The sequence below is a fragment of the Hominiventricola filiformis genome, from assembly GCF_020686965.1.
Lineage (GTDB): Bacteria > Bacillota > Clostridia > Lachnospirales > Lachnospiraceae > Hominiventricola > Hominiventricola filiformis.
This window is the reverse complement of record NZ_JAJEPS010000005.1, coordinates 1-57,671: the sequence shown is the minus strand read 5'-3', so window position 1 is coordinate 57,671 and position 57,671 is coordinate 1. Positions and strand designations below refer to the sequence as shown.

General features: G+C 46.2%; 52 protein-coding genes and 1 riboswitch. Of the genes, 17 read left to right on the top strand and 35 right to left on the bottom strand.

What is annotated here, in order from left to right:
• Window positions 1-146 precede the first annotated feature (146 nt).
• From rlmD to LKD36_RS06695, 3 genes are read right to left on the bottom strand one after another with little or no spacing between them, the layout of a single operon-like run.
• Entirely contained in the window at window positions 147-1,508 is a 1,362-nt protein-coding gene (gene rlmD, locus LKD36_RS06705; protein ID WP_308459156.1) for a 23S rRNA (uracil(1939)-C(5))-methyltransferase RlmD, read from the bottom strand.
• Between the two features lie 3 nt (window positions 1,509-1,511).
• On the bottom strand, window positions 1,512-2,456 hold the full coding sequence (locus LKD36_RS06700) for a 3'-5' exoribonuclease YhaM family protein (protein ID WP_308459155.1): 945 nt from the start codon (window positions 2,454-2,456) through the stop codon (window positions 1,512-1,514).
• A 12-nt stretch (window positions 2,457-2,468) separates the two neighbouring features.
• Entirely contained in the window at window positions 2,469-3,743 is a 1,275-nt protein-coding gene (locus LKD36_RS06695) for a S1C family serine protease (RefSeq protein WP_308459154.1), read from the bottom strand.
• 133 nt (window positions 3,744-3,876) lie between these two features.
• Here LKD36_RS06695 and LKD36_RS06690 point away from each other — a divergent pair, with 133 nt between their 5' ends.
• From LKD36_RS06690 to LKD36_RS06680, 3 genes are read left to right on the top strand one after another with little or no spacing between them, the layout of a single operon-like run.
• The gene (locus LKD36_RS06690; RefSeq protein WP_308459153.1) at window positions 3,877-6,252 is read left to right on the top strand and encodes an endonuclease MutS2; all 2,376 of its coding nucleotides are present in this window, start codon (window positions 3,877-3,879) and stop codon (window positions 6,250-6,252) included.
• A 15-nt stretch (window positions 6,253-6,267) separates the two neighbouring features.
• On the top strand, window positions 6,268-6,963 hold the full coding sequence (locus LKD36_RS06685) for a response regulator transcription factor (RefSeq protein ID WP_118770472.1): 696 nt from the start codon (window positions 6,268-6,270) through the stop codon (window positions 6,961-6,963).
• Window positions 6,963-8,399 carry a sensor histidine kinase gene (locus tag LKD36_RS06680; protein WP_308459152.1) on the top strand — a complete coding sequence of 479 codons (1,437 nt, stop codon included), beginning with the start codon at window positions 6,963-6,965 and terminating at the stop codon, window positions 8,397-8,399. The genes LKD36_RS06685 and LKD36_RS06680 overlap by 1 nt, the downstream gene beginning before the upstream one ends.
• Window positions 8,400-8,431: 32 nt before the next feature.
• On the opposite strand, the gene LKD36_RS06675 is transcribed toward LKD36_RS06680, so the two are convergent.
• The 9 genes from LKD36_RS06675 to LKD36_RS06635 form a co-directional block, all read right to left on the bottom strand.
• The gene (locus LKD36_RS06675; protein WP_308459151.1) at window positions 8,432-10,720 is read right to left on the bottom strand and encodes a hydratase; all 2,289 of its coding nucleotides are present in this window, start codon (window positions 10,718-10,720) and stop codon (window positions 8,432-8,434) included.
• A 71-nt stretch (window positions 10,721-10,791) separates the two neighbouring features.
• Entirely contained in the window at window positions 10,792-12,810 is a 2,019-nt protein-coding gene (locus tag LKD36_RS06670; protein WP_308459150.1) for a sensor histidine kinase, read from the bottom strand.
• Window positions 12,811-12,819: 9 nt separating this feature from the next.
• Window positions 12,820-13,509, bottom strand: coding sequence for a response regulator transcription factor (locus LKD36_RS06665; RefSeq protein WP_118770468.1), 690 nt, complete (start codon window positions 13,507-13,509; stop codon window positions 12,820-12,822).
• A 77-nt stretch (window positions 13,510-13,586) separates the two neighbouring features.
• Window positions 13,587-16,088: a hypothetical protein gene (locus tag LKD36_RS06660; RefSeq protein ID WP_308459149.1), complete on the bottom strand. Its 2,502-nt coding sequence runs from the start codon at window positions 16,086-16,088 to the stop codon at window positions 13,587-13,589.
• A gap of 80 nt (window positions 16,089-16,168) precedes the next feature.
• Window positions 16,169-16,603: a hypothetical protein gene (locus LKD36_RS06655; RefSeq protein ID WP_118770466.1), complete on the bottom strand. Its 435-nt coding sequence runs from the start codon at window positions 16,601-16,603 to the stop codon at window positions 16,169-16,171.
• 113 nt (window positions 16,604-16,716) lie between these two features.
• Entirely contained in the window at window positions 16,717-17,298 is a 582-nt protein-coding gene (locus LKD36_RS06650) for a xanthine phosphoribosyltransferase (protein ID WP_118770465.1), read from the bottom strand.
• 117 nt (window positions 17,299-17,415) lie between these two features.
• Window positions 17,416-17,685, bottom strand: coding sequence for a septation regulator SpoVG (spoVG, locus tag LKD36_RS06645; RefSeq protein WP_118770464.1), 270 nt, complete (start codon window positions 17,683-17,685; stop codon window positions 17,416-17,418).
• A 33-nt stretch (window positions 17,686-17,718) separates the two neighbouring features.
• Window positions 17,719-18,837, bottom strand: coding sequence for a glucose-1-phosphate adenylyltransferase subunit GlgD (gene glgD / locus LKD36_RS06640; RefSeq protein WP_118770463.1), 1,119 nt, complete (start codon window positions 18,835-18,837; stop codon window positions 17,719-17,721).
• Entirely contained in the window at window positions 18,834-20,108 is a 1,275-nt protein-coding gene (locus tag LKD36_RS06635; protein WP_118770462.1) for a glucose-1-phosphate adenylyltransferase, read from the bottom strand. Before LKD36_RS06635 ends, glgD begins: the two co-directional genes overlap by 4 nt.
• A gap of 266 nt (window positions 20,109-20,374) precedes the next feature.
• On the opposite strand from LKD36_RS06635, the gene murC reads away from it, so the two are divergent.
• The 7 genes from murC (at window position 20,375) to LKD36_RS06600 (ending at window position 28,222) form a co-directional block, all read left to right on the top strand.
• Complete coding sequence (gene murC / locus LKD36_RS06630; RefSeq protein WP_308459148.1) at window positions 20,375-21,754, top strand: UDP-N-acetylmuramate--L-alanine ligase; 1,380 nt, start codon at window positions 20,375-20,377, stop codon at window positions 21,752-21,754.
• 301 nt (window positions 21,755-22,055) lie between these two features.
• On the top strand, window positions 22,056-23,090 hold the full coding sequence (locus LKD36_RS06625) for a DnaD domain protein (RefSeq protein ID WP_308459147.1): 1,035 nt from the start codon (window positions 22,056-22,058) through the stop codon (window positions 23,088-23,090).
• A gap of 24 nt (window positions 23,091-23,114) precedes the next feature.
• On the top strand, window positions 23,115-24,077 hold the full coding sequence (locus LKD36_RS06620) for an ATP-binding protein (RefSeq protein ID WP_118770459.1): 963 nt from the start codon (window positions 23,115-23,117) through the stop codon (window positions 24,075-24,077).
• A gap of 100 nt (window positions 24,078-24,177) precedes the next feature.
• Window positions 24,178-25,362 (top strand): ribose-phosphate pyrophosphokinase, encoded by a 1,185-nt coding sequence (locus tag LKD36_RS06615; protein ID WP_308459146.1) that lies wholly within the window; start codon window positions 24,178-24,180, stop codon window positions 25,360-25,362.
• Window positions 25,363-25,424: 62 nt separating this feature from the next.
• On the top strand, window positions 25,425-26,702 hold the full coding sequence (locus LKD36_RS06610) for an ATP-grasp domain-containing protein (protein WP_308459145.1): 1,278 nt from the start codon (window positions 25,425-25,427) through the stop codon (window positions 26,700-26,702).
• Between the two features lie 3 nt (window positions 26,703-26,705).
• On the top strand, window positions 26,706-27,440 hold the full coding sequence (locus LKD36_RS06605; RefSeq protein ID WP_118770456.1) for an esterase family protein: 735 nt from the start codon (window positions 26,706-26,708) through the stop codon (window positions 27,438-27,440).
• Window positions 27,441-27,520: 80 nt separating this feature from the next.
• Window positions 27,521-28,222 (top strand): peptidylprolyl isomerase, encoded by a 702-nt coding sequence (locus LKD36_RS06600; protein ID WP_308459144.1) that lies wholly within the window; start codon window positions 27,521-27,523, stop codon window positions 28,220-28,222.
• A gap of 215 nt (window positions 28,223-28,437) precedes the next feature.
• Here LKD36_RS06600 and LKD36_RS06595 read toward each other — a convergent pair whose 3' ends face one another.
• Window positions 28,438-29,259: a MerR family transcriptional regulator gene (locus tag LKD36_RS06595; RefSeq protein ID WP_308459143.1), complete on the bottom strand. Its 822-nt coding sequence runs from the start codon at window positions 29,257-29,259 to the stop codon at window positions 28,438-28,440.
• Between the two features lie 103 nt (window positions 29,260-29,362).
• On the opposite strand from LKD36_RS06595, the gene LKD36_RS06590 reads away from it, so the two are divergent.
• Window positions 29,363-30,697 carry an MATE family efflux transporter gene (locus LKD36_RS06590; protein ID WP_308459142.1) on the top strand — a complete coding sequence of 445 codons (1,335 nt, stop codon included), beginning with the start codon at window positions 29,363-29,365 and terminating at the stop codon, window positions 30,695-30,697.
• 34 nt (window positions 30,698-30,731) lie between these two features.
• Here LKD36_RS06590 and LKD36_RS06585 read toward each other — a convergent pair whose 3' ends face one another.
• The 3 genes from LKD36_RS06585 to tig all read right to left on the bottom strand — a co-directional run bounded on the left by LKD36_RS06585 (window position 30,732) and on the right by tig (window position 33,451).
• Complete coding sequence (locus LKD36_RS06585) at window positions 30,732-31,175, bottom strand: HD domain-containing protein (RefSeq protein WP_331465183.1); 444 nt, start codon at window positions 31,173-31,175, stop codon at window positions 30,732-30,734.
• A 67-nt stretch (window positions 31,176-31,242) separates the two neighbouring features.
• Entirely contained in the window at window positions 31,243-32,211 is a 969-nt protein-coding gene (gene fba / locus LKD36_RS06580; RefSeq protein ID WP_118770451.1) for a class II fructose-1,6-bisphosphate aldolase, read from the bottom strand.
• Between the two features lie 124 nt (window positions 32,212-32,335).
• The gene (gene tig, locus LKD36_RS06575) at window positions 32,336-33,451 is read right to left on the bottom strand and encodes a trigger factor (protein ID WP_308459141.1); all 1,116 of its coding nucleotides are present in this window, start codon (window positions 33,449-33,451) and stop codon (window positions 32,336-32,338) included.
• Between the two features lie 80 nt (window positions 33,452-33,531).
• On the opposite strand from tig, the gene LKD36_RS06570 reads away from it, so the two are divergent.
• Window positions 33,532-34,002, top strand: a complete 471-nt coding sequence (locus LKD36_RS06570; RefSeq protein ID WP_308459140.1) for a hypothetical protein — start codon at window positions 33,532-33,534, stop codon at window positions 34,000-34,002.
• 75 nt (window positions 34,003-34,077) lie between these two features.
• On the opposite strand, the gene LKD36_RS06565 is transcribed toward LKD36_RS06570, so the two are convergent.
• Together LKD36_RS06565 and LKD36_RS06560 are read right to left on the bottom strand one after the other, a co-directional pair.
• Window positions 34,078-34,767, bottom strand: a complete 690-nt coding sequence (locus LKD36_RS06565; RefSeq protein ID WP_118770449.1) for a response regulator transcription factor — start codon at window positions 34,765-34,767, stop codon at window positions 34,078-34,080.
• The gene (locus tag LKD36_RS06560; protein WP_118770448.1) at window positions 34,760-35,851 is read right to left on the bottom strand and encodes a sensor histidine kinase; all 1,092 of its coding nucleotides are present in this window, start codon (window positions 35,849-35,851) and stop codon (window positions 34,760-34,762) included. Before LKD36_RS06560 ends, LKD36_RS06565 begins: the two co-directional genes overlap by 8 nt.
• A gap of 135 nt (window positions 35,852-35,986) precedes the next feature.
• Window positions 35,987-36,085, top strand: a riboswitch (SAM riboswitch).
• A 103-nt stretch (window positions 36,086-36,188) separates the two neighbouring features.
• On the opposite strand from LKD36_RS06560, the gene metK reads away from it, so the two are divergent.
• On the top strand, window positions 36,189-37,385 hold the full coding sequence (gene metK, locus LKD36_RS06555) for a methionine adenosyltransferase (RefSeq protein ID WP_118770447.1): 1,197 nt from the start codon (window positions 36,189-36,191) through the stop codon (window positions 37,383-37,385).
• A gap of 160 nt (window positions 37,386-37,545) precedes the next feature.
• Entirely contained in the window at window positions 37,546-38,712 is a 1,167-nt protein-coding gene (locus LKD36_RS06550) for a dicarboxylate/amino acid:cation symporter (protein WP_118770446.1), read from the top strand.
• Window positions 38,713-39,109: 397 nt separating this feature from the next.
• Here LKD36_RS06550 and LKD36_RS06545 read toward each other — a convergent pair whose 3' ends face one another.
• The 14 genes from LKD36_RS06545 to LKD36_RS06480 all read right to left on the bottom strand — a co-directional run bounded on the left by LKD36_RS06545 (window position 39,110) and on the right by LKD36_RS06480 (window position 52,264).
• Window positions 39,110-40,402: a UDP-N-acetylglucosamine 1-carboxyvinyltransferase gene (locus tag LKD36_RS06545; protein ID WP_308459139.1), complete on the bottom strand. Its 1,293-nt coding sequence runs from the start codon at window positions 40,400-40,402 to the stop codon at window positions 39,110-39,112.
• A gap of 180 nt (window positions 40,403-40,582) precedes the next feature.
• A complete protein-coding gene (locus LKD36_RS06540; RefSeq protein ID WP_118770444.1) occupies window positions 40,583-41,119 on the bottom strand; it encodes a DUF3877 family protein in 537 nt (178 codons plus the stop codon).
• Between the two features lie 104 nt (window positions 41,120-41,223).
• On the bottom strand, window positions 41,224-41,913 hold the full coding sequence (locus LKD36_RS06535) for a V-type ATP synthase subunit D (protein ID WP_118770443.1): 690 nt from the start codon (window positions 41,911-41,913) through the stop codon (window positions 41,224-41,226).
• Window positions 41,914-41,926: 13 nt separating this feature from the next.
• Window positions 41,927-43,297, bottom strand: coding sequence for a V-type ATP synthase subunit B (locus tag LKD36_RS06530; protein WP_118770442.1), 1,371 nt, complete (start codon window positions 43,295-43,297; stop codon window positions 41,927-41,929).
• Window positions 43,298-45,064 carry a V-type ATP synthase subunit A gene (locus LKD36_RS06525; RefSeq protein WP_308459138.1) on the bottom strand — a complete coding sequence of 589 codons (1,767 nt, stop codon included), beginning with the start codon at window positions 45,062-45,064 and terminating at the stop codon, window positions 43,298-43,300.
• 20 nt (window positions 45,065-45,084) lie between these two features.
• A complete protein-coding gene (locus LKD36_RS06520) occupies window positions 45,085-45,405 on the bottom strand; it encodes a V-type ATP synthase subunit F (RefSeq protein ID WP_118770440.1) in 321 nt (106 codons plus the stop codon).
• Window positions 45,398-46,369, bottom strand: a complete 972-nt coding sequence (locus tag LKD36_RS06515; protein WP_118770439.1) for a V0D/AC39 family V-type ATPase subunit — start codon at window positions 46,367-46,369, stop codon at window positions 45,398-45,400. Before LKD36_RS06515 ends, LKD36_RS06520 begins: the two co-directional genes overlap by 8 nt.
• Window positions 46,370-46,402: 33 nt before the next feature.
• Window positions 46,403-46,996 (bottom strand): V-type ATP synthase subunit E, encoded by a 594-nt coding sequence (locus LKD36_RS06510; protein ID WP_118770438.1) that lies wholly within the window; start codon window positions 46,994-46,996, stop codon window positions 46,403-46,405.
• Window positions 46,997-47,030: 34 nt separating this feature from the next.
• Entirely contained in the window at window positions 47,031-47,507 is a 477-nt protein-coding gene (locus LKD36_RS06505; protein WP_118770437.1) for a V-type ATP synthase subunit K, read from the bottom strand.
• A gap of 2 nt (window positions 47,508-47,509) precedes the next feature.
• Entirely contained in the window at window positions 47,510-49,525 is a 2,016-nt protein-coding gene (locus LKD36_RS06500; RefSeq protein WP_308459137.1) for a V-type ATP synthase subunit I, read from the bottom strand.
• Between the two features lie 31 nt (window positions 49,526-49,556).
• The gene (locus LKD36_RS06495) at window positions 49,557-49,865 is read right to left on the bottom strand and encodes a hypothetical protein (RefSeq protein WP_118770435.1); all 309 of its coding nucleotides are present in this window, start codon (window positions 49,863-49,865) and stop codon (window positions 49,557-49,559) included.
• Window positions 49,866-50,080: 215 nt separating this feature from the next.
• Window positions 50,081-50,566: a deoxycytidylate deaminase gene (locus LKD36_RS06490; RefSeq protein WP_178755820.1), complete on the bottom strand. Its 486-nt coding sequence runs from the start codon at window positions 50,564-50,566 to the stop codon at window positions 50,081-50,083.
• Between the two features lie 8 nt (window positions 50,567-50,574).
• The gene (gene upp / locus LKD36_RS06485) at window positions 50,575-51,204 is read right to left on the bottom strand and encodes a uracil phosphoribosyltransferase (RefSeq protein ID WP_308459136.1); all 630 of its coding nucleotides are present in this window, start codon (window positions 51,202-51,204) and stop codon (window positions 50,575-50,577) included.
• A gap of 13 nt (window positions 51,205-51,217) precedes the next feature.
• Entirely contained in the window at window positions 51,218-52,264 is a 1,047-nt protein-coding gene (locus LKD36_RS06480; protein WP_308459135.1) for an L-threonylcarbamoyladenylate synthase, read from the bottom strand.
• Between the two features lie 156 nt (window positions 52,265-52,420).
• Here LKD36_RS06480 and LKD36_RS06475 point away from each other — a divergent pair, with 156 nt between their 5' ends.
• Window positions 52,421-52,825, top strand: coding sequence for an amino acid-binding protein (locus LKD36_RS06475; protein ID WP_308459134.1), 405 nt, complete (start codon window positions 52,421-52,423; stop codon window positions 52,823-52,825).
• Window positions 52,826-52,867: 42 nt separating this feature from the next.
• Here the strand turns inward: LKD36_RS06475 and cwlD are convergent, their stop codons facing one another.
• Window positions 52,868-53,536 carry an N-acetylmuramoyl-L-alanine amidase CwlD gene (gene cwlD, locus LKD36_RS06470; protein ID WP_118770430.1) on the bottom strand — a complete coding sequence of 223 codons (669 nt, stop codon included), beginning with the start codon at window positions 53,534-53,536 and terminating at the stop codon, window positions 52,868-52,870.
• 89 nt (window positions 53,537-53,625) lie between these two features.
• Complete coding sequence (locus LKD36_RS06465; protein ID WP_308459132.1) at window positions 53,626-55,392, bottom strand: glycosyl hydrolase family 18 protein; 1,767 nt, start codon at window positions 55,390-55,392, stop codon at window positions 53,626-53,628.
• A 436-nt stretch (window positions 55,393-55,828) separates the two neighbouring features.
• Here LKD36_RS06465 and LKD36_RS06460 point away from each other — a divergent pair, with 436 nt between their 5' ends.
• Window positions 55,829-56,569 carry an adaptor protein MecA gene (locus LKD36_RS06460; RefSeq protein WP_118770429.1) on the top strand — a complete coding sequence of 247 codons (741 nt, stop codon included), beginning with the start codon at window positions 55,829-55,831 and terminating at the stop codon, window positions 56,567-56,569.
• Window positions 56,570-56,631: 62 nt separating this feature from the next.
• Here the strand turns inward: LKD36_RS06460 and LKD36_RS06455 are convergent, their stop codons facing one another.
• Window positions 56,632-56,838 carry a DUF1858 domain-containing protein gene (locus tag LKD36_RS06455; RefSeq protein ID WP_118770428.1) on the bottom strand — a complete coding sequence of 69 codons (207 nt, stop codon included), beginning with the start codon at window positions 56,836-56,838 and terminating at the stop codon, window positions 56,632-56,634.
• A gap of 136 nt (window positions 56,839-56,974) precedes the next feature.
• Between LKD36_RS06455 and LKD36_RS06450 the strand changes: the two genes are divergently transcribed.
• Window positions 56,975-57,586, top strand: coding sequence for a MerR family transcriptional regulator (locus LKD36_RS06450; RefSeq protein WP_308459131.1), 612 nt, complete (start codon window positions 56,975-56,977; stop codon window positions 57,584-57,586).
• Window positions 57,587-57,671 lie beyond the last annotated feature (85 nt).

Genomic DNA, 57,671 nt, shown 5'->3' with positions numbered 1-57,671 from the left:
TTTTGCTAAAAAGTATCCTTTCGCCAAAATGTATATCTCCCGCTCTCCAAAGCCAATCCCCTGGGGTAAACCTCCGATTATATCATCACTCTACGGAAACAGAAACACACATCCATTTTTCTTCTAAAATCGCAGAAACCTTTGATTTATTGGGCTTTTCTCGACAGAAGGCATACCGTCTCCACGTGCACCGTTCCCGGGAACATATCGCACGCCTTCACTTTCTTCACTTCATAACCATGTTCTCCCAGCCACTTCACATCTCTTGCCAGGGTGGCGGAGTCACAGCTTACGTACACGATGCGTTCTGGATGCATTTTCACCATAGTTTCCAATGCGGCAAGATCACAGCCTTTGCGGGGCGGGTCGACGACGATGACATCGGCGTAGATGCCCTCGTTTTTATATTTCTCAGGAAGGACTTCTTCTGCTTTTCCCACGAAAAATTCTGCGTTGGTGATGCCATTGAGCTTTGCGTTGACTTTGGCATCCGCGATGGCCTCAGGCACAATCTCCACACCATAGACTTTTCCGGCTTTCTGCGCCAGGAAGAGGGAAATCGTGCCGATACCGCAGTAGAGATCCCAGACGGTCTCATTTCCTTTTAGGTCCGCATATTCCAGTGCCGTCTCATACAGTTTCCTGGTCTGCACTGGGTTCACCTGGTAGAAAGAAAGGGGAGAAATCTGATATTTGATATTTCCAATATAATCCGTAATGTAATCCCGGCCCCAGACAGAGATCATCTCGGTACCCATGATCACATTGGTATTTTTCGTATTCACATTGATGGTGATACTGGTCATACCAGGGATTTCCCGCAGGGATTCCACCAGCTGTTCCATCTTCGGCATGGTTTTTCCGTTGAGGATGAGACAGACCATCACCTCTCCTGTTGTGAAACCTTTACGGATCAGCACATGGCGCAGAAGTCCCTTTCCTGTCTTCTCATCATAGGCCGGAATCCGGAATTTCTTCAAATGAGCCAGAATCTTTTCCAGAATCTCACGGTTCTCCTCCACACCAAGCCAGCATTCCGTACAGGGAATGATGTTATGGGAGCGGGCTGCATAGAATCCGGTCACTACATTTCCTTCTTTGTCAGTACCAAATGGGAACTGTGCTTTATTTCGGTATCTCCACGGATCTTCCATGCCTATGATCTCCGGCACTGCAAGGTCCGTAAGACCGCCGATACGGGTCAGATGATTCCAGACTTTTTTCGCTTTGAAATCAAGCTGTGCCTCATAGGTCATTGCCTGCAGTTGACAGCCGCCGCACTGGCGGGCAAATTCACATCGGGGCGTACACCGTACCGGTGACGGTTCCAACACTTCCAGGAGACGGGCATAACCATAGTTCTTTTTCATTTTCATAATCTTTGCACGAATCCAGTCTCCGACCACTGCATCTTTTACAAAGAGTGCCATGCCGTCTGCTTTTCCGATTCCTTCACCATCTATTCCCAGATCCTCGATTGTCAGTTCGATGATATCATCTTTTTTCATGAATTACTTACTCGTCTTTCTGATATTAGACTCAAACAGCCGGTTATAACCCAGCCATCCCTGATTCTCTCCTGCTGCTGTCAACGCTTCAATCATCGTTTGTAAATGTGCATCCGTGTTATCAGCAAAATTCAATGCAACAGCTTCCAATAGTGCCGGTTTCTTCGGAGAACCATATTCCAATTCTCCGTGATGGGCCAGAATGCAGTGCTTCAGCTCATTCCCCAGTTTTATCGGAAATCCAGGAATGTCACGGATCCTGTCACCAACCATCTCCGCACCGATCATAATGTGTCCCAGCAGCTGTCCTTCATCGGTATAATCATTCTCCGGAAATGGTGACAGTTCATATACCTTTCCGATATCATGGCACATTGCTGCAGTATACAGAAGATCTGCATTAATCATCGGATAATAGTTTACATAATATTCGCAAAGTTTCGTCACGCTCAAGGTATGCTCTAAAAGTCCTCCCACAAAACCGTGATGAACTGTTTTTGCTGCACTGCTGAATTTAAATGCCTTTGCAAACTCCACATCTTCTACAAAAAGACTTTTCAGAAGCTTTGAAAGATACGGATCTTTCACTTTTGCCACAAATCCGAGCAGTTCTTTATACATTACTTCAATATCTTTGCTGCTCACAGGAAGATAGTCCGCCGGATTATATTCTCCCTCCCGTGCCTTTCTCGCACGCTTCACATTCAGCTGCGGCTGTCCCTGAAACATCGTCACATCTGCCACGATATCCACATAATCCATTGCATCAAAATCTTCGATTCCACCGGAATTCGGATCCCAGATTTTGCTGTCGATCGTTCCTGTTTTATCCTGAAAAATCAGGTTCTCATAAGATTTTCCTGCTTTGGTAAGCGCACTCTGGCGGAATTTACACAGATAAATACCGGAAACGCGTTCGCCTTCCCGAAAACTTTCAATATATTTCATAATTTCTCCTCTTTACTTTTCCAGAACCTTCAATTCTACCGTAAAAGTCAGTTCCTGGTATTCTGTCTTGGATGGACGCTCACATACTACCTGAATGCTCTGCCCATCTGCACATTTTAATAATACAGACATCATGTCCTTCTGATTGGTAACCGGCTGTCCGCTGATTGACGTAATAATATCACCCGGCTGGATACCCGCACGGATTGCCGGCGAATTTAACTGCACTTCTGATACATACACTCCTATGGGAATATTCTCTGTTTCCGATATGGCTGTCGTCACATCTGCTCCTACAATTCCCATGTATACGATATCCTGATTATTGGACAGATGTTCAATTACTTCCTTCAGATCCGATATTCCATATGCCTGAATGGTATCTTTCTGTGCCTGTACTTCGCACTGATTCTGGATAAATCCAATCACTTTTCCATCCAGATTAACGAGCACACCGCTTCCGCTGTCCACCCCTGCAATATTTGTCGTCAGTATATTATATGCGCTGTCATAAAGTTCTGCCGACTGAGATACCGATGTGAGATTTCCAAAAAGAACAGAACCAAATGTTCCCATAGGACTTCCTACCGCAATAACCGGTTCCCCACTGCGGACAGACCTGGAGGAACCAACTTCCACTCCTTGTACCAGCTCTCTGGTTCCGTCTTCAATATCTCCCAGATTGACACTGACTACTGCTAGTCCCGTGTTTCTGTCATATTTTTTGAGCGTTCCTGATGCAGTTGTGTGATCAAAAAATGTAACCAGAAGTTGATCCCCATTGCTGATCTCTGCATATTCCGTAAGAATCAGAAGCTCTACTCCGTTATCACCCACAACCGTTCCGCAGACAGAATTCTGCGTCGTATAGGTTTCGTCAAACCAATCTGTATCCGTACTTACTGCCGCAATATTGACAAGGCTTTTCTCTACCTGGTTTCCCAGCTGCATGAGCTGCTGATAAAGTTTCCGATAGTCCTCCACCTCCATGCTGACCGTCTCTGTAATATAGATCGGAGATTCCTCTTCTGTCTCCGTCACGTCTTCTTCCACTGTCGTCTCCTCCGCCGGGAGCTCAAACTGCTTCACTTCCTGCTTCTCTGTTCTGAACCGCACCCAGGGCAACACAAAAGCCCAGACTGCTACCGCAGCCAACGCAAAGAGAAAACCACAGATCACTGCCGTCGCAATCCTTCTGAGCCAGGGGTTTCGGTACAACGGCTGCTCCTTGATCTTTTCTTTCATAAACGAGAATTCAGCATCTCTGTCTCTTTTTTCCTCTCCCATATAAACCTCCATCTGGGAAATACTGTCGGACTCACTTGCGCTCATTATACTATTTTTTAGAATTGATGTCCATAATTTACGCTTTCCTTTCCTATGCAAATGGAGTAAAATAGTTTCATAATGGGAGGATTTTATGAATCAGAAAGCTTTAAAAACACTCGAATTTGACAAAATTATTCATAGATTAACAGAACATGCCGCATCCGTGGGAGCCAAAAAGAAATGTACGGAACTTGTCCCCGTCACGTCCCTCTGGGAAATTGAGCGTGCTCAGACGCAGACCGCCGACGCGCTTCGCCGGATCTGGCAAAAGGGAAGTATCTCCTTCGGAGGTATCCGTGATATCCGCGGCTCTATAAAACGTCTGGAGATCGGCGGTATTCTCGGAATGGGTGAACTGCGCCAGATTATGTCCCTTCTGGAGACTGCCGGGCAGGTGCAGAAGTACGGTGCCCACGAGAGAGAGGACGAAAAAGCAGATTCTCTTGATGAATCTTTTGAATTTCTCGACCCGATTCCGTCCCTCTGCTCAGAGATCCGCCGCTGTATCCTTGCGGATGACGAGATGGCCGATGATGCCAGCTCTGCACTCTTTTCTATCCGCCGTTCCATGCGTCAGATGAATGACAAAGTGCATAACACCCTGAATGCCATGGTCAACGGAGCAGTCCGCACTTACCTGCAGGATGCCGTGATCACTATGCGTGACGGACGTTACTGCCTTCCGGTCAAGGCTGAACACAGAAGCCAGGTACCAGGAATGATCCATGACCAGAGTGCGACCGGCTCTACCCTTTTCATCGAGCCCATGGCAGTCGTGAAACTGAATAATGACTTCAAAGAGCTTCTCCTGAAAGAACAGCAGGAGATTGAAAAAATTCTGTCAGAATTAAGCGAAAAAACAGCGGCATATGCAGACCAGATTTCCGGTGACTATGACGTTCTCGTAGAGCTGGATTTCATTTTTGCAAAAGCCATTCTGGCTAAGGAGATGAACGCAGTCCGTCCAGTCTTCAATGACCAGCGCCGGATCAACATCAAAGAAGGTCGTCATCCCCTTCTGGATCCGAAAAAAGTAGTCCCGGTCACCGTCCGTCTGGGAGATGATTTCCGTCTCCTTATCATCACCGGACCGAACACCGGTGGCAAGACGGTTTCTCTGAAAACAGTGGGACTCTTTACCCTGATGGGACAGGCAGGACTTCATATCCCGGCCTTTGAAGGTTCCGAACTCGGTGTTTTTGGCGATGTCTTTGCAGATATCGGAGATGAGCAGAGCATTGAACAGAGTCTCAGTACTTTTTCCTCCCATATGACGACCATTGTAAGTATCCTGAAAAATATGGATACCAACTCTTTGGTACTTTTCGACGAGCTTGGTGCCGGTACCGATCCGACAGAGGGTGCCGCACTGGCTGTCTCCATTCTTGATCATCTGCAGAAGCAGGGGATTCGAACCATGGCAACCACCCACTACAGTGAGCTGAAAGTCTATGCACTTTCGACGGAAGGTGTTGAAAATGCCTGCTGTGAATTTGATGTGGAATCCTTACGTCCGACTTACCGTCTTCTGATTGGTATTCCCGGAAAGAGTAATGCATTTGCTATCTCTTCCCGCCTCGGCCTTCCGGATTTTCTCATCGAAGATGCAAAGAAACATCTGAGCGCCAAAGATATCAGCTTTGAAGACATCATCGCCGAACTGGAGCACAGCCGCGTCACCTTGGAAAAGGAGCAGATGGAGATTCAAAGCTACAAAGAAGAAATCCGCAAGCTGCGCAATGAACTCCAGAAGAAGCAGGAAAATATTGATCAGCGCAAAGAAAAACTCCTGAAAGATGCCAACGATAAGGCCGCTGCCATTCTGCAGGAAGCAAAAGACTATGCAGACGAAACCATCAAGAATTTCCATAAATTCGGAAAAGCCAATATTTCTATCAAAGATATGGAACAGCAACGTTCCCGCCTGCGCGAAAAGATTGATGCGGCCCAGTCAAAGAGCCAGTCCACGACCACTGCAAAACCGAAGAAAAAAGTAAAGGCAGACAAACTGCACATCGGAGATAAGGTACGGGTATTAAGTCTGAATCTGGAAGGAACAGTCAGTACCCTGCCAAATGCAAAAGGGGATCTTTTTGTTCAGATGGGCATTCTCCGTTCCCAGGTCAATGTACGTGATCTGGAATTCATCGGAGAGGCAGAAAATCTCGCCGCATCCAAAAGCATGTCGGGAAGCGGTAAGATCAGGATGTCCAAGTCCGCTCTTATCAGTACCGAGATCAACCTGATCGGCATGACTGTCGATGAGGCAATGGGGCATCTCGACAAATATCTGGATGATGCTTATCTGGCACATGTTCCAAGCGTGCGAATTGTCCACGGAAAAGGGACCGGCGCTCTCAGGACTGCCGTTCAACAGCATCTGAAACGCTGCAAATATATCAAGAGCTACCGACTTGGTACCTTCGGCGAAGGTGATGCCGGAGTTACCATTGCTGAATTTAAATAAAGGAGATCTTCCAATATGGCTACCAAACAGAAAATATTAATTGTGGACGATGATTCCAACATTGCGGAACTGATCTCTCTGTACCTTACAAAGGAATTCTATGAAGTACAGATCGTAGAAGACGGCGAGCAGGCACTGCAAGTATTTGACACCTTCCAACCAAACCTGATTCTTCTGGATCTAATGCTTCCCGGCATGGACGGCTATCAGGTCTGTAGGGAGATCCGCAGACGTTCCAACACGCCGATCATCATGCTCTCAGCTAAAGGTGAAGTCTTCGATAAAGTTCTCGGACTGGAGCTGGGCGCTGATGACTACATGATCAAACCCTTTGATTCCAAAGAGCTGGTTGCCCGTGTCAAAGCAGTTCTGCGCCGCTTCAATCCGTCTCCGTCAGAAGCCACACCGATTGCAAAACTGGTACAGTACCCTGATCTGATTATCAACCAGACCAACTACTCCGTTATCTACAGAAACGAACGCGTGGATATGCCACCAAAGGAGCTGGAACTTCTCTATTTTCTGGCATCCTCTCCCAACCAGGTATTTACACGGGAGCAGCTTCTGGACCATATCTGGGGCTATGAATATATCGGTGATACCCGGACTGTGGATGTTCATATCAAAAGACTTCGTGAAAAAATCAAGGATCACGAGGCCTGGAGACTGGCAACTGTATGGGGAATCGGCTATAAATTCGAGGTGAAATAATGCACCTGACACTGACCAAGAAATACATTCTTTCCTACTTGCTGTTCGGCATCGGCTGCTTTTTCCTGATCTCCACTGTGACCTCCAATTTGATCATGAAACAGGTTGTCGTGGAAAAAGCATCTGCTTTTTACCAGGAGGGGATCTACATGTCCGACCAGTATGTAGGAAATTATTTTGAACAGCAGAATGACCGGAAAAATCTGACCTCCGTCCAGTCTCATCTTCGCGCTATCGGCATCTATCTGAATGCAAAGATCTGGCTGATTAACACGGACGGCGAACTGATTTTGGATTCCTCCGATGCGTCCGTTTCCAGAAATCATCAGGAAATCCCAGAATTCACTTCCGTCCTTCCCGACGGAAGCTACTATACGACCGGTAACTTTTTTCACATGTTCTCTGAGGAGACTTTAAGCGTTCTGATTCCGGTCTCCCATGATTATCATGTCCGCGGCTACATTGCCATCCATGTCCCGCTGACCGTGCTGACCCACGAAAAAGAGAGCTATTTGCTGCCCTACTACCTTACATTCCTTGCCATTATGGTGCTGGCGCTTCTGTTTGTCATCTCCAACTGGCTGATCATATACCGGCCGCTCCGAAAACTGCGCCGGGCAGCCGGAGATTATGCCGTCGGGAATTTTGAAAAACCTATCAGCCTGGATCGCGAGGATGAACTCGGCTATTTGTCTCATACCATGGATTTCATGGCAGGAGCCCTCAGAGATTATGACGAAGACCAGAGAAAACTGATTTCCAACGTCTCCCACGATTTCCGGTCACCGCTGACCTCCATCAAAGGCTATATTGAGGCAATTCTGGACGGAACCATTCCTCCCGAACTGCAGGAAAAATACTTGAATATTGTGCTCCGGGAGACAGAACGGCTGACTGGCCTTACCAGCAGCCTTCTGGTCCTCAACTCCATGGATCCAAAGCAGAACCGGCTGAATAAAACAGAATTTGACATTAATACAGTCATAAAAAATACAGCTGCCACTTTTGAAGGCACCTGTACTTCAAAGCATATTACCATTGACCTGCTTTTTCCCGAATGGCATTCTTTCGTCTATGCCGACAAAGGCAAGATTCAGCAGGTACTCTACAACCTGATTGATAATGCCATCAAATTCAGCCACGCAGATTCCACCATCACAGTAGAAACCACCAGCAAGTATGAAAAAATATTTGTTTCTGTCCGGGATACCGGCATCGGTATTCCAAAAAACAGCCTGAAAAAAATCTGGGAACGTTTCTATAAGACAGATCTCTCCCGCGGAAAAGACAAAAAAGGCACCGGTCTCGGCCTTGCCATCGTAAAAGAAATTATCCAACTACATGGTGAAAATATTAATGTCGTCAGTACGGAAGGCGTCGGTACAGAATTTATTTTTTCTCTCAGCAAAGCAGAAAAAGAGGATGGGGAATCCTAAGATTCCTCATCCTCTTTTTTCTATTGATATCTTTATACCCGATTATAATTGATCAGGCATCCTTTCAAAATGATCTCTCTTTCTTCCGGTGTCATCTCACCGAGTTTCAGAATAAATGCATGAAGCTGTCCATCTTTTACCACATAAGCTTCCAATTCTTTTGCCCCGTTTTTCACTGCTTCGGTAATATGAGGAACAAAGAGATAATCTCCGTTCTTGAAGGGCAGCTCTCCCTCGTCAATAAGGAATGGCAGCATACCCCAGTTAATGAGGTTGGAACGATAACGCTTGGTGGCATAGCTGTTGGCAATATTCGCCCAACCGCCCAATACTTTCTGGCAGGAAGCTGCCTGCTCTCTTGCAGAACCATCTCCCGGTTTTACAGCGAAGATCGTACTTCCCACGCCGAGATTTCCTTTTCCTGCTTCCGGATATTTGGTATGTACCGCATCCATAACCGTCTTCAGCTCAGGTACCGCATCTAAAGGACAATTGCCTGCTTCGATGGCTTTCTGGGCTTTCTGGATCTCTTTTGCACGACCTACATACTCCGGATCTTTTCTGGACAGGGTAAATTCTGCCAGTCCCAGCGGATTGGAACGATAAGAAGAAGTCTCACCGGATGGAATCAGCTCATCCGTTGTAGTGACTGGATCATGAATTTCGGATACGACTTTCAGCACCAGATACTCTGGCAGCGCACTCATGGCCGGCCAGTCTTTAATATTCGGACCAAAGTGAATCTCCACGGAAGGATCTGCCACTCCTTTGCTGTCAAAGACACGATTCTCATAGATCTTCTTATCAAAGAAGTATTTCGGGTTGCGGAACTCTACATCCAGATCCGTTGCGGCTGTCAGATAACCCTTGTTGGCCGCTGTCGCAGCAATGGAACGGGCATCCATCAGTGCCACAGACGCAATCTGACCATTCTGCAGCTTGGAACCTTCACGGTTCGGGAAGTTTCTGGTGGAATGACGGATACTGAAGCCATTATTGGACGGCGTATCGCCTGCACCGAAACAAGGTCCGCAGAATGCGGTCTTAAGGACAGCTCCGGTCTCCATCAGCATGGCTGCGGAACCATTTTTAATCAGTTCCATATAAACCGGCATGGATGCCGGGTAAACGCTTAACGTAAATTCATCGGCACCGATGCTTCTGCCCTTCAGGATATCTGCCGCTGCACAAATATTTTCAAATCCACCGCCTGCACATCCGGCAATGATTCCCTGATCCACATAGAGTTTTCCATTTCTTACCTTATCTCTCAGTGAGAAATGTACCTGGTCGCCAAGGCTGACTCTTCCGCGGGCTTCACAGTCTGCCAGAATATCGTCAAGATTTGCATTCAGCTCTTCAATGGTATACGCATTGCTCGGATGGAACGGCATGGCAATCATCGGTTTGATCTCACTCAAATTAACAACGATCATGCCGTCATAATAAGCTGCCGGTCCCGGATTCAGCTCTTTGTAATCGTCTGCTCTTCCGTGAATTTCATAAAACTCCTGAATCTTCTCATCGGTTCTCCAGATGGAAGACAGACAGGTGGTCTCTGTAGTCATAACGTCCACACCGATACGGAAATCTGCACTTAAGTTTGCAACACCGTCACCGATGAACTCCATGACTTTATTATTGACATAACCGCACTCAAATACCGCTTTGATAATAGCGAGGGCCACGTCCTGGGGACCAACCCCCTTCATGGGACTTCCCGTCAGATAAACACCTACCACACCCGGCATGGAAATATCATAGGTCTGGTTCAACAGCTGTTTTACCAGCTCCGGACCGCCCTCGCCCATGGCCATGGTTCCCAGGGCACCGTAACGGGTGTGGCTGTCAGAACCAAGAATCATCTTCCCGCCGCCTGCCAGCATTTCTCTTGCAAACTGATGGATAACGGCCTGATGAGGCGGTACATACATGCCGCCGTACTTTTTGGCACAGGTCAGTCCAAACATATGATCATCTTCGTTAATCGTTCCTCCTACTGCACAAAGACTGTTATGGCAGTTCGTCAGAACATAGGGCATGGGAAATTTCTCAAGACCTGATGCACGGGCCGTCTGAATAATTCCCACAAACGTAATATCATGGGACGTCAGCTTGTCAAACCGGATTTTCAGTTTGTCCATGTTGTCTGACGTATTATGCGCTTTTAAAATTCCATAGGCAATGGTCTGTTTCTTAGCTTCTTCCTTCTCCGGAACACTTCCCAGCTTTCCGGCCAGGATGGATGCACTTTCCACTGTATCGGCAATGATTTCCGTTCCGTTGAGGACGTAAGCACCGCCATCATATAACTGAATCATAGACACCTCCATAAAAAACGTCTTGCATAATTGTATACAATTATACAAGACGTTTCAAAGAAAAGCAATACCTAACTCTCGGCAGTTTCCGATGCAATTGGAAAACTTACCGTCACTTTGAAAAGATCTCCATCCAGATAAATCTCAAAAGTTCCTTTTTGAATTTCTGTCAGATCCTTGGCAATGGACAGGCCCAGTCCACTGCCTTCCGTGCTTCTTGATTCATCTCCTCTGGTAAATCGTTCGGTCAGTTCTTCCGGAGAAATATTTAAAGGATTCTCCGAAATATTTTTAAGGGAAAAGGCCACCCGATCTCCATCATTAATCAGATCCAGATAAACCCTTGTATGAGGCATGGCATACTTTTCCACATTACGGAAAAGATTTTCAATAATTCTCCACAGCCGCCTGCCGTCTGCGTCTACATACTGGGGATTCTGTGGGAAATTTTCTATCAACTGAAGCCCTCTCGCCTCAAATCGCTCCACGAATTCACCGCTGGTCTGCATGAGCAGCTCCTTTACATCAATTCGTCGAATGTCCAACACCACATTGCCGGAGCTGGCTCTTGACGCCTCCACCAGATCTTCCGTCAATTGTTTGAGTCTTTGGGACTTCTGATCCAGCACTTCCAAATATTCATTGGCTTTTTCATTATGAAGCTCCTCTCGTTTCAGAAGATCCACATAATTGATAATCGAAGTAAGCGGTGTCTTCAAGTCATGGGACACATTGGTGATCAGATCCGCCTTCATTCGCTCACTTTTCATCTGCTCCTGTAGAGCATGCCGCAGTCCATCCCCCAGATCATTGACGGCAGCTGCCATCTGTCGGTTTATAGCAAACAAACCGCTCTCCGAAATCCGCGTATTCCCTTCTTCAGAATTAATTTCCTGTATTGCAGTCAACAGTTTCTGGCGCTGCATACCATCTGTTACCAATACTGCCAGTACCACCAGATTAACTCCTGCCAGCATGGCAACGGACAAGACACCTTTTCCAGACAGCACCCAAAGCAGGATCTGAAGGAGCAGATAACTGACAAAGCAGATGCTGACCCGCATTACGATACCCGCATGATTCAGAATCACCAGTGCCATATTCCATAAGAGACGTAAAAGCAGTACCAAAATCCAGATAGCTGTTACTACAAGCAGCACAGCTGCTGCCACCATAGGTAAAATATAGGGCTGCAGATTCTGATCCGCTTCCTGGTATTTCTGTGCTGCCGCTGATAACACATCTGTTGCCGGAAATGTAGTATCAATCCCCACATAAACCAGATATTCCCCTGCCAGATGTATATTCCATCCTTCCAGCAGATCATGGGTATTATAGGAATAATAATCTCCCACATTCTGCTGTGCTACACTGATCGTCCGGCTGTCATAGATATAATAACTTCCCAGGCTCTTGAAATAGGCAGCAAATGTATCCTGGGAGTTCTCACTCTGCAAGGAATCTACATTGGTATATACATTTCCATTTCCAAGATCCCACAACAGATACCGCACATTCGTGGCCTGTGCCGACCAGTTCTTCTGCTGCTCCTGATAAAGAGCTACTTCCCTCTGAATCTGTTTCATGGATTTCACAAGCTGATCTACAACAGCTTTGTATTCCTCGTCGCATTCGTTGCAGTACTCCTGAATGCTTCCATAAAAAAGCGGCTTGTACGATTCATTCAATACGTCATCCGAATATGATGTTCCTTTCAGACTCCACTGATATAAATCTCCAAGCCGGTAACAGATGCCATTTCCTTTTTCTTTTTCCGGCATCTCGTCATAAATTGTGCCATTGTCCAGATAATCTCTGAGCCGGATAATTCTCTGGGGATCATACTGACCATCCTTTTCCATCCGGCTGTCTCTTACTGCTGCTTCAAGTGCATCATACACTGAAGATGCTGCCTGTTCCTGAAATTCTGCAGTTTCCACATAATTCTTTCCCCCCAGAATTTCTTTCCAGGTTTCACTTCCGTATCCAGCCCGCATACCGGCAACAAAACCAACTGCCAGCACTGCTGCAGCCGCTGCATTTACACATACGGCAATTCCTCTTAATAAGGATATATGTTTCTTTTTCATAGGCTCCTCCTATTCCCGGTCAATCTTGTAGCCCACTCCCCAAACCACTTTCAGATAGCGCGGCTCTTTCGGATTGATCTCAATTTTTTCCCGGATATGTCGAATATGAACAGCCACTGTGTTGTCTCCGCTGATCGCATCCTCGTTCCAGATGCTTTCGTAAATCTGGCCTATAGAAAATACCTTTCCAGGGTTTTTCACCAGTAACAGAAGAATACGATATTCTATCGGTGTCAGCTTCACCGGCTCACCTTCTACAGTTACTTCTTTCCCATCGTCATCCACTACCAGACCGCCAATGCGGAAAATATGATTTTTCTTCTCTGCAATTGCTCCAAGCTGCGTGTATCTGCGCAGGACAGATTTTACACGGGCAGTCAATTCCAGCGGATTGAACGGCTTGGTAATATAATCATCCGCTCCGATATTGAGCCCAAGAATCTTGTCCACATCTTCTGATTTTGCTGAGAGGAAAATAATGGGCACTCCACTGGTTTCCCTGATTTTCATAGTTGCCCGCATTCCATCCATCTTTGGCATCATAATATCAATAAGTATCAGATGGATTTCATGCTCCTGAAGCATTTTTATGGCTTCCAGCCCATCATAAGCCTTCAGTACCCTATAGCCTTCCTGACTGAGATAGATTTCAATGGCATCTACAATTGCATGGTCATCGTCACAAACCAGAATGTTCATATTCTCGTATCTCCTTTGCTGATTATGTTATAACATTCCTTTTTTAAGATAGAAGCCGTAATTTTATTAAGATTTTTTTAAGGAAGACAGGTAAAATACAGATTTCCGGCTGTTGCAAACATTGCAGCGGCGTCTTTTCTTCCCATATTTCTGGTTCCGGCCTGTCCCGGAGTCCACAGCACCACATTCTGGGCATCATATCCTACAATAAGCACTGCCTCGCCGGTTCCTGTCATGCCAAGCACCGGCATTCCTTTATCAATATAGTAGAGAACCGTCTCCACACTACATCCTGAAAGAATACAGCTATCCGTTCCAAGTTCCTGATTCCAGATCTTCCACGCAGACATACCCTCATCCCGAAGAGACTGCACATCCGTATATATCTGCCTCGTTTTCAGTACCCGCTGCATACAGGCGGTCAGAACATCTGCGCTGCTTTCTGCAGAATCTTCTTCTCCGTCAAATCCGTCCAGCAGAACTCTGCTGCGGCTTGTTCCCCTGCTCCAGCAGCATTTACCAGCTTTCCACACAGAACCCATGTTATCATAAGCTGCATTGACGGCATCTGCCAGTTTTTCATATCCTTCCGTCTGTCCATCAAAGCTGTACACAAGATAGCAGTCCGTTCCCTGTTCGCCCACTTCCAGTGTCCGGCTTCCTTCAAAGAGCACCAGTTTCACCTTCGGACGCTTCAGGCTGCTGTTCTTCATCGTCCCACTATAACTAAGGAAATATTCATTTCTTTTTACTTCATCATATGCAGTTTTCAGACTCAGAAGCTCCGATGTATTTTCATTGGCATACGTAATCGGTTCCGGAAGTGCTTCCACATATCCGCCGTCTCCGGAGGCCTGTATACAGGAAAGATCAATCCGGTTCTGCACAATGGAAAGATCCGTCACATATTTTCCTTTGGACGAATAATCAAATTCCCGCACTGCCTGTCCATCGGCTGCACGAATAATAATCCGGTACATGGGAAAAATCTCACTTCCATCTTCCTGCACCCGGATATCATCCACACGCGCAGTTCCGTAGATAAAATCTTCCTCCATAAAACCAAGGGCACGAACGGCTTCTCCTGCGGATGCCTCAATCCGCTGTACAATTCCAGTCTCCGTATGCAGAAGACTGATCACGCTATTGCTGCCGTCTGTCCATGCCGCTGTCTGTCCACTGTCTGAAATCTGCACCAGTTCTTCCGGAATATCGTTGGCCAAAACCGTTACCTGGCTGGTCTCCAGATCGATCTGCAGAATCATTCCCCTGCTGTAGATCCATGCCTGACCATTACTGTTCTCCACCGCCAGTTTGCCAAGTTCTTCCTTCACTGCAGCATATGGCCGGTCTGACGGAAGAAAAAACTGTTCCTCAACCGTATTCATAATCGCGTCATAATGGCACATGAGCACTCCACTCATTCCTTCATAACGTCCCCTGTTCATATATCCATATACCAGAAAATCCATACTGCCGGACTCTTCGACCTGCAGGATCCGGAAATCATGCGCTCCATAGGTTCCCCTCTCATCCTGACCGTCTTCAAAACCATAGACAAGACTCAGCCGGTTCTGCCCAAAATCGTAGCACCACAGCTGTCCCTGGGAAACGAATCCAATGACATTTTCTTCCTTATTTTTTCTGTAATCAGGCATGTCGCTCTGAATACCAAAAGCAAATTTATTATCCGTCAGCAATCCCTTTCCAGGTGAAAAGATCTGATCTGCTGTTCTCTCATATGCCAGCAGGAACATTCTGGATGCCGTATATCTGACACGGATGGCTTCCCGTACATCGTAGGTCTCTTTTGAATCCGTATTTTTCAACGTATAGGTAAATACAACCGCCGCCACATCTTTGGAAATATCAGTGACCGACAGTTTCAGGTCGCCAGTCTCTGCGACCTGCATATCTCCCCATGTAACAGGGCCGGAACGGGAATGAATATTGACATACCCCAGGCTCTTTCCATCCATGGTTCCGTTCGGTTCCAGATAATTCAGAAACATACTGGAACTGTCCTTTTCAACTGTCACCCGATGAAATTCCTTTGCAAAATCCAGGCATTCCTGCATATGGTTTTCACCCAGGTAGGTGATCTGGGAGTAGTATTTTATTTCTTCCTCATCTCCAGTCTTCACCTTGCAGATCAGAAGATAATCTTTCTCCGGTTCCAGCAGATCCTTCAGCTGTACCGTATAACGGATATACTGTCCATCGTCCTCTCCCTGCAGACCGCTTCCATCCTGAATCAGCCGTTCCGAATCCAGACTTCTCACTTCATAGGAGGTATCCGTGATCTGTGCATTATACTTTTCCAGCGCCAGCTTCAGCACATGATCCTCCTGCACTGCAATCACAGAATCCTTCATATAGCCGCCATCCATATCTGTCCTGTATCCATGCATCTCATTGTAGAGGGTCCCTTCCGTTTCCGCATAGAGTACCGGAAGAACTGCCTCTGCCATCGATGTGGTCATATCCCTGTTTCCCACCTGAGTCAGATAGCTGGTCAGAAAAAGTCCTGCCAGAAATGACAGCAGCACACTTACATACTGAATTAATTTTTTCTTCATTTTATCCACCTTTTTGGAAAAAGCCAACTGTTCTCTGCTGAAAACAATCGGCCTTTATTCTACACATTTTCTTTAGTTTACTATCGCTTTGAAAGCGTGTCAATTACTTTTACCGGGGTATACCGTCTCCTGTTGGTCTTTCTTCGGCACATCATCTCCTGCAGCAAAAGTACACCGATCAAATCCTGCACCTGCTCCCATCCCGGTGCGTCTTTTCCGAAACGTTCCCCTTTTTCCGCCCGTTCCCATATCTCCAGGCTCTTTTTTCTAAGGGAGAGCTGATCCGGGTACTCATCATACATCATGCTGCCCGGATACTCCAACAGCGAACATACTTCATCCACATAAGGCTTCAGCCTTCTCGCCATGATCGGATACATTTCCTGCAGTCTCCGGAAGTCCTCTTCATCTTCCATTCTTTCCGGCTGATCCCAAAGACTCAGGTAATTCATTCGGTTTCCATATGGATACAGCCACGGGAACATCCTCTGATTCCATTCGTTCGGCTCTTTCATGAATCCAGACTCCATTCTTTTTACCTATAATGAAGTATATGCTTTCCGTCCGGTAAAAGACACAAAAGGGAGCATCGCCGAAACGATACTCCCTCTTTTGTAAATCTCTTCACTTAGTCTTCTCTGAAACGGATAGTCTGCGTCTCCGGATCCATCTCCTCAACGATTGCCAGGGACTCTACACGATAACCGCGTCCTCTGAGCATTGCTCCGCCGTGCTGGAATCCTTTCTCGATCACAATTCCGATTCCTGCAACATTGGCATGTGCAGCTTCAATGATCTGACACAGACCTGCTGCCGCGCATCCATTTGCCATAAAATCATCAATTACCAGAACATTTTCATCCGGATGAAGGAATTTGCTTGCAACGATAACTTCATATTTCCGCTTATGGGTAAAAGATTCCACCGGAGCAGACAGCATGGTGCCGTCCAGATTGATGGACTGGGATTTTTTTGCAAATACAACCGGACATTTAAAATACTGTGCTACAATGGCAGCAATTCCGATTCCGGATGCTTCGATGGTAAGAATCTTATCAATCTTCACGCCTTCAAATCTGCGTTTGAATTCTTTTCCCATCTCATTAAACAGCTCAATATCCATCTGGTGATTTAAGAAGCTGTCTACTTTCAGTACATTTCCCGGTTTCATAACTCCGTCTTTACGGATTCGTTCCTTCAAAAGTTCCATAATTGCCGTTTCTCTCCTGTTCCTGCTGGATATATTTTTTACATTCTACCCCAGACTATCCAATATTTCAATGCCTGAACGCAAAAAACCCGCGATCTGACTGACCGCGGGAAATTTCTATTCTGCCGGCTCTTCCAGAATTTCCTGATATTTTTCAAGAATCGTTGTCTGGATACAGTCGCGGGTTGCAGAACTGATCGGATGTGCAATATCTCTGTACTCTCCATCAGAAGCACGTCTGCTGGGCATGGCAATAAACATTCCTTTTTCGCCTTCAATTACCTTAATGTCATGTACTACAAATTCTCCATCAATGGTAATGGAGACTACCGCTTTCATCTTACCCTCTTTTGCAACTTTTCGAATCCGTACATCTGTAATCTTCATAGACCTCTCCTCGTATCTCTTATTTTGTGGAGCTTACATGATATATCTGTCATTCTTCTCAATGACCACTTTCACTCCGTCTTCCCCCACATAGCGGGAATTTGCCCGGATCGTATCCCGGCTTTCTACAATACAGTTCTCAATGTGAGTATTGTCACCCAGATACACATCATTCAGAATAATAGAGTTTTTAATCACGCAATTATTCCCCACGAACACCTTTTTAAAGAGAATGGAATTCTCTACGGTGCCATTTATAATGCAGCCACTGGCTACCAGGCTGTTCTTCACATTAGAGCCTGCATTATACTTCGCCGGCGGTAAATCCTGAACTTTGGAATATATATCCGGATAGTCCTGCAGAAAATGTTTTCTGACTTCCGGTTTCAGGAAATCCATATTCGTCTCATAATACGACTCTACCGACGAAATACTGTTCCAGTAACTGTCAATCTTGTAAGAATAGATCTTCTTTACATTTTTGTAACGGATCAGAATATCACGCACAAAATCGAAGCGGTCTTCCTGCGCACACTTTTCAATTAGTTCAATCAGCTGGCGTCTGCGAATAATGTAGATCCCGCATGACACCATATGGGCATCCGTCGCCATGGGTTTTTCTTCAAAATCAATGATTCTTCCATTGTCATCTGCCTTTACGGCTCCGAATCGGCTCAGATCGGCTCCCTGCGGCATCTCCTTGCATACAACAGTAATATCTGCCTTCTTATCAATATGATATTCCAGCACTTTTCCATAATCCATCTTGTAGATGCCGTCTCCGGATGCGATGACCACATACGGTTCATGGCTCTGTTTGAGCCAGTCCAGATTCTGATAAAGAGCATCTGCCGTTCCACGGTACCAGTAATTGTTATCCATGGTCAACGTAGGAGTAAAGAGATACAGTCCGCCCTGTTTTCTTCCAAAGTCCCACCATTTGGAGGAGCTCAGATGCTCATTCAGCGAACGGGAATTGTACTGGGTCAGAACTGCCACCTTCTGCACATGGGAATTGGACATATTGCTCAATGCAAAATCAATGCTCCGATAACTTCCTGCTACCGGCATAGCCGCAATGGCGCGCTTCTGCGAAAGTTCTCTCATCCGATGATTATTGCCGCCTGCTAATATAATTCCTATTGCTCTCATGACCGATCACCTGCCTTAATTAAAGTCTCACCGCTTGCGAGTATTCCGTTTGGATAATCCTCACTCTCCGTCGGTCCGGAAATGGCCGTATTCAGGCCGATCTGGACATTGGGAGGAATGACGGAATTCTCTCCGATGGTCACAAGACCAAAAGAATATACTTTTGGATTTACTTTATTCGGAATATCTTCCCCTACGCCGAGCGTGCAGTGATCTCCAATCACAACCTCCTCTGCAATGATGGACTTGTCCACCTGAGTGCCTTCTCCCACAGTGGTATTCTTCATAATGATAGAATCCCGCACCACAGCGCCCTTACAGATATGTACATTGGCTCCGATGACGGAATTGATCACAGTTCCCTCAATTGTGGAATTGCCGCAGACAATGCTTCGCTCGATAAATCCATCTTCCGATACATATAATGGCGGAACTGCATCACTCTTGGTATAGATCTTCCAGAACTCCTCATAGAGATTAAATTCCGGGATGATATCGATCAGTTCCATATTGGCTTCCCAGTAGGAACCAAGTGTACCTACATCTTTCCAGTATCCATTGTACTCATATGCGAACAGCCGCTCCCCGTTTTCCAGACATTCCGGAAGAATATGTTTTCCGAAATCACATCCCGGTACGGAACGCATCTTGATCAGTGCTTCTCTTAATACCTTCCATGTAAAAATGTAGATTCCCATGGATGCCAGATTACTTCTCGGATTTGCCGGTTTTTCCTCAAAATCCGTAACCTTTCCGGTATCATCCGTGATCACCACGCCGAAACGGCTGGCTTCTTCCCACGGTACCGGCATGCAGGCAATGGTCACTGCCGCATTGTTTTCCTTGTGATAATCCAGCATTACCTCATAATCCATCTTGTAGATATGATCACCTGACAGAATCAACACATACTCCGGATTGTAGGTATCAATATAATCGATATTCTGATAAATGGCATTGGCCGTACCGGAATACCAGTCACTTCCGGCACTTCTCTCATAGGGTGAAAGAATCGTCACACCTCCATTATTCCGATCCAGATCCCACGGCATTCCGATTCCGATATGCGTATTCAATCTCAACGGTTGGTACTGTGTCAGTACTCCAACTGTATCAATACCTGAATTGATACAGTTGCTTAACGGGAAGTCGATAATGCGGTACTTTCCTCCAAAAGCAACTGCCGGTTTGGCAACTTTGGACGTAAGCACCCCGAGACGGCTTCCCTGCCCGCCAGCTAAAAGCATGGCAATCATTTCTTTTTTTATCACGCTATCACCTCTTGCTGCATAGAAAAACATGTTTTGATGTGGTTATTATAGCACACTTTTTATAAGTGGTGAACATTTTTCACCAAAATCATTCTTTATTTTTTCATATTTTGTGATGTTTTTTATCTTTTCTTACATTCCCCCCACTTTTGCTTCGTCATTTTTTACATTCTCTTTGTTTATTTTTTGTCAGCTTTTACAAACCGTTGCTTTTTCATTTAAATAGGATATAATGTAAAATAAAAACGCAGAAAGGCTGAATTTTCATGTATCAGATAAACTTTAAAGAGCCATGCCATATACATTTTATAGGCATCGGCGGCATCAGTATGAGTGGTCTTGCGGAAATTCTTCTGAAGGAAGGATTTACCGTATCCGGTTCTGATTCTCAGGAATCCGATCTTACCAGACACCTGATCTCCAAAGGAGCGCAGATCTTTTACGGTCAAAAAGCTTCCAATATTATTCCGGGCATTGATGTGGTCGTCTACACGGCTGCCATCCATCCTGACAATCCGGAATTTGCAGAAGCCGCACGCCAGTCTCTTCCCATGCTGACCCGTGCAGAACTGCTGGGTCAGATTATGAAAAACTACAAAACGTCCATTGGTGTATCCGGAACCCACGGAAAGACCACAACCACTTCCATGCTGTCCATGATCCTCATGGAGAGCCAGAAGGATCCTACAATCTCCGTAGGCGGTATTCTTCCGGAGATCGGCGGAAATATCCGTGTGGGCCATTCTGATACATTTCTGACTGAAGCCTGCGAGTACACCAACAGCTTCCTGTCCTTCTTTCCGACAGTGGCAGTGATCCTGAATATTGAAGAAGACCATATGGATTTCTTCAAAGATCTCGCGGATATTCGTCATTCCTTCCACCGCTTTGCCGGACTTCTCCCGGACGATGGACTTCTGGTTTTAAACAGCCAGATCGAGCACCCGGAGGAAATTACCGACGGTATCAAAGGCCGAACTGTCACCTATGGTATGAACGGAACGGAAGACTACACTGCAAAAGAAATTTCCTATGACGAGAAAGGATGTGCTTCTTTCCGCCTGTTCCATCATGGTGAAGATCTAGGCATGATTACACTTCATGTCCCAGGTATCCATAATGTCTCCAATGCACTGGCTGCACTGGCCACTTCCCTGGAACTTGGCATTGACGCTGACACTGCTGCCAGAGGTCTCTCCATGTTCCACGGCACGAACCGTCGTTTCCAGTACAAGGGTGAGGTAAACGGTTTCACCATCATCGATGATTACGCACATCATCCAACAGAGATCGAAGCCACCTTAAAAGCAGCTGCCAACTATCCACACCGGGAACTGTGGTGTGTCTTCCAGCCCCATACCTATACCAGAACCAAAGCATTCCTTACGCAGTTTGCGCAGGCCCTTTCCCATGCGGACCACATCGTTCTCGCTGATATTTATGCAGCCAGAGAGACCGATACCCTGGGGATCAGCTCTCAGACATTACAGGCGGAAATCGAAAAACTTGGAAAACCCTGCTATTATTTCCCAACATTTGAGGAAATTGAGAAATTTTTATTAAAAAAATGTATGCACGGGGACCTGTTGATAACTATGGGTGCCGGAGATGTGCTGAAAATAGGGGAAAATCTGCTTTCCAGATAAAGTTATCCACATTATCCACATGTTTATCAACATAATAAGTTGCATAAGCATGTGGATTTTTTCGTGGATAAGACATTTACATAATATTCCTGACACCGATCTGTCAAATTCCCTGTTTTCGTTGAATTTCCTGTATTTTTCTGTCGAAACAGGTTTCCAATAATGAAAACTGTCCACCAGGTTATCCACATTATCCACATTCTTATTCCACACCGGTTTTCCATATCCACTGTCAGTTTCCCACCTATTTTCTTTTCCCGGGAGCTGTGCTATACTCCGTATAGAGTAGGAGTATAAAAAAATGAGTGATTTTGTATTAAAGACCGACGGTACACCGGGAGTTACCAGCGTGTCCAATCTTTTTCTGGATTATTATATGCCGGGTGCAAACGGAGAATACGTGAAAGTGTATCTCTACCTTCTGCGCGCCCTGAACTGTCCGGATATTTCTCTGTCCGTAGCCGGTCTTGCCGATGTCATGGATAAAACAGAAAGCGATATTTTACGCGCTTTAAAATATTGGGAAAAACAGGGCATCCTGTCTCTGGAATGCGACGATGCCAACACCCTTCAGGGAATTTATCTCTGTACCATTCCTGATCCGGTAGCAAAAAAATCAGAGGCAAATGCCACCGTCTCTCTCCGCCAGGAGAAAGAAACTCCCGCGCCAAAATCTTACAGCCCGGAAGAGCTCAATGCCTTCGCGCAGCAGTCAGAATGCCGGCAGCTTCTCTTTGTGTGCAACCAGTACCTTGGAAAAACACTGTCTCCTTCGGAGATTGAGACCATTCTCTATTTTTATGACCAGCTTCATTTCTCTGCTGATCTGATCGAATATCTGGTAGAGTACTGTGTCTGCAAGGGCAGCAAAAGTATCCACTATATCCGCACGGTAGGGCTTGCATGGGCGGAGGCAGGCATCTCTACGGTGGGGCAGGCGAAGGAACGTACCACCACTTACCGGAGAAATACCTTTGCCATCATGAAGGCCTTCGGCATCAATGACCGGAATCCGGTGGACCCGGAGCTTTCCTACATTGAAAAGTGGCTGAACACCTATGACTTTACCCTGGATCTGGTACTGGAGGCATGCAGACGAACCATGGAGCGGCTTCATAAGCCAAACTTTGAGTATGCCGACCGCATTCTTACCCGATGGTCGGATCAGAAGGTACATAATATGAACGATGTACTGGCGCTGGATCAGGAACATCAGAAAAAAGCAGCACGCAGAGCACCTGCATCCCAGGCCCGCTCCACCGGTTTCACTAATTTCCAGCAACGTGATTATGATTTCGACGAGCTGGAGAAACAGCTCCTGGAAAGCCAGCACTGAGTCTGAAAAAGGAGGGCTGATCCCATGGCACTGACCAACAGTCAATACGATACCATCATGCGGGGATATGACCGCAGACAATATGAAAATTACCGCAGGCAGTGCGCCCGGACCGACGAGATCTACGAAAAGTTTCCTCGGATCAGAGAGATTCAGGAAGCTATGTCTGCCTGCAGCATCCGCCAGGCGGAACGACTTTTTGACGAAGAACCGGATGCTCTGGAGATACTCCGTCAGGAACTGTCCTCCCTGCGGGCAGAAAAAGAACAGATCCTGAAAAAAGCAGGTTATCCCGTGGATTATATGGAAATGCAGTATACCTGTCCGGACTGTAAGGACACCGGATATGTCGGCCAGAAAAAATGCCACTGCTTCCGGCAGAAAGAGATCGAACTTCTCTATTCTTCCTCAAGACTTCAATCTGTGTTGGAAAAAGAGAACTTTTCCACCCTGTCCTATGACGTCTATGATGAGACACAGAGGACTTCCATGCCGCCCATCATCCGGACCTGTCAGGAATATGCCCTGAACTTCAGGAAAGACGGAAAGAGCATGCTTTTCTACGGTTCTGTCGGAACCGGAAAGACATTTCTCTCCAACTGCATTGCCAAAGAACTGCTGGACAAAGGATTTTCCGTCATCTATTTTACATCTTTCCAGCTGTTTGAACTGCTCTCTGGTGCCATATCCGGCGGTTCTGAAAATTTCCGCCAGGCTTACGAGCCGCTTCTGGAAAGTGACCTTCTGATTTTAGATGACATGGGAACCGAGCTTTCCAATACCTTTACGGTATCCAAGCTGTTCCAGATACTGAACGAACGGATGCTGGCAGGGAAATCGACCATCATTTCCACCAACCTCTCCCTGCAGGATTTCCGGGATATTTACAGCGAACGTGTCTTCTCCCGTATCACCAGTTCCTATACACTTCTGAAGTTTACGGGCAGTGATATCCGAATTCGGAGAAAAATCGCAGGTTCCCGCTGAAAGTCCTTGACGTTGGCTTACTGCTGATGGTATGGTCTTACTGAGATATTTATTATTATATTGTATTTAAATTGCATCTTATTATATGGAGGATTACATCATGAATATTCAGCGCAGTGAACGGGTTCTGGAAACGATTCCCGTTGGCTCTCTCGGCATCATTGCACTGCCGAGCTGTAAAAATCTTGGAAAAAGAGTGGACGATTACCTGGTGCAGTGGCGTCACGAAAGCGCTAATCAGCACAAAGATAATATCGTATTCCAGGGATACGAACAAGAGTCTTATCTCCTGAACGCAAAGGTACCCCGGTTTGGTTCCGGCGAGGCAAAAGGAATTGTGCAGGAATCTGTCCGTGGACGTGATCTGTACCTGATGGTTGATGTATGTAACTACAGTCTTACTTATTCTCTGTGCGGACATGAGAACCATATGTCCCCGGACGACCATTATCAGGATCTGAAACGTATCATCGCCGCATGTGGAGGAAAAGCAAGAAGAATCACCGTCATCATGCCGTTCCTGTACGAAAGTCGCCAGCACAAGCGTTCCGCAAGAGAGTCTCTTGACTGCGCACTTGCTCTTCAGGAGCTGACCAAGATGGGCGTTGACAATATTATTACTTTTGACGCTCACGACCCGCGTGTCCAGAATGCGATCCCGCTGTCAGGTTTTGAAACCGTACAGCCTGCTTACCAGTTCATCAAAGCACTGCTCACCAACGTCCGCGATATCAAGGTAGACAGTGAACATCTGATGGTGATCAGCCCGGATGAAGGCGGCATGGGCCGTGCTGTTTATCTGGCAAATGTTCTCGGTATTGATATGGGTATGTTTTACAAACGACGTGACTATGCACGCATCGTCAACGGACGCAACCCCATCGTTGCCCATGAGTTCCTCGGCAGCAACGTAGCCGGCAAAGATGTTGTCGTTATAGACGATATGATCTCCTCCGGCGAGAGCATGATCGACGTAGCCCGCCAGCTGAAAGCACTGCATGCGAATCGAATTTTCCTGTATTCCACCTTTGGTCTTTTCACCAACGGAATGGAAAAATTTGACGAAGCATATAAAGAGGGACTTTTTGATCGTCTGTTTACCACTAACCTGGTGTACCAGTCACCGGAACTTCTTTCCAGAGAATATTACATTTCCTGTGACATGAGCAAATATATCGCCCTTTTAATTGATACCTTGAATCACGATGCTTCCATCAGCGATCTTCTGGATCCGTTTGAGAGAATCCATCGTTTTCTGGAAAAATATAAAGGCGGTCGACTGTAAAATAATATTCACCCTGGCCGTTTCATACGGTCAGTTTTTTTTTGTAAGGAGAAGCATTACTAATGAAAAATTTCCTCTTTATTTCTCCTGCATTCCCCGGAAATTATGAAAATTTCTGCGTCGCCCTGAAAAATGACGGCGTCAATGTCCTCGGAATCGGAGACACCCCCTACGATGAACTTTCCCCCGTCTTAAAATCTGCCCTGACAGAGTATTACCGGGTGGATAATATGAAAAACTATGACGAAATGTTCCGTGCAGTAGCGTTTCTTTCTTTCCACCATGGAAAAATTGACTGGCTGGAAAGTAATAATGAGTACTGGCTCACTCAGGATGCACGACTGCGGGAAGATTTCCATATCACGACTGGTCTACAGCCGAAGGATATGGCGCTGATCAAGCAAAAATCCCGCATGAAGGAAGGTTATAAAAAAGCTGGAATTCCAACTGCCCGTTTTCATATGGTGCAGGATCAGGCCAGCGCGGAAACTTTTATCAAAGAAGTCGGTTATCCGGTCATCGTAAAACCAGACTGCGGCGTCGGTGCCTGTGATACCTGGAAACTGGAAAATGAGAAAGATCTGACCGATTTCTTCCGCAATCTCCCATCGGTACCCTATATCATGGAAGAATTGGTGCCCGGCGAGATCTGTTCCTATGACGCTATCGTAAACAGTAAGGGAACCGTACTCTTCGAAACTGGTAACATTACACCGATCTCCATCATGGATAGCGTCAACCAGCATGGTTCCATCCAATTCTATATTGTAGACCAGGTAGCTGATGATCTCAAAGCTGCCGGAAAAGCCTGCCTGAAAGCATTCCGGGTAAGAAGCCGCTTTGTCCATCTGGAATTTTTCCGTCTGACACAGGATCACGCCTATCTCGGAAAAAAAGGTCAGATTGTGGGGTTGGAGGTCAATATGCGTCCATCTGGAGGACCGACTCCCGATATGGTGAACTTTGCCTACAGTACCAATTGTTATCAGCATTATGCCGATATGATGGTCTACGACAAACTCCGGCATCAGACCAAAGCCACACGCTGCTTCTGTGCCTACGTAGGCCGCTGGAAAGAGCTGCATTATCTGCACTCCCATGAAGAAATTCTGGACGTCTGGAAAGCCGATCTGAAGCTTGCACAAGAGCTTCCCGAAGTACTTGCACACGGCATGGGAAATTATATGTATCTGGCTCATCTGGAAAGTAAGGAAAAGATGGAAGAATTCTTCCGGTACACATTGGAACTCTGCCCTCCGGAACCGGTAAAACCGGCAAGGAAACCGGCTGCCAGAAATCGAAAGGCTCCGGCAAAAACTACAACCAAAAGGAAAGAATAAATCATGCAGATAAAAGAACTGAACTGGTACAGTGAAAGACTGCACCGCGATATGCCGGTCAAGGTCTACGGTCATGCCGGCAAATCCTGTCTGGTCATCCCTTCTCAGGATGGAAAACACAATGATTTTGAAGGATTCGGCATGGTAGATGCCTGTGCCCCCTTTATTGAAGAAGGAAAGCTCCGCCTCTACTGTGTCGATACCATCGATGCAGAGACCTGGTCATGTACCTGGAAGAATGCACGTGACCGGATCGTGCTCCATGAAGACTGGATGCAGTATCTGGTGCAGGAAGTCCTTCCACTGATGGAAAAGGAAAATAAAAATCAGAAAGCTATGACTATGGGATGCAGTATGGGGGCTTTCCACGCTGCCAATCTGTTTTTCCGCTTTCCGGACCGTTTTGACACTACCATCTGCCTCAGCGGCATCTATGATGCTTCCCAGGTACTGGGCGGCTATATGGACGATCTGGTCTACCTGAACTCTCCCTACCATTGCCTTCAGAATATGCCGGAAGATCACCCGTATATGTCTCTGTATCGCAGGAGTAATATGTTCTTCTGCGTTGGACAGGGCGCATGGGAAGACGAACTTCTGGCAGATACCAGAAAACTGGACGGCGTGCTTCATGCAAAAGGAATTCCTGCATTTGTGGACTACTGGGGATATGATGTCGCCCATGACTGGAACTGGTGGCAGAAACAGGCTCCCTACTTCCTTGGAAAAATTCTGTAGAAAAGTTCACAGAATCTACATTTGACTTTCCCGTATCCAGCTTCTACAATAGAAACTGAATTTACGCATGGAGGTATTTTATGAAAAAACTGACTGTTTTATTTTTAACACTTGCATTATGCGGCACCATGCTCGCCGGATGCGGATCTTCCAAATCTGACAGTGCTGCCGAAACTGACACCACAGAGACTGCAGAAACTGCAGGTGCTGACACTTCTGCCGACAATGCTTCCGATAAAAAAGAAGGCTCTGACGAGAGTGCTTCCGCTGAAGAAGAACTTCTGACCGGACTCCATCATATCACTATTGACGTACAGGACTATGGCACCATCACTCTGGAACTGGATGCCGATGAAGCTCCCATCTCCGTTACTAACTTCGTGAATCTGGCAGAGGAAGGTTTCTATGACGGCCTGACTTTCCACCGAATCATCTCCGGCTTCATGATTCAGGGTGGTGACCCGAAAGGAAACGGAACCGGCGGCTCTGATACAACCATCAAAGGAGAATTCTCCGAGAACGGCGTGGAAAATAACATTTCCCATGTACGCGGCACCATCTCCATGGCCCGCGCCAATGACCCGGACAGCGCTTCCTCCCAGTTCTTCATCGTACATGAGGACAGCACCTTCCTGGACGGCCAGTACGCCGCATTCGGCCACGTAACAGACGGAATGGATGTGGTAGACGCCATCTGCGAAAACACCCCCGTACAGGACAATAACGGAACTGTAAAAGCGGGTGATCAGCCGGTGATCACTTCCATAACTGTGATTGATTAAACTGCGTAATGGGACTGTCTGTCGGCAGTCCCATTTTTGTGTGTCTGGTTTCCGCAGACCTGGGCATATAGACTAGTAATCTTCCGCTCCGCCCAGGGAATTCACCAAAATCACCTGATTCCCTGTAAAAAATTATATTTCCAGGTCTGATTGGCGATATAGAAAAACTTTGCTTCATTCTGCCCGGAAAATCAGAAAGTCCGGGCATAAATACCTTATTTTAGCAACCTCACTGTAATCTCTGTCATATAAGAATTCAAATCATCCACTGCGAGAGCATCTATCAGATACCGTTCTATATATTCCCTTTCAACCTGAAGTCCCTGTTTCTGAATATATGTAAGCATTCGCTGATATGCTGCACCGACTGTTTTCCAGTGTCCCCGGTGATAAGCTGTCAGATAGTCGCCTTCCGGAAGTACCTGATAAGAAAGTTTACGCGGACGTTTTTCCAACAGCACAATTGCATTGTCATACCGGTCATAAATACCCTGCTCTACATCATCCCCATGCTGTATATAAGCAACTTCATAATCACTTTTAAATCCCGGATTAGCTTCCAGAAATCTGGTAACCAGTTCATTGGCTTTTCTGTAACTTTCTTCCGCATTTCCGCTTTCCACACTGCTGTAAAGATAGAAACGCTCCGGGAATTGCTGAATCCGTATTTCATCTGTATTTATGTGGAGTCCTGTTTCAATTCGCTCCTTGCGGTGTGCAATCCACCTTTTCATATTTTTTAATTTTGTCATTTCTTCCTGGATTTTTTCTTCCCGTTCTGAAAAAACTTCCAGCATTCTTTCCGGACTGCGTTTTCCAAGAAGTTCCTGGATTTCTTTCAATGGCATTCTCAGTTCTTTTAAAAGAAGAATGGCATCCAGCAGTTCCATCTGGCTAACCTCATAATAGCGGTATCCATTCTTCATAACAACAGCCGGCCGAAACAGTCCGATCTCATCATAATGAAATAACGTTTCCTTCGTGATTCCCATAAGTTTTGCCAGTTCACCAGTCGTCATATACATTCTTTGTTCCATCTTTTTCATCCCCGTTTTTCTTCTTGACTATAGGGTTACCCTATAGCATATACTGTCTTTTGTCAATCACTTCGTTTTAGGTTTGAAAGAGGAATTTTAACAGATGAGTCATTCGATTAATCAGAATATTACCCCTGCGGGGCTTTTGAAATTCGCAGCGCCATCCATCATTATGATGGTGTTCATGTCATTATATACCATTGTGGACGGAATCTTTATCTCGCGTTTTCTGGGCAGTAATGCCCTGTCATCACTGAATATTGTGTATCCGGTTATCAATGTGGAAATTGCTATTTCTACCATGCTTGGTACCGGTGGGAATGCGATCATCAGCAAGTATCTCGGCGAAGAAAAAAATGAGCGTGCTCGCGAAGCATTGACACAGTTTGTGGTGCTGGCACTGCTGCTCAGTTTAGTCCTGCTGCTTTTTTCTGAGCTGTTTCTCACTCCCATTTCCAGATTTCTGGGTGCCAGTGACGTGCTGCTTGCCGACTGCCGCCTGTATCTTGGAACTTCCATGCTATTTGCACCTGCCTGTATGCTGCAGGCTGTCTTTCAGTCTTTTCTGGTGACTGCGGGACGCCCGGGACTTGGCCTTCTGCTCATGACCGGTGCAGGTATTTTTAATATGATTCTTGACTATGTATTGATCGTTCCGTGTCAGATGGGAATCGCAGGGGCTGCGCTTGCTACCGGTATCGGACAATGTGTTCCGGCAGTCTGTGGACTGTGTTTTTTTCTGTTTACCAGGAGAGAGCTCCGGTTCTGCCGTTTTACGTTTTCTGTAAAGGAGATGCTGGATGCCTGCTATAATGGTTCTTCCGAAATGGTATCCCAACTCTCCAATGCTGTCATTACATTTCTTTTTAACATCGTTATGATGTCTCTGGCCGGTGAACACGGAGTTGCTGCCATCACCATTCTGTTGTACGGACAATTTTTGTTTAATGCTTTTTACCTGGGATTTTCCATCGGAATCAGCCCCGTTATTGGTTTCCAGTATGGAGCCGGAAACCGGGTAAAGCTGCGAAAGATATATCGGATTTCTTTCCTGTTTGTAGCAGTTTCTTCCTTTGTGATTGTAGTATCAGCCGTCTTCTTCTCTCCTGCCATTGTAACAATTTTTACAAAAGATCAGGGCACCTGGGAACTGGCTTCTGTAGGATTCAGATTGTTTTCCATTAATTTCCTATTCAGCGGCATGAATATTACATCTTCCGGATTTTTTACTGCACTGTCCAACGGAAAAGTGTCCGCGCTGATTTCTTTCTGCAGAACATTGGTTTTTATTGTTATTTCATTGTTGATTCTTCCGCGGATTTTTGGTATTAACGGAGCCTGGATTGCCATTCCGGTGGCTGAATTCCTGACACTTCTCATCACCGGTTGGATGCATCGCGTTTATTTTCTGATGCCTGGTGAGCGAAATTATTTGTAGCTGTTCATCTGGGCATATACGGCCGTGAATATGTTCAATGCCCAAAGCATATATCGGACTCATTATGCTGGATCACCGCTTCCAGATTATCAAGTGCTTTATAGATCTTCGCCTCAACTGTCTCGCGTGCTTCCATCTCCTGATAAAGTGCTGTCATCTCTTCCCTGAAAGGTGAAGGCAGCTGATCAACCCACTCCTGAAGAAGCTGTTCTTCCCGCTGCTCATCTGCTTTCGTTTTATCAAAGGTGGGAATATCCCCGGTAAAGCATTCACCAAGATCATGAATGAGACACATCTTGATCACTTTATTCATATCCGCTTCAGGAAATTCGTCACTGATCCAGTAAGCCATTAGAGACACTCTCCAGCTGTGTTCCGCCACGCTTTCTCTTCGTCCACCGGATGTATCACAATGACGCAGAGTATCCTTTAACTGTTCTGCAGTGTGGAGTGCTTTCATTAAATCCTGCACGTTCATTTTTTTCCTCCTACACAAAAACCCGCCCGATTGACCCGGGCGGGTTTCAATTTCAATTCGAAAAAACTTAAGCTTTTCCGTTGGATCCAAGAACGTTAACGATCTTGTGAGCAACCATATCTTTAACAGCCTGACGAGCCGGTTTCAGATACTGTCTCGGATCGAAGTGATCCGGATGCTCAGCCATGTATTTTCTGATATTACCAGTCATAGCAAGACGGATATCGGAATCGATGTTGATCTTGCAGACAGCGAGCTCAGCTGCTTTTCTCAGCTGCTCTTCCGGAATACCTACAGCATCCGGCATGTTTCCGCCGTACTGGTTAACCATCTTTACGAACTCCTGCGGTACAGATGAAGATCCATGAAGAACAATCGGGAACTCCGGAAGTCTCTTCATGCACTCCTCAAGTACGTCAAAACGCAGTGGCGGCGGAACAAGAATGCCGTCAGCATTTCTGGTACACTGATCCGGAGTGAATTTGTATGCGCCGTGAGAGGTTCCGATTGCGATTGCAAGAGAGTCACATCCAGTTCTGTCAACGAACTCTTCAACCTCTTCCGGTCTGGTGTAGCTCTCGTGACCAGACTCTACGACTACCTCATCCTCGATACCAGCCAGAGTACCAAGCTCTGCCTCTACAACTACGCCATGAGCATGTGCATACTCAACAACCTGTTTGGTTACTGCGATGTTGTCCTCGAAAGATTTGGAAGAAGCATCGATCATAACGGAAGTGAATCCGCCATCGATACAGGATTTGCAAAGTTCAAAGCTGTCGCCATGATCCAGATGCAGAGCGATCGGAATATCCGGATTCTCGATAACTGCTGCCTCTACCAGTTTTACAAGATAAGTGTGGTTAGCGTAAGCTCTTGCGCCCTTGGATACCTGCAGGATAACCGGGCTCTTCAGCTCTCCAGCTGCCTCAGTGATACCCTGAACGATCTCCATGTTGTTTACGTTGAAAGCACCAACTGCATAGCCGCCATGATAAGCTTTTTTAAACATTTCAGTGGTTGTAACTAATGCCATTGTTTTGTCTTCCTTTCTTTTCCTATTCTGGCACAAATGTGCCTGTACTTCGTATATTACTACATTTTTTTGAAATCAACAAGGAATTTCTCATATTTTTCCCAGTTTTCTTGCATTTCATCGGTTATTCGGAGATTTCCTGCGCATTTTCTTCAATAAAATTGATGGCTTTTTCCTGAATCATTTCTTCTTTAATCATTTCTGCACTGTAAACCTGCTCGATTTTGGACGGGTCATCATAACCATACTGAGAAGCCAGCGCAGACAGACGCTCCTGATATTCTTCATCACTCACTGTGAGCCCTTCCTGTTCAGCAATCTCATGGAATGCCAGCGTCATTTTTACGCGGAAGGTAGCAGTCTCGCGGAACATCTCCCGAAGCTGTTCCATCGTTACACCCAGATACTGCTGCAGAAACTGTTCTGTTTCCATTCCATTTGCAGCCGCGTAAGAATCATATTCACTTACCATCTGGTCAATATACGCTTCCACATCCGCATCTTCGATCTGGAATTCGCTGCTCTCCATGACTTGTTTAATCAGGTCATACTGCCAATTATCCTCAGCATCTTTCTCTGCGCTCTGCTGCAGTTCTTCCCTGATTGAACTTTCCATATCTTCCAGACTGTCATAATCCGTGTTTTCCTGTACATCTTCGTCTGTCCATTCCGGCATATCATATGCCTTTACACTGTTTACGTGGATATCGAACTGCACATCTTTTCCGGCTACTTCCTGATTGTAATCCTCAGGGAAGGTAAAGCTGATCTGTGTATCCTCTCCTGTGGTCACACCAATCAACTGATTTTCAAAGTCTTCCAGCATAGTGCCTGCACCGATCTCCACATCTGTTCCTTCTGCTTTCAGGTTATCGGACGTCTCCCCGTCAATATATCCGGTGAAATCAATATTGACGACGTCCCCGGTCTCTGCAGGTTCCTCTTTATCGACCAGTTCCGCATTTTCTTTTTTGATGCTGTCGATTTCCGCCTGTACATCCTCTTCCGTCACTTCCTGCACATTTCTTGCCGCCTGCAGTCCCTTATATTCACCCAGTGACACCAGCTTGCTGCTCAGATCCTCATAGAGCACCGGCTCATAAGTAACTGCAGACTCAGAGTCCTCCACAGTTGTACTTTCTTCCTGTTTTTCTGCTGTATCTGTCTGCTTACTGCTTCCGCATCCGGCCATTGTAAGCGTCACGGAAGCCAGCAGGATCAATAACATCTTTTTCTTCATGTTTTTATATCCCTTTCCGTAATTTGATGCCTCCCCATTGTAGCATCCTTTCCTTGCTTTTTAAAGGAAAGAATGCTACAATGAAACGAGAAATTGTTGCAGGAGGCACAGAAGACAGAATGTGGAAGGTATTATTAGTTACTCTTATCATATTAATTATCGTTCTGGTTGTTCTTTATTTCCTTGGACGTAAACTTGAAAAACGTCAGGCAGAGAATCAGGCACAGCTGAATGCGATGGCACAGACCGTCAGCATGCTGATTATCGATAAGAAACGACTCCCCGTAAAAAAATCCGGACTGCCCCAGATGGTCATTGACCAGACTCCCTGGTATTTACGCAGATCCAAGATGCCCATTGTAAAAGCAAAGATCGGACCAAAGATTATGACACTGGTTGCAGATGCCAGCATCTATGATCTCCTTCCGGTAAAACGCGAAGTGAAAGTTGTTGTCAGCGGAATTTACATCACTGCAATCAAGAGCGCTCGCGGCGGCATCGAGAAACCAGAACCGAAGAAGGGATTCTTCAAAAGATTATTCAAAAAATAAAATGCTTGCATTTTTAATTGCATTTTAAGACAAAAGACCTGGATTTTCCTTGAAAATCCAGGTCTTTTTGTTGTGCTAAACTTTAAACCGGTAGCCTACACCCCAGATAGTTTCGATGTACTGGGGTTTCGCTGTATTAAACTCGATCTTCTCACGAATCTTCTTAATATGCACCGTCACGGTTGCAATATCCCCAATGGACTCCATATCCCAGATCTTGCTGAACAGCTCTTCTTTCGTAAATACATGATTGGGATTCTGTGCCAGGAAAGTCAGAAGGTCAAATTCCTTCGATGTAAACTGCTTCTCCTCTCCGTTAACCCAGACTCTTCTGGCCGTCTTATCGATCTTAATGCCGCGGATCTCAATGATCTCATTTTCCTGAATGCCGCTTCCAACCAAACGTTCATACCGTGCCAGATGCGCTTTCACGCGCGCCACCAGCTCACTGGGGCTGAAAGGCTTGGTCATATAATCATCTGCCCCCAGACCCAGACCCCGAATCTTGTCAATATCGTCTTTCTTGGCTGACACCATAATGACCGGAATATTTTTTTCTTCCCGGATATTACGGCAGATCTCAAATCCATCCACACCCGGAAGCATCAGATCCAGAATAATCAGGTCAAACTCCTCTGACAGGGCTCTTGTCAGTCCGCTGTCTCCCCGGCCCTCAATCTCTACTTCAAAGCCGCTCAGCTCCAGATAGTCCTTCTCCAGATCTGCGATAGCTTCCTCATCCTCAATAATCAAAATTTTACTCATTAGCCGGTACCTCCTGATATTTTCTAAGAACGAAATACATAGTCGTTCCTTCTCCTTCTCTGCTGGTTGCCCAGACCTTTCCTCCATGGTCTTCCATGACCTTATGGACAATGGAAAGACCGATGCCACTTCCTCCTTTCGAGGAATTTCTTGACGTATCTGTCCGGTAGAACCGGTCAAATATATATGGAAGATCCTTTGCCGCGATTCCCCGGCCATTATCCTCGATCTCCACCTGCACAAAATCTCCCACATCCATCACACGGATGGCAATGGATTTGTCCGGTTTATCCATATATTTCACGGAATTTCCTACGATATTATTGATGACACGCTTAATCTGCTCTGCATCCGCAATGACCATCACATCCGGTGCCACCTTATTATCATAACTTAAGGAAATCTGCTGCTGACTCATCTCCATGCCGATATCTTCAAAGCAGTCATCAAAATATTCCTTTACATTAATCTTGTTAAACGTATACGGAATACGATTTGTGTCAATCTTGGAATAAAAGGTCAGTTCATTAATAAGCCGGTCCATATCGTTGGCTTTGTTATAAATGGTTCTCAGATATTTTTTCTGCTTCTCCGGCGTATCGGCCACTCCATCCAAAAGTCCTTCTACATAGCCTTTTACCGCTGTGATCGGTGTCTTCAGATCATGGGAAATATTACTGATAAGCTCTTTATTCTGACTGTCAAAAACCACTTTTTCCTCCGTGGATTCTTTCAGCCGGATTCTCATCTCCTCAAAATCCGCACACAGCTCACCAATCTCATCATCATCCCCGATTTCCACTTCAAAATCCAGATTGCCGTCACGAATATTTCTCGTTGCTTTTTTCAGAGTTTCAATCGGGGTCAGTATACTGCGGTAAATCCATGCCATCAGGAAACTGCAGGTCATTGCCATAATCAAAATGACCGACACAAGCATCTCACCTAAAAATTCCCGGATCTGCGGTGTTGCTACCTCCGCCGGCTGCATGCTCATAAAGCCAAAAAAAACCAATGATATCAAAAACAGTGGTACTGCAACCACAACTCCGAATGTAATCAGAAGTTTTGTTCTTATATTCATTATTCTGTCCTCCGTATTTGGACTATCAAAATTATACCATATCTGTCCGTTCTTATTTATAAACTTTTTGTAAAACCCTTGACTTTTTTGTAATCATGTCGTAAGTTATGTTAGAAAAGTCCATACGGTAGTTTTCTCTTATTCAGAGCGGTGGAGATACATAGGATCTGTGAAACCCGGCAACCCCTTTATAAAGGAAGGTGCTTACCTGAGCGAGTGATCGAACAATAAGAGGATTTGATACATGTTTTGTCAGGTCCGCTTGTGCGGACTTTTTTGTTGTCTGTAAACCACAGCAGGAGAATTCTCCTGCACCATTTTTTAAAGGAGCATTTTCATGGAAAAAGAAAAAATTTTATTTACTTCCGAATCCGTAACCGAAGGCCATCCAGACAAAATCTGTGACCAGATTTCTGATGCCATCCTGGACGCACTGATGGAACAGGACCCGATGAGCCGTGTTGCCTGCGAGACCAGCACTACCACCGGTCTTGTACTGGTAATGGGCGAAATCACCACCAAAGCATACGTAGATATCCAGAAAATCGTTCGCGATACCATTCGCGAGATCGGATATACCAGAGGAAAATTCGGATTCGATGCCGATAACTGTGCCGTTATCACTGCCATTGATGAGCAGTCCTCCGATATTGCTATGGGCGTAGACAAGGCACTGGAGGCAAAAGAACATCTCATGGATGACAGCCAGCTGGAGGCAATCGGCGCAGGCGATCAGGGTATGATGTTCGGCTATGCATCCAACGAAACTCCGGAACTTATGCCCTATGCAATCTCCCTTGCTCACAAACTGGCAAAGAGACTGACCGATGTTCGTAAAGACGGCACATTGCCGTACCTTCGTCCGGATGGAAAGACCCAGGTTACCGTAGAGTACGATGAAAACGGCAAACCGCTTCGTCTGGAAGCAGTTGTTCTTTCCACCCAGCACGGTGAGGAAGTTACCCAGGAGCAGATTCACGCTGATATTAAGAAATATGTCTTCGATCCGATCCTTCCGGCAGACATGGTCGATGCAGACACCAAGTTCTTCATTAACCCGACCGGACGTTTCGTTATCGGCGGACCCCACGGAGACAGCGGACTGACCGGACGTAAGATCATCGTAGATACTTACGGCGGATACGCCCGTCACGGCGGCGGCGCATTCTCCGGAAAAGACTGTACTAAGGTTGACCGTTCCGCTGCATACGCAGCACGTTACGCGGCAAAGAATATCGTTGCTGCAGGACTGGCTGACAAGTGTGAGATTCAGCTCTCCTACGCAATCGGAGTAGCAAGACCGACTTCTGTAAGAGTGGATACCTTCGGTACCGGAAAACTTTCCGATGAGAAACTGGTTGAGGTTCTCCGCGAAAACTTTGACTTCAGACCGGCCGGGATCATCAAGATGCTGGATCTGCGTCGTCCGATCTACAAGCAGACCGCTGCTTACGGACATTTTGGACGTACCGATGTAGATCTTCCGTGGGAGAAAACCGATAAGGCTGATGCTCTGAAAAAATATCTGGCATAAAGAATTCAAAAAAGCAGACAGTGAAAAGAAACTACGAACGTTTCTTTCATTGTCTGTTTTTTATCTCCTATTTTATAGGTTATTGATTTTGTAATATTTATTGTGTTCTCATCATAAATCAACTATACTATAAAGAAAAACAACGAGGGAGAACTATTTCATGAAAAAAATTGCTCAAAGTCTGCCCGTACGCTTATTGGCCGGAGTTATCATCGGAATCGCAGTCGGGCTCATTTCCAACGAATCTTTTATGAACATTATTGTTACTGTCAAGCATCTGCTTGGTCAGGTGATCACTTTCTGCGTACCGCTGATCGTAATCGGTTTCATCGCACCATCCATTACCAGACTTGGCAAGAGTGCTTCCCGCATGCTTTCCGTTGCACTGGTACTGGCATACACATCTTCTGTAGGTGCCGCACTGTTCAGCATGGTCGCCGGATACACCCTGATCCCGCATCTTTCTATTGTCTCCTCTGTAGACGGACTAAAAGAACTGCCGGAAGTTATTTTTGCTCTTGAAATTCCGCAGATTATGAGCGTTATGAGTGCACTGGTGTTCTCTGTTCTGGTTGGCCTTGCAGTTACCTGGACCAAGGCAGAACGAACTGCAGAGCTTCTGGAAGAATTCCAGAAAATCGTTCTGGAAATTGTTACCCGTGTTATTATCCCAATCCTTCCAATTTTCATTGCCTGCACCTTCTGCAGTCTTTCTTATGAAGGAACCATTACGAAACAGCTGCCTGTCTTCCTGAAGGTCATCATCATTGTTATGATCGGACACTTTATCTGGATGACTCTGCTCTATACTCTTGCAGGTATTTATTCCGGAAAAAATCCGATGGAAGTAGTAAAACATTACGGACCTGCTTATATCACAGCAGTCGGAACCATGTCTTCTGCAGCTACCCTGGCCGTTGCCCTTCGCTGTGCAAGAAAATCCTCTGTACTCCGTGAAGATATGGTAAATTTCGGTATCCCGCTGTTTGCCAATATCCATCTGTGCGGATCTGTTCTGACCGAAGTCTTCTTCGTTATGACCGTATCCCAGATTCTGTACGGCTCCATTCCTTCTCTGGGAACCATGGTACTCTTCTGCCTGCTCCTTGGCGTCTTTGCCATTGGCGCTCCGGGTGTACCTGGAGGAACGGTTATGGCATCCTTAGGACTCATTACCGGCATCCTGCTCTTTAATGACACCGGCACTGCCCTGATGCTTACCATCTTCGCCCTGCAGGACAGCTTCGGAACTGCCTGCAACGTCACCGGCGACGGAGCCCTGACTCTGATTTTGACCGGATATGCAGAAAAGCATCATGTGCAATAATTTTTTATATTAGAAGAACCGGGATTATTTCCCGGTTCTTCTTTTTACATATTCCATAATCAGGTCTTTTGTTTCTTCATATCCAAGTTTTTCCGTATTCAGGCACAGATCATAGTTTTCAGGATTTTTCTATTTTTTTCCAGTATGATATCTAAGGAGTGAATTTTTCACATCTTCATCCGCACCTGCAAATAATTTTTCGTTGATACCACTGTCTTCCGCTGCCAGTCTTAACAGCTTTCTGTACTGCAGTTCTTTTTGATGTGGAAAATTGTACTTTATTTTCTTCTAAAATGCAACAGTTTCTTAAAATTATAGGAATTATCTTTAATTTCTATGATTTTACAGAATCTTTTCTCATTATCTCTCTTTTACACAAAATAATTTAAAGAGCACATCAGCCAACTTTCAGTCTGAATTTCTGAATTTCTTTTTCGCTGGCTACTTTCTCAATCTGGGCACCCAGTTTCCGGAGTTTTTCGTCCAGATTTTCATAGCCGCGCTCAATATAATAAATGTCATCTACAATCGTAATGCCCTCTGCTGCCAGTCCGGCAATGACAAGAGCCGCCCCCGCACGAAGATCCGGTGCATTGACTCTTGCCCCGGTAAATTTCTCCACGCCGCTGATGACTGCCACATTTCCTTCTACTTTTACGGAAGCACCCATACGGGACAGCTCGTCCACATATCGGAAACGGTTTTCAAAAATACTTTCCGTTACGATACTCGTACCTTCTGCCAGAGCAAGAGAAACTGCAATCTGTGGCTGCATGTCCGTAGGAAATCCCGGATATGGCATGGTTTTTACATGAGTTGCCTGAAGCTTCTTCGGTGCCATCACACGTACCGCATCATCATACTCACAGATCTGGCATCCCATCTCCAGAAGCTTTGCCGTAGTTGCTTCCAGATGCTTCGGAATCACGTTCTGAAGAACCACATTGCCGCCTGTAACGGCCGTAGCAAACATAAAGGTTCCTGCTTCGATCTGGTCAGGAATGATGGAATACTCGGTCTTATGGAGCGCGCTGACACCTGTGATACGGATGACATCCGTACCTGCGCCTTTGATTCTGGCTCCCATACTGTTCAGGAAGTTGGCTACATCTACCACGTGGGGTTCTTTTGCCGCATTTTCAATGATAGTATTTCCCTCTGCCATGGAAGCAGCCATCATAATATTGATGGTCGCACCTACACTGACCATGTCCAGGAAAATATGCGCTCCATGGAGTTCTTCTGCTTCCGCAATAATAAATCCATGTTCAATACGGGTTGTCGCACCCATAGCTTTAAAGCCTTTCAGATGCTGATCGATAGGACGGCTTCCAATGTTGCAGCCTCCCGGAAGCGGGACTTCTGCTCTCTTGTATTTTCCAAGAAGTGCGCCAAGAAGATAATAAGACGCACGAATTTTTTTCATATTTTCATTTTCAACAATACAGTTCTCTACACAGGAGCCATTTACCGTCACGGTATGACGATCCAGACGCTCCACACGCGCGCCAATGTCCTGCATTGCCTCCAGAAGGGCATTGATATCTCTAACGTCCGGAAGATTTTCAATCCGAACGGTTTCATCTGTCATATTTGCAGCTGCAAGAATGGCAAGTGCTGCATTCTTTGCTCCGCCGATCTCTACTTCACCATTAAGTGGAATTCCGCCTTTAATAATATACTGTTCCACAATTACACCTCGAATGTCAGTCTGTTATCTATATTTCATATTGCTCCGAATGAGCTTATCTTATTCACATTATATCTAGGTTATTATATCTTACCAAAGTAGAAATTGCAATCCGCACAATGTCAAAAATAAGCCGTTTTTTTTCCATATGTCCTTATTTTTGCCAGTTACTGTTCTCACTTATAGAAGTGCCAGATAATCCGCCTCTGTAAAACGATGATAAATCGTATGTCCCATTTCCATATGAATGCAATAGTAATATTCGTCATGTTCTGCATTGTGAAAATGAATGGCATAATCAAAATCAGATCCTGCAGGCATCTTCTCACAGATATACTCCGGATCATATTTTTTAAAGATCTCACAGATCTCCTCCAATGTGCAGGCATGCTTTGTCTGAAACAGTTCAATGAGCTCTTTTAAGAAAGCTGGTGTCTCCACATGCTCATGTACCCACTTCGCACCTTCCGGTGGAATACTGATCTCAATCCGCTCTGCATGGCTGCTGAACTTCAGTTTTCCAAGCTCCGTTTTTTCTTCAAAATCTCCATTGAGCAGAGTAAGCATCTCCTGAGCATTTCGAGCAGATGTTCCCAGAATCTCATTTAAAGACGCCACCGGATAATAAAGACGTACCGTCTCTGGCGCATAACCAAGCTTCAGCTGCGCTTCCTTTACCTGATCTGTCATATTTTTTATCAGACATTTTCTGTTCATTCTATGATTTCTCCGTTCAATATTTTTCTATGAGCATTATGAAGTAGCAAAGGAAAAATGTCAATCAAAAAGACGTCCCCGCCCGGGGACGCCTTCTCTCTCAACTACTCTGTCTCAACCTCGACAGGATAGCCGGTCCTTTTTTCTTTATAATGATGTGCCTCTTCAAGCATCATGTCTTTGACCTTCATCAGACGGATCTGAGTCGATCTCTCATTCTCGTCAAGCTTCATGGTAATATACTTGATATTCTCCTGCGCCTGGGGAATAATGACATGCTCCAGCGCGTTTACACGACGTCTGGTTTTCTCAATCTCTGACGCCATCAGCTGGCAGGCCTTTTCGGTCTCAGCCAGTTTCAGCATATCCGGCAGAATATCTGCCAGGGATTTTACCGCATCGTCCAGATCTCCGGAAGTAAATGCAAAGCCATAGGAATAGATATCATTCTCATCGGCGGTTCTCGTCTTATACTCGAATACCGGGATATCCACACTCATGACGTTTTTGCTGGATGTCTCCAGATATACCTCCTGCTTCGGTGCCATCAGTGCAGTATGAAGAGTCTCCTCCGACATACCTGCCTTGGCAATAACGAAGTTTTTATTGGCGGCCTGAATACCTGCTTCCACCTTCTGGCGGAGTGCCATGTTTTCCCGTACCAGATCCAGAAACTGACGCATCAGTTCATCACGTTTGTCTTTCAGAAGCTTGTGCCCCTTGGTCGCTGTCACCAGTTTTTTCTTCTGGCGGGTCAGCTCCATTCGGGTCGGGTTCACCTGTGTAGATGCCACGTGCAGTCACCTCCTACTTTCCGTAGTACTGATCCAGGAACTTGTCATCGATACGTTTCAGCTCGCTTCTCGGCAGGATAGAAAGTAATTTCCATCCGATATTCAGAGTATCTTCGATATCTCTGTCTGCCTGGAATCCCTGAGATACGTATTCTTTCTCAAACTCATCTGCAAATTTTGCATAGATCAGGTCGATATCAGAAAGAGCAGCCTCACCAAGAATAGTCATAAGCTCTTTTGCATCTTTACCTCGCGCATAAGCAGCAAACAACTGGTTCAGTGTATTCGAATGATCCGCACGGGTCTTGCCCTCACCGATACCTTTATCTTTCAGACGGGACAGGGATGGCAGTACATCGATCGGCGGGTTAATTCCTTTTCTGTAAAGCTCACGGCTTAAGATGATCTGGCCCTCGGTAATGTAACCGGTCAGGTCAGGGATCGGATGCGTCTTATCATCCTCAGGCATGGTCAGAATCGGAATCATGGTAATGGAACCTTCTTTGCCCTTCTGACGTCCTGCACGTTCATACATCTGAGCCAGGTCTGTATACATGTAACCCGGATAACCACGACGTCCCGGAACCTCTTTACGCGCTGCGGAAATCTCACGAAGTGCATCTGCGTAGTTGGTAATATCCGTCAGGATAACCAGAACGTGCATGTCTTTCTCAAATGCCAGGTACTCAGCTGCGGTCAGTGCCATACGCGGAGTTGCGATACGCTCTACTGCCGGGTCATTTGCCAGGTTAATGAACAGAACGGTTCTGTCCAGCGCTCCGGTCTCGCGGAAACTCTCTACGAAGAAGTTGGATTCCTCGAAGGTAATACCCATAGCTGCGAATACTACTGCGAACTTCTCATCCTTTCCTCTTACCTTTGCCTGTCTTGCAATCTGTGCTGCAAGCTGTGCATGCGGAAGACCGGAAGCGGAGAAGATCGGAAGCTTCTGTCCACGAACCAGAGTGTTCAGTCCATCGATTGCAGAAACGCCGGTCTGAATGAACTCGTTCGGGTAGCTTCTTGCTGCCGGGTTCATCGGAAGACCGTTGATATCCAGTCTCTTATCCGGAAGAATTTCAGGACCACCATCAATGGGGCGACCCATACCATCGAAGACACGGCCAAGCATATCTTCAGATGCACCCAGCTCCATACTTCTTCCAAGGAAACGTACCTTACTGTTAGAAAGGTTGATACCGGTAGAGCTCTCGAAAAGCTGTACCATAGCATCCGTACCATTTACCTCAAGCACCTTACAACGGCGGGTTTCTCCGTTTGCGAGCTCGATCTCTCCAAGCTCATCATACGTAACTCCTTCTACGCCCTGTACCAGCATCAGCGGTCCGGCTACTTCCTGTATTGTTCTATATTCCTTAGGCATTTAGAAGTCCTCCTTTCCGCACACATCTGCAATCTGAGCATCCAGAGTATCCAGAATCTTCTGGTATTCGGTATCCAGATTTTCTTCCAGTGTATATTTATAACGTCCGATCTGCTCACGTACCGGCATCTTAATCAGTCCCTGTACGCCTGCACCATTTTTCAATGCTTCTACAGATTTATCATAGTAAGCAAGCACCAGTCTCATCATGAGCAGCTGTTTCTTCAGAGAAGTGTAAGTATCTACTTCATGGAAAGAGTTCTGATGCAGGAAGTCCTCACGAATAGAACGTGCTGCTTCCATCTTCAGACGGTCCGGAGCAGACAATGCGTCCATACCTACCATCTGTACGATCTCATTGAGCTGTGCCTCATCCTGAAGCAGAGACATCATTTCCTGACGTCCGCTCATCCAGTCATCTGCCACATTCTTGGTGAACCAGCCGGAGATATTGTCCAGATACAGGGAGTAACTGGTCAGCCAGTTGATTGCCGGGAAATGACGTTTGTAAGCCAGTGCAGAATCCAGTCCCCAGAATACCTTAACGATACGCAGGGTTGCCTGGGATACCGGCTCGGAAATATCACCACCTGGCGGGGATACTGCTCCGATAACAGACAGTGCACCTTCTCTTCCGTCTTTGCCAAGGTTGACAACATGTCCGGCTCTCTCATAGAACTGTGCCAGACGGGAACCTAAGTATGCCGGGTAACCTTCCTCACCAGGCATTTCCTCCAGACGTCCGGACATCTCACGAAGAGCCTCTGCCCAACGGGAAGTAGAGTCTGCCATCAATGCTACAGAATAACCCATATCACGGAAATACTCCGCAATCGTAATACCGGTATAAATAGATGCCTCACGTGCAGCAACCGGCATATCGGATGTATTGGCAATCAGAACGGTACGCTCCATCAGAGATTTTCCGGTCTTCGGATCCTTCAGCTCCGGGAACTCGTTCAGAACGTCGGTCATCTCATTTCCACGCTCACCGCATCCGATGTAAACTACGATATCTGCCTCTGCCCATTTTGCAAGCTGATGCTGGATAACGGTCTTACCTGAACCGAACGGTCCCGGTACGGCTGCAACACCACCCTTTGCAATCGGGAAGAACATATCAACAACTCGCTGACCGGTTACCAGCGGCATGGTCGGCGGAAGTTTTTTCTTGTATGGACGACCTTTACGAACCGGCCATTTCTGCATCAGGAATACATCTTTATCACCATCTTTTGTGGAAACAACTGCTACCACCTCTTCTACGGTAAACTCTCCTGATTTGATCTCTTTGATCGTTCCCTCGATACCGTAAGGAACCATAATTCTCTGCTCGACAACCTCGGTCTCCTGAACGGTACCGATGATGTCTCCTGCTTCTACCTCGTCACCCACTTTTGCAGTCGGAACAAAGTTCCATTTTTTATCACGTTTCAGGGACGGAACTTCCACACCACGTTTCAAGTTGTTTCCGCACACTTTCATGATATCATCCAGCGGACGCTGAATACCATCATAAATACTGGTAATCAGACCCGGTCCAAGTTCTACGGACAGCGGCATCTCAGTTGACTCTACCGGCTCACCCGGTCCAAGGCCTGCTGTCTCCTCATATACCTGAATAGATGCCTGATCACCGTGCATCTCGATGATCTCACCAATCAGACGCTGCTCACTTACACGAACTACGTCGTACATGTTGGCATCGCGCATTCCCTCGGCAATAACCAGAGGTCCTGCTACTTTCTTTATCGTGCCTTTACTCATTGAAAGAATTCACCTGCTTTCTAATCATTTCCGAACAGTATGTCCGAACCGACTGCCTGTTCTACCGACTTCTTCACGCCTGTAATTCCGGCACCCGTATTGCCGGACACACCCGGAATCTGGATAATGGCCGGAAGAACCTGCTCCCGATATCTGGCTATCTCATGAGGAATTTGTGCTGCCAGTGCCTCCGTAATATAGATCACGGCATAATCACCGGATGCCAGTCTTCTTAACTCCTCTTCTCCTTCCTGGATGTCGGATACGGGATGAATGTCCAGGCCCAGCGAAGCGAATCCATAGATGCTGTCGTATGCGCCCATAACTGCGATCTTATACATACATCTCCCTTACCCTTTCCCGGATAGAATCATCTGATAAGCCGTTCTGCTTACAGGTAAGAATGATTCTCACCGTTTTGATTTCATTCTGTCTTGCGATTACATACGCAACCAACGGACCTACAGAAAACGGATTCGTCTTCTGCGGTTTGATGGTCTCGATAATCCTGTTATCACACCACCGTTCAAATGCAGATGGTGATTCTTTGATGGCATCTGCCGCCTCTGCGTATCCTGCCCCGCTTAAGTATTCCATAATGGAATCCATTCCGGCAAGAGCTGCATGGGCCAGACGCTCTACATTCAGAGTCTTGCAGGGAGCCATGGCTCTCTTCATAAATTCCAGTGACTTTCCGGTCTTACAGCAGCGGACTGCAATCTTGATGTTGGCAACAGCAACCGTAGACTCCGCATAGTCGCGGATAATGGCTGCCTTGGAACGGTTTCCCGCCTCCAGAATTGCCTCCAGCGCTGCACGGTCAATAATCACGTCGCAGAGCTGTCCGTCTCCGGAGTGGAGCAGTGTATCCACCGCCTCACGTGCCGCTTCTCTCATATTTTCCGGAAGTGCCTGAAAATCCTTTTCCCTGACGATTCGTATCATCTCGTCCTTCGGAATCGGCGTTCCCTCAAAGTAAATATTGGCACCACTTCTGCCGGTACATACTTCCTTCACTGCCGCTTTCAGATTGTGGAACCAGTTCGGATAGGACAGAACGTCGAACACGTTCATATCCACCTGCATTTCCCCGATGGTCTCCCAGATCTTCTCCTGCTCTCTGGTCAGAATCGCATCTGCATCCATAGCAGTGTCCACACCGCCCCAGCCATGCTCGCTCAGAAAACGGAGACAGCTCTCCATATCTTTGCATGCAATCAGCTGCTCAATGGTGGAAGAAGAAAACAGGGATACCTCCAAAGCACGGATTCGCGCAACCGCATAGGTATACTTTGTGTCAGACAATGATAACCCTCCTTCTATGGCGAATCTGCTTTTTTATAAAAATAAAATCTCGTTTACTTTGTCCTGCAGCTGATCTTTTTTCACATCAAACAGAGCTTTCAGCGTACAGTTTTCTTCCACACCGCCATATACCAGCACAAATCCATCCGGAATTGCCTTCGGCTCTTTCTTCAGCACCAGCTTACCGCCTTTTGCTTCTGCTGCTGCCTTGATCTTCTGTTCAAAATCAGCCGGCATGCGTGCAAGATCTGCTTCTGAGAAATAAATTTCTCCGCTCTCTGCAAGCACATACGTATTTAATAGTTTCTCCATGGTCAGGAAATAGCTCTTGGTATCCTCATTTTTCAGAGTCTCATAAGCTTTTCCAATGACCTCCGCGATAATTTCCTGCTTGGTCTGCAGCAGTGCAGTTTTTCGCTTCTGCTCTGCTGCGGAATGAGCACGTCCATCCTGATTTGCTTTCTCTGCTGCCGCTTTTTCTAAAGCTTCCTGCTCCATGACTTTGCATGCAGCCTGTGCATCCGCCAGGATCTGCTCTGCCTCTTTGTTGGCAGCGTCCAGTCTTTCTTTCGCGGAGGCTTCGGCTTCTTCCTGAATCTGGCTTGTAATTTTGTCCAATCCGGTCATTCTAAAGCTTCCCTCCTTACATTCCTATGGTTTCTTATACAGTCGGAAGTGCAAGGATAGAAATCAGCAGAGCCAGAATTGCGTAGGTCTCAACCATTGCCGGGAACAGCATTGCTTTACCAAACTGATCCGGTTTCTTTGCTACGATTCCGATAGATGCAACTGCGGTTTTACCCTGATGCATTGCAGATACAAGACCAACGATTCCAATCGGAAGGCATGCTGCCATAACCATCAGTCCGGTTGCAACAGAAAGTTCTGCGGAACCTGCGCCCAGAAGACCATATCTGGAAAGTGCAACGAATGCTACCAGCAGACCGTAGATACCCTGGGTACCCGGAAGCAGCTGAATAACCAGAACCTTAGCAAATTTACTCGGATCCTCTGTTACAACGCCTGCTGCTGCCTGACCTGCAACACCTACACCATATGCAGAACCGCATCCTGCCAGAATAACTGCCAGTGCTGCTCCGATTAACGCCCATCCATTACCAGTAATACTGCTTAACATAATTATTTCTCCTCCTTGAGATCTACATATTTTGTTTTAAGTTTGAAAGGCTCGAACGGTTTTCCGCCGCCTTCATAAAATTTTCCAAAGAACTCCACGTACTGGAGTCGGCAGGTATGCACATAGGCACCCAGAAGGTTAATTGCCATATTAAAGACATGGCCAATCACAAATACTATGATAAAGAGAATGACTCCTCCGATACTCTTTCCGCCCATGCTTCCCATCTGGTTGACTACAGAAGCAATAACTCCGGTTGCAAGACCGAGGGCCAGCAGACGGGAGTAAGAAAGGACATCACTTAACCATCCGGTAATGTTGTAGAGATCGTATGCTCCAAGTGCAATCCGAAGAGCCGGATTCTTGCTGGATCTTCCAGAGAAGAGAACGATTCCTACTGCTCCTAAAATTGCACTCCATTTTGCCGCTGCATTCAGCGCTGCCGGGAATACAATCTGTTTGCCTGCAATGCCTGCAAACATGCTGGACGGAATCAGAAGTCCGATCAGTCCTAAGAGAAGCATGTACCAGAAAATAACATCACATACAAAATCCATGTACTTATGATCCCTGATGTACATATATCCCTTCAGTGCCAGTCCGGTAAACAGATGAATCACACCGAACAGCATGGAATAAAGAAGCATTCTCATCGGCTCATTCAACGGTACAAACCACAGTGCCGGAATGGAAATCTTATGTCCAAAGAAGGTCTCCGATATGACATCCAGTGCATCTCCGAAATAACCGCCGAACAGCACTCCCCAGAACAATGTGGAGAGTCCACACCAGAAAAACAGCTGAACGGATTTCCGCAGGTTTGTTTCCATGCGCGGGAATTTCAGAAGTACAATGCCGCAGGCCAGGGATACAATCAATCCGTATGCTGCATCGGACAACATGAGTCCAAACAAAAATACATAAAAAATAGATGTAAAGAAGGTAGGGTCTATTTCCCCTTTTGCCGGCAGTCCAAAGGATGCCAGAACACCTTCCACCGATTCAGAAAACCGATTATTGTGAAGAAGTACCGGAGGCTCTTCTTCCTCCTTGATTCCTTCTGTCTCTGCCGCTGCACCATAGTGCTCGGACAGATCTTTTACAATGGCGTCTGCCTTGGCGGCAGGAACATAACCACTGATGGCAAATGTACTTGCTGTCTGCGGGATTTCTCCCAGAATCCGGTATTTTTCTGCTCTTGTCCGATAATAATCGGAGATGAGCTCCAGATCCTGACGGCTGACGGCACATTCTACCAGTTCGCTTTCCAGCTGCTTTACCTGCTCCTGTGCTTTCGCAATCTCTGCTTCCAGATCCTTTTTATACTCTTCCGGAATTTTCTGCACAGGTGATGACGGTTTTGAAAATCCTCCTGTCCGGAGTACCTCTTCTACCTTTCCTGCATCCTGTTTCATACAGATCACTGCCAAATAGGTAAAATCTTTGTCCGTGGAGATAAGCTCCACATCTACCGCTTCCACATCCGGCACTGCACCGGCCAGCAGATTTAAGATGTTCTGCTGATCCTGTGGATTCGGCATGGTTCCTATCAGTACTGCAGTCTTCTGAGTTCCTGTATAGCTCACCGGAACCGTCAGTGACAGCCACGGAGCAAGTGCCTCCACCTGGTTCTGCACTTTCAGAACCGCTGCTTTGCTCTCTGCAATCTGCTTGTCCAGCGTAACGATTCTGGAAGCAGTTGCCATATACTGATCCTGATTTTCAGCTGCTTTCTCAAACAGTTCTTTCTCGACCAGCGGCTTGCCTGCCAGGGAATCCAGCATGCCTTTTTTCTCCGGAACATAAATGTTCAGGATTGCCAGTGCCTGGTCTGCTGTCTGAGCCCGTCTCTCGAACAATGCTCTGGAGCTTGCTACATCCTGTTTTTCACCCAGGCTGTCATCCTCCAGCTGGATATCGATCTCCATGGCTCCCAGTTCCTGCAGACGTTCCAGGATCGCTTTCCGATTCTTCTTCAATGCACAGATATTGATCCGCTGCATCTGCACGATTGCCATATCCACATCCCTCCTTTTCTCTTTTTTCAGTCTACACCAATGATGTAATGACGGCCTCTACGGCCTCTTCGCGCTTCGGTTCCACCAGCTGTCTCAAAGCATCCGCTTCCTTCTGAGCGCTGGCTTCTGCCTCTTTCAGGCTGTTCTCACTCATCTGACGCGCCTCTTCTTCCGCCTGCTCTTTCTGAGTCCGGATCTTCTGCCCGGTCTCATCCTTCATATCTTTTGCTTTTGCCTTGGCTTCCTCGATTATTGCGGCTGCCTGTGCATCTGCTTCGCGCATTGCGGCTGCGGCTTTTTCTTCCGCCTCCTTCACTGATTTCAAAGCATTTTCCAGCATCTTTTCACCTCCTTGCCCATCTCGCTGCGTCAACAAAATCTTAATCATTTCTTAGCATTGTAGCACATCCATTTGGCATATTCAACAAAAACCAGGTCTATCGTTAAATTATTGACAAAAGTTTATCATTTGTTCGTTCAATATTACCAATTATCAATTCCAGTTTTTGTTAATTTGGCACAAAAGGACTGCCGCGGTCTGCGGCAGTCCTTTTGTCATACTTCCAACTGAATCCTTCGTCCGCTTTTCTGATAAGGCGTCACTTTTACACCCGCCGATTTCAACATCCGGCGGGAGGCAAGATTCGTTGGTGTTCCATTATATTTATCATCTGCATAGACCAGTTCCGTAATTCCGGACTGGATGATTGCTTTCGCACATTCATTGCAGGGAAACAGCGTGACATACAGTTTAGTCCCGTCCAGACTTCCGCCCCGATAATTCAGTATGGCGTTCAATTCACTGTGTGTTACATATGCATATTTACTGTCGTAAACATCTCCGTCCCGGTTCCATGGATACTCATCATCATCGCATCCCTTTGGAAATCCATTATACCCCATGGAGAGAATTTTATTCTCTTTGCTGACAATGCATGCACCGACCTGCGTATTGGGATCCTTGGAACGCATGGCAGACAGCTGGGCGATCCCCATAAAGTACTCGTCCCATGAAATATAATCCTTGCGTTTTTCGCTCATGATACCTCCTACTTGGTACCGAAGATACGGTCTCCCGCATCACCCAGACCAGGTACAATATATCCGTTCTCATTCAGGTGATCATCCAGCGCACCCACATACAGATCTACATCCGGATGCTCTTTCTGCATTCTCTCAATTCCCTGCGGGGCCGCTACGATACACATAAAGCGGATCTTCTTTACCCCTTTGTTCTTCAGCATGGTGATGGCTGCCGTTGCAGAACCGCCGGTTGCCAGCATCGGGTCTACGACGAATACTTCACGCTCTGCGCAGTCTTTCGGAAGTTTGCAGTAATATTCTATCGGCTCCAGTGTCTCTTCATTTCTGTAAAGACCAATATGGCCTACTTTAGCTGCCGGGATCATGGAAAGCATTCCGTCTACCATACCCAGTCCTGCACGGAGAATCGGTACCACAGCCAGCTTCTTTCCTGCCAGTTCTTTCGCTGTCATTTTGCTGATCGGCGTTTCGATCTCCACATCTGTCAGTTTCAGGTCTCTGGTTGCCTCATAGCACATCAGCATGGCAATCTCACTGATCAGCTGACGGAAATCTTTGGAACCTGTTTCCTGACGGCGGATAATTCCAATTTTGTGCTGAATTAACGGGTGATCCATAATCATTACTTTTGACATCTCTTTTGTCCTCCTATATTCTGTCAGAAACATCAACTCTCTGGTGTCCTGCAGCTTTCAACAAACGGTTCATAATGGCCTCTCCAAGTCCCGGTGCCTGGAAAGATTCTGAGTAGATGGCATCGACTCCATCCTCATCAAATTCACGAAGCACTGCAAACAGATGGCTTGCAATGGACAATTCGCTTTTACGGGAACCAATACATTTCACATCGCCTGCCGGATAACGGTCTTTGGTCTCCTCCGTACAGATAATTCCCACTTTTCCTGCTTTCGCCTTCTCATTAATATAGGCAACAACTTTCTCTACCGGACCTTCCACAATCTTCAGATCTGCTTTCGGCGCATAATGGCGGTATTTCATACCCGGTGCTTTGGGATGAATGTTGGAATCACTGGAGATCAGTCCCTTATCCATCTTCGCTTCCCCAAGAACAGCCTGTACCATTTCCAGAGAAATATACCCCGGCCGTAAAATAGTCGGAATCTCTTCTGTCAGATCCACAATGGTGGATTCCAGTCCGATCGTCACGGCACCGCCATCCAGAATCATGGGAATCTTTCCCTGCAGATCTTCATATACGTGCTGTGCTGTCGTCGGACTTGGTCTTCCTGATGTATTGGCGCTGGGTGCTGCCACATAGCCGCCCCCCTGCCGGATCAGTTCCAATGCAATGGGATCAGACGGCATCCGAATTGCCAACGTATCCAGTCCTCCCGTCGTTCCGTGAGGAACGGCATCGCTTTTATTCATAATCATGGTAAGGGGTCCCGGCCAAAATGCTTCTGCCAGCTTATGCGCCGCCTCCGGCACTTCTTCCACAATCTTATCCAGATGTTCCATATCTGCAATATGAATAATCAGCGGATTGTCAGACGGACGTCCCTTTGCCTCATAGATTCTATGTGCCGCAGTCTCATCCAGCGCATCTCCACCCAGACCATAGACGGTCTCCGTGGGGAATGCCACCAGTCCTCCTTTTTTCAGGATTTCTCCGGCCCGCTTCATTTCCCTCAGGTCCATATCATCCCTGTCTATTTTTATCATCTCTGTTTTCATTGTCTGTCACCTTATTTTTTCTCTCTAAGTATCCTTTCCCAGTGTAGCATTCCGGAGAAAAAAAAGCAATCTTCCCATTGCCCCTTTAAAAACTATTTGTTACAATAAGATCGTCGTGGATCTCACAACTGATCCTTATGAAAGGGGCGTCCTATTATGTTAAAACAAGTATCCATATATGCGGAGAACAAGAAAGGTACCATCCAGAACATCACCGGTCTTCTGGCCGAAAAGAATATCAACATTCTCGGTTCTGTCATCAATGACGGTGCGGAGTACGGTATCATCCGCATGATTGTATCCGACCCGGAAAGCGCTGCGGAAGCTCTGACCAACGCCGGATATCTCTGCAAACTGATCGACGTACTCGGTGTCGAGGTCGAAGACCAGGTCGGCAACCTGCATAAACTGTTAACAGCACTCTATGACAGCAATGTAAATGCCACCTACATCTATCTGTCCTTCAACCGCGAATCCGGAAAACCGATTATGGTATTCCATACTGAGGATATCTCAGAGGTTGAATCCTGTCTGGAATCCAAAGGATTCTCCATGTTATAAGTATTTCAAAGGACTGTCCGCATCTCTGCAGGCAGTCCTTTTTCATCTGGTATCCAGATAACGGATCGTTCCCATGGCCACTGCCCATGCTATCCTGTTCTGATATTCCTCTTCCTGCAGGAGTTTTGCCTCCTCCCAGTTGGAAAGAAAGCCACATTCCACGATAACAACAGGAATACTGGTCTTTTTCAAAAGATAATAGCTTTCATTGGCTTTTGCCTGCCTGTTGTTTTCAGGATCTACTCCTTCTTTCAGCCGGGTCTGAATCAGCTCTGCCAGTCTCTCGGCATCTCCGGAGTTTCCATAATAAAATACCTGTGCGCCTTTTACATACTCTTCATGATAACTGTTCTGATGAATACTCACGGCACAGTCCGCCTGTCCTTCGTTGATCAGGCTGCATCGTTTTTTCAGATCCTGCGCTTTTTTATTGGAAGCAGTCTCCTCATAGAGACCTTTGTCTTCCTCTCTGGTCATCACCACCTGAATATCCTGCTGTTCCAGAATAGTTTTCAGCCTTTCCGCAATCTCCAGATTAATATCCTTTTCCAGTGAATCATCCACACCGATTTTTCCGGGATCAACTCCGCCATGCCCTGCATCCACCACCACGATTCGTGTTGCCCTTCTGCCCGTGACGTGTTCCTGTGATACTTTCATCCAGCCGCGCTCCGCCAGCAGGCATGCACATATTATCACAGTCACCGACATTAGCAGTTCCAGTTTCCTTTTTTCCAAAATAAGAAAAACCGCCGCACATACTTTATTACAGTATATGCAGCGGTTATACGCTCATTCGTTTAGTTTACGTATTTCAGGATGACATCCCAGATGGAGGAACGCTCATATCCCAGTCTCCAGGAAGAAACTCCCGCCAAATCGTACTGTTTGATCAGTTTCATCTTCTCTTCAATGGAATTCTCCTCTTCCATCCACATCTGATAGGTGCTTCCATCATAATCAAACTCCACATAGTACTGCTTACAGGTCTCATTCCAGACTTTTTCGGCATTATTATTCTGTACCTTTACATCCTCTTCATCCATACCAATGGCTTCGCTGGTTACGCTGCCTTCTACATCCGTCTTCCAGAAGCGTGTAAAGAACGGAACCGCATTGATAACTTTCTCCTTCGGAACTTCCTCCAGCATTTTTTGGATTCCCTGCTCCACATACGGATAAGATGCCACGGAACCTGCCTCTTCCGAGCCACTGTAATGCTCATCATATCCCATGATAATCACGTAATCTGCAAACACACCCTGCTCCGCACGGTTATAATGATCCGAAGATGCGGTCGGCACATAATTGTCTACAGAAAGAACGATTCCATTGATCCGGCACATGATGGACAACTCACGGATAAACTCGATATAGGCACGTGCACAATCCTGCGTGATCAGCTCGAAGTCTACGTTGATACCATCCAGTCCGTACTGAATGGCTGCCGCAGTCAGCTGGTTCACCAGGCGCTGACGGCTGGATGTTCTGGAAAGTGTCTCATAAGTGCTGACTCCGTCCTTGAAGTTGTCTACCAGCCCCCACACTTCCAAACCCTGCTGATGTGCATAGGTCACATAAGACTGGCTGGCCAGAGACGAAATATTTCCGTCGGTATCTGCAATGGAAAACCAGGTCGGTGAAATAGTCGTCAGCCCTTTGGCATCTGCAATCTTATTCAGCAGATAATTATTAGCCTCCATGTTCGTCACCTGATGCCAGGTCATATTGATCTTATAATCTTTGGAAATGCTGGTATACTCCGGCTCCGTAAACTCCGGAGCAGTCTCTTCCTTCTGTCCGATATCCGAAATCTTGCTGTCTCTTATATATCCGATAAAACCGTCTTCTGTCAGTACTCTTGTCCACTGATCAATCTCTTCCGGTTCGTCCAGCACAAACAGTTCCGTTCCTTTGGATACTTTGGAAAGGATATCACTTTTGATACCTGCTTTCCAGCGGACCGCCGTATCTTTCTGTACTGTGACAATATCCTTGCTTCCGAAGGCCGTCACAATCCTTACACGGTTCGGTTCCTCCCAGTACTGATACGTAAAATTCGTATATTTCTGAAGGAAATCCAGCGCCACATAGGCATCACTGCCGTCCGCGCGCAGAATAACATATCCTTCATCCTGACTTGCCTTTGCAACGGTATAACTGCTGCTTCCTACTCCGACACTGACCAGTTCTTTCGGCAGTGCATAAAGGTACAGGTTCTCCGTCGCATCCCAGTAATATCTGTCATCAATATACTGGGCCACTGTATCTACATGAACATAGACCTTTCCGTCAATCAGACGCGCCATGTCTCCCACATTTTCCTGGTTGACAACCACAGCCATATCCTGATCACTTTCCAGTCCAAAATATTCGTTCAGATCTGCCATTTCTTTGGACGGAGAATATTTCTGATACAGGAATCTTCCTGCTGCAAAGCCGCCAATCAGAATAAACAAAAGCAGCGCAAACATAACCGGTACAACTCTTGGATTCAGTCTCCTTCTCTTTCTGCGGGGTCTCCGCCGTCTGGATACGTCGTTTTCAGCTCCGTCTTCTCTTATCATGAATGTCCTCCTGAACTATATTTATCATCAGTATCTTTTTTGATTTTACCACAAAGCTGTCATTACCACCACCACAAATCTCGGACACAGGAAAGCTTTTCTCCCCTTATGATTTTACTTACCCCCTGACAGCCCTGCTGTCCCCTTGCGGTACATACAGAATTTTCCAAAAAGAGTTCCCGTGATATATTATGTCTGTATATACCGCACTGCATACCCCCTCTCTTCAGATTAAACAAACGGATTAATTTCACGAATTGTGAAAGGAATCAGATAAATAGACTTACAGTTTAATTATACATACATTCTGTTGTTTTTCAAGGCTGTTTCACAAAAATTTCAGAATTATTTCCTTCAATTCTCCGCCTGCCTGCTTTACATATTTCGTTTTTTTGTTTATACTATATAAAACTATAAATTCGCAGGTTGTGATTGTATGAAAATTGAAAAAATCAATGAAAACAAAATTCGCTGCATCCTGACCCGTGACGACCTGGAGGTTCGTCATATGAAGATCAGCGAGATTGCCTACGGATCTGAGAAAGCCCGTTCTCTTTTCAGAGATATGATGGAACAGGCTTCACACCAGTTTGGTTTTGAAGCGGACAATATCCCGCTTATGATAGAAGCAATTCCTATGCCAAATGAATGTATCATTCTGGACATCACCAAAGTCTCAGATCCGGAAGAGCTTGATACAAGATTTTCCCGTTTTTCCCAGTCTTCTGTGGAACCGGGTGAAGAACTGCCGATCCCGAAAGATTTTCTTCCGGACGGCGCTGATGAAGTAATTGATCTGTTCCAGAAGCTTCTGGAACACCGGCTGAAAAATGCCCCGAAGGAAAACAGAGAACAGCAGGCTGAGGAACTTGCCAGCGAACTGGATATGCGAAAGTTATATCTGTTCCCGAAACTGGATTCCCTGCTGGCGGCTTCCCATGTTCTTGCAGGTATTTATCACGGTGCAAACCGTCTGTATAAAAATCCTGACACCCAGGAGTATTGTCTGATCGTAAGAAAATCCTTCCATACACCGGAGGAGTTCAACAAAGTCTGCAATATTCTTTCCGAATACGGGAACAGTGGCAAATATACACCCGCCAATGAAGCGTACATGCAGGAGCATTACACGCTGATTATGAAAGACGAAGCCCTTCAGAAACTGGCTGAAATTTAAAAAATACGTAAAAAAAGAGGATGTCCTGTATTCAAGGCATCCTCTTTCGTATTTCCCATTGATTACTCTTCTGCGCCAAGGAAATTGTTCAGTCTTGCAACAAGAACATCCGGATCCAGTCCGTGTACCAGTGCAGCTTCTTCAAGGCTCTCTGCCTGTGCAGACGGACAGCCGATGCAGTGCATTCCCTCTCTCATAAGAATCGGAACAATATTCTGATCTATTTTTACCAGATCTGCGATAATCATATCTTTGGAAATTTTAGCCATTTTCGTGACCTCCTGATTTTTATTCTGGTTGTTATTATATCCCCATTTACTTGCAAAATCAAGGGAATATGGTATATAATATCTATGATCAGGCCATTGTCTGATAACGACAATTTCATAAGGTGGAGGGATGTATATGGATACGAAGCGCTATATCATTTCCGACGCGGCCAAAATGGTAGATGTGGAAGCACATGTGCTCCGCTACTGGGAAGACGAACTGGAACTGCCAATTGCCCGCAATGAGATGGGTCACCGCTACTATACAGAAGATAACATCCGAATGTTTCATCACATTAAGGAACTAAAAGAACAGGGCTATCAGCTCAAAGCAATCAAAGTACTCCTGCCTGAGGTGGAACAGGGAAAAACACCACCTGCCATCGTCCAACAGCCGGACCCACCTGTCAGTGACAGGATGGAACAGTTTCAGAACATTCTCGGCAAGGTAGTCGCGCAGGCGCTGCGTGAAAATCAGCAGGAAATGGGAAGGGAACTGAGTCATCAGGTCTCCACACAGGTCGTCAAGGAAATGGACTACCTCTTCCGTCTCCAGGAAGAACGGGAAGAGACTCATTACAAAAATCTGGACGCACAGATCCGTGCTGCACAGAAAGATCGAAAAACTTTTTCTCTTGGACGTAAAAAAGAGAAGAAACCAAAAGAACCAAAGATAAAAGAGATCAGAAAGAAAGAGCCGCGGAAGAAATGGTTTTTTAATCCGCGTCCTGCAAACGAATCTGAATAATAAAAAAAGGGGCTGTCGCACTAACGTGCGGCAGCTCATTTTATATATCCAACACAAAACGCCGAGCTTCGAAAAACCCGGCGTT

Bases quoted from the DNA above. Each gene is read 5' to 3' on its own strand.
- rlmD (WP_308459156.1), bottom strand. From the start codon at position 1,508: ATGAAAAAAGATGATATCATCGAACTGACAATCGAGGATCTGGGAATA.
- LKD36_RS06700 (WP_308459155.1), bottom strand. From the start codon at position 2,456: ATGAAATATATTGAAAGTTTTCGGGAAGGCGAACGCGTTTCCGGTATT.
- LKD36_RS06695 (WP_308459154.1), bottom strand. From the start codon at position 3,743: ATGGGAGAGGAAAAAAGAGACAGAGATGCTGAATTCTCGTTTATGAAA.
- LKD36_RS06690 (WP_308459153.1), top strand. From the start codon at position 3,877: ATGAATCAGAAAGCTTTAAAAACACTCGAATTTGACAAAATTATTCAT.
- LKD36_RS06685 (WP_118770472.1), top strand. From the start codon at position 6,268: ATGGCTACCAAACAGAAAATATTAATTGTGGACGATGATTCCAACATT.
- LKD36_RS06680 (WP_308459152.1), top strand. From the start codon at position 6,963: ATGCACCTGACACTGACCAAGAAATACATTCTTTCCTACTTGCTGTTC.
- LKD36_RS06675 (WP_308459151.1), bottom strand. From the start codon at position 10,720: ATGATTCAGTTATATGATGGCGGTGCTTACGTCCTCAACGGAACGGAA.
- LKD36_RS06670 (WP_308459150.1), bottom strand. From the start codon at position 12,810: ATGAAAAAGAAACATATATCCTTATTAAGAGGAATTGCCGTATGTGTA.
- LKD36_RS06665 (WP_118770468.1), bottom strand. From the start codon at position 13,509: ATGAACATTCTGGTTTGTGACGATGACCATGCAATTGTAGATGCCATT.
- LKD36_RS06660 (WP_308459149.1), bottom strand. From the start codon at position 16,088: ATGAAGAAAAAATTAATTCAGTATGTAAGTGTGCTGCTGTCATTTCTG.
- LKD36_RS06655 (WP_118770466.1), bottom strand. From the start codon at position 16,603: ATGAAAGAGCCGAACGAATGGAATCAGAGGATGTTCCCGTGGCTGTAT.
- LKD36_RS06650 (WP_118770465.1), bottom strand. From the start codon at position 17,298: ATGGAACTTTTGAAGGAACGAATCCGTAAAGACGGAGTTATGAAACCG.
- spoVG (WP_118770464.1), bottom strand. From the start codon at position 17,685: ATGAAGATTACAGATGTACGGATTCGAAAAGTTGCAAAAGAGGGTAAG.
- glgD (WP_118770463.1), bottom strand. From the start codon at position 18,837: ATGAGAGCAATAGGAATTATATTAGCAGGCGGCAATAATCATCGGATG.
- murC (WP_308459148.1), top strand. From the start codon at position 20,375: ATGTATCAGATAAACTTTAAAGAGCCATGCCATATACATTTTATAGGC.
- LKD36_RS06625 (WP_308459147.1), top strand. From the start codon at position 22,056: ATGAGTGATTTTGTATTAAAGACCGACGGTACACCGGGAGTTACCAGC.
- LKD36_RS06620 (WP_118770459.1), top strand. From the start codon at position 23,115: ATGGCACTGACCAACAGTCAATACGATACCATCATGCGGGGATATGAC.
- LKD36_RS06615 (WP_308459146.1), top strand. From the start codon at position 24,178: ATGAATATTCAGCGCAGTGAACGGGTTCTGGAAACGATTCCCGTTGGC.
- LKD36_RS06610 (WP_308459145.1), top strand. From the start codon at position 25,425: ATGAAAAATTTCCTCTTTATTTCTCCTGCATTCCCCGGAAATTATGAA.
- LKD36_RS06605 (WP_118770456.1), top strand. From the start codon at position 26,706: ATGCAGATAAAAGAACTGAACTGGTACAGTGAAAGACTGCACCGCGAT.
- LKD36_RS06600 (WP_308459144.1), top strand. From the start codon at position 27,521: ATGAAAAAACTGACTGTTTTATTTTTAACACTTGCATTATGCGGCACC.
- LKD36_RS06595 (WP_308459143.1), bottom strand. From the start codon at position 29,259: ATGGAACAAAGAATGTATATGACGACTGGTGAACTGGCAAAACTTATG.
- LKD36_RS06590 (WP_308459142.1), top strand. From the start codon at position 29,363: ATGAGTCATTCGATTAATCAGAATATTACCCCTGCGGGGCTTTTGAAA.
- LKD36_RS06585 (WP_331465183.1), bottom strand. From the start codon at position 31,175: ATGAACGTGCAGGATTTAATGAAAGCACTCCACACTGCAGAACAGTTA.
- fba (WP_118770451.1), bottom strand. From the start codon at position 32,211: ATGGCATTAGTTACAACCACTGAAATGTTTAAAAAAGCTTATCATGGC.
- tig (WP_308459141.1), bottom strand. From the start codon at position 33,451: ATGAAGAAAAAGATGTTATTGATCCTGCTGGCTTCCGTGACGCTTACA.
- LKD36_RS06570 (WP_308459140.1), top strand. From the start codon at position 33,532: ATGAAACGAGAAATTGTTGCAGGAGGCACAGAAGACAGAATGTGGAAG.
- LKD36_RS06565 (WP_118770449.1), bottom strand. From the start codon at position 34,767: ATGAGTAAAATTTTGATTATTGAGGATGAGGAAGCTATCGCAGATCTG.
- LKD36_RS06560 (WP_118770448.1), bottom strand. From the start codon at position 35,851: ATGAATATAAGAACAAAACTTCTGATTACATTCGGAGTTGTGGTTGCA.
- metK (WP_118770447.1), top strand. From the start codon at position 36,189: ATGGAAAAAGAAAAAATTTTATTTACTTCCGAATCCGTAACCGAAGGC.
- LKD36_RS06550 (WP_118770446.1), top strand. From the start codon at position 37,546: ATGAAAAAAATTGCTCAAAGTCTGCCCGTACGCTTATTGGCCGGAGTT.
- LKD36_RS06540 (WP_118770444.1), bottom strand. From the start codon at position 41,119: ATGAACAGAAAATGTCTGATAAAAAATATGACAGATCAGGTAAAGGAA.
- LKD36_RS06530 (WP_118770442.1), bottom strand. From the start codon at position 43,297: ATGCCTAAGGAATATAGAACAATACAGGAAGTAGCCGGACCGCTGATG.
- LKD36_RS06525 (WP_308459138.1), bottom strand. From the start codon at position 45,064: ATGAGTAAAGGCACGATAAAGAAAGTAGCAGGACCTCTGGTTATTGCC.
- LKD36_RS06520 (WP_118770440.1), bottom strand. From the start codon at position 45,405: ATGTATAAGATCGCAGTTATGGGCGCATACGACAGCATCTATGGATTC.
- LKD36_RS06510 (WP_118770438.1), bottom strand. From the start codon at position 46,996: ATGACCGGATTGGACAAAATTACAAGCCAGATTCAGGAAGAAGCCGAA.
- LKD36_RS06505 (WP_118770437.1), bottom strand. From the start codon at position 47,507: ATGTTAAGCAGTATTACTGGTAATGGATGGGCGTTAATCGGAGCAGCA.
- LKD36_RS06500 (WP_308459137.1), bottom strand. From the start codon at position 49,525: ATGGCAATCGTGCAGATGCAGCGGATCAATATCTGTGCATTGAAGAAG.
- LKD36_RS06495 (WP_118770435.1), bottom strand. From the start codon at position 49,865: ATGCTGGAAAATGCTTTGAAATCAGTGAAGGAGGCGGAAGAAAAAGCC.
- LKD36_RS06490 (WP_178755820.1), bottom strand. From the start codon at position 50,566: ATGAGCGAAAAACGCAAGGATTATATTTCATGGGACGAGTACTTTATG.
- upp (WP_308459136.1), bottom strand. From the start codon at position 51,204: ATGTCAAAAGTAATGATTATGGATCACCCGTTAATTCAGCACAAAATT.
- LKD36_RS06480 (WP_308459135.1), bottom strand. From the start codon at position 52,264: ATGAAAACAGAGATGATAAAAATAGACAGGGATGATATGGACCTGAGG.
- LKD36_RS06475 (WP_308459134.1), top strand. From the start codon at position 52,421: ATGTTAAAACAAGTATCCATATATGCGGAGAACAAGAAAGGTACCATC.
- cwlD (WP_118770430.1), bottom strand. From the start codon at position 53,536: ATGTCGGTGACTGTGATAATATGTGCATGCCTGCTGGCGGAGCGCGGC.
- LKD36_RS06465 (WP_308459132.1), bottom strand. From the start codon at position 55,392: ATGATAAGAGAAGACGGAGCTGAAAACGACGTATCCAGACGGCGGAGA.
- LKD36_RS06460 (WP_118770429.1), top strand. From the start codon at position 55,829: ATGAAAATTGAAAAAATCAATGAAAACAAAATTCGCTGCATCCTGACC.
- LKD36_RS06455 (WP_118770428.1), bottom strand. From the start codon at position 56,838: ATGGCTAAAATTTCCAAAGATATGATTATCGCAGATCTGGTAAAAATA.
- LKD36_RS06450 (WP_308459131.1), top strand. From the start codon at position 56,975: ATGGATACGAAGCGCTATATCATTTCCGACGCGGCCAAAATGGTAGAT.